Origin of the sequence: Faecalibacterium sp. OM04-11BH (assembly GCF_003482185.1) — a bacterium.
GTDB lineage: Bacteria > Bacillota > Clostridia > Oscillospirales > Ruminococcaceae > Faecalibacterium > Faecalibacterium tardum.
Window position 1 is genome coordinate 114,336 of record NZ_QULS01000001.1, and the last position, 57,671, is coordinate 172,006.

General features: G+C 60.1%; 43 protein-coding genes (1 of these 43 only partly in view). 13 read left to right on the top strand and 30 right to left on the bottom strand.

The window, feature by feature from the left end; translation table 11 throughout:
* The 5 genes from DXB44_RS00510 to DXB44_RS00530 form a co-directional block, all read right to left on the bottom strand.
* On the bottom strand, nucleotides 1–518 hold a 518-nt coding region (locus tag DXB44_RS00510), incomplete at its 3' end, for an SPFH domain-containing protein (RefSeq protein WP_147366370.1).
* Nucleotides 519–788: 270 nt separating this feature from the next.
* Nucleotides 789–2,231: a TrkH family potassium uptake protein gene (locus tag DXB44_RS00515; protein ID WP_118657358.1), complete on the bottom strand. Its 1,443-nt coding sequence runs from the start codon at nucleotides 2,229–2,231 to the stop codon at nucleotides 789–791.
* Between the two features lie 12 nt (nucleotides 2,232–2,243).
* Complete coding sequence (gene trkA, locus DXB44_RS00520) at nucleotides 2,244–3,596, bottom strand: Trk system potassium transporter TrkA (protein ID WP_055185070.1); 1,353 nt, start codon at nucleotides 3,594–3,596, stop codon at nucleotides 2,244–2,246.
* 353 nt (nucleotides 3,597–3,949) lie between these two features.
* Nucleotides 3,950–5,269 (bottom strand): thymidine phosphorylase, encoded by a 1,320-nt coding sequence (locus DXB44_RS00525; RefSeq protein WP_118657359.1) that lies wholly within the window; start codon nucleotides 5,267–5,269, stop codon nucleotides 3,950–3,952.
* A 38-nt stretch (nucleotides 5,270–5,307) separates the two neighbouring features.
* Nucleotides 5,308–6,486, bottom strand: coding sequence for a phosphopentomutase (locus DXB44_RS00530; protein WP_118657360.1), 1,179 nt, complete (start codon nucleotides 6,484–6,486; stop codon nucleotides 5,308–5,310).
* Between the two features lie 426 nt (nucleotides 6,487–6,912).
* Between DXB44_RS00530 and pyk the strand changes: the two genes are divergently transcribed.
* A complete protein-coding gene (pyk, locus tag DXB44_RS00535) occupies nucleotides 6,913–8,664 on the top strand; it encodes a pyruvate kinase (protein ID WP_055185065.1) in 1,752 nt (583 codons plus the stop codon).
* A gap of 17 nt (nucleotides 8,665–8,681) precedes the next feature.
* Nucleotides 8,682–9,134 carry an S-ribosylhomocysteine lyase gene (locus DXB44_RS00540; RefSeq protein ID WP_118657361.1) on the top strand — a complete coding sequence of 151 codons (453 nt, stop codon included), beginning with the start codon at nucleotides 8,682–8,684 and terminating at the stop codon, nucleotides 9,132–9,134.
* 209 nt (nucleotides 9,135–9,343) lie between these two features.
* Here DXB44_RS00540 and DXB44_RS00545 read toward each other — a convergent pair whose 3' ends face one another.
* The 12 genes from DXB44_RS00545 to DXB44_RS00600 form a co-directional block, all read right to left on the bottom strand.
* Nucleotides 9,344–10,186 (bottom strand): HAD family hydrolase, encoded by an 843-nt coding sequence (locus tag DXB44_RS00545; protein WP_118657362.1) that lies wholly within the window; start codon nucleotides 10,184–10,186, stop codon nucleotides 9,344–9,346.
* Nucleotides 10,187–10,199: 13 nt separating this feature from the next.
* Nucleotides 10,200–11,192 carry a LacI family DNA-binding transcriptional regulator gene (locus DXB44_RS00550; protein ID WP_118657363.1) on the bottom strand — a complete coding sequence of 331 codons (993 nt, stop codon included), beginning with the start codon at nucleotides 11,190–11,192 and terminating at the stop codon, nucleotides 10,200–10,202.
* A 194-nt stretch (nucleotides 11,193–11,386) separates the two neighbouring features.
* Complete coding sequence (locus DXB44_RS00555) at nucleotides 11,387–12,166, bottom strand: hypothetical protein (RefSeq protein WP_118657525.1); 780 nt, start codon at nucleotides 12,164–12,166, stop codon at nucleotides 11,387–11,389.
* 75 nt (nucleotides 12,167–12,241) lie between these two features.
* On the bottom strand, nucleotides 12,242–13,300 hold the full coding sequence (locus tag DXB44_RS00560; RefSeq protein ID WP_118657364.1) for a hypothetical protein: 1,059 nt from the start codon (nucleotides 13,298–13,300) through the stop codon (nucleotides 12,242–12,244).
* Between the two features lie 27 nt (nucleotides 13,301–13,327).
* A complete protein-coding gene (ftsH, locus tag DXB44_RS00565) occupies nucleotides 13,328–15,472 on the bottom strand; it encodes an ATP-dependent zinc metalloprotease FtsH (RefSeq protein ID WP_118657365.1) in 2,145 nt (714 codons plus the stop codon).
* Between the two features lie 30 nt (nucleotides 15,473–15,502).
* Complete coding sequence (gene hpt / locus DXB44_RS00570; RefSeq protein ID WP_055185051.1) at nucleotides 15,503–16,051, bottom strand: hypoxanthine phosphoribosyltransferase; 549 nt, start codon at nucleotides 16,049–16,051, stop codon at nucleotides 15,503–15,505.
* Nucleotides 16,035–17,471 carry a tRNA lysidine(34) synthetase TilS gene (gene tilS / locus DXB44_RS00575; protein ID WP_118657366.1) on the bottom strand — a complete coding sequence of 479 codons (1,437 nt, stop codon included), beginning with the start codon at nucleotides 17,469–17,471 and terminating at the stop codon, nucleotides 16,035–16,037. Before tilS ends, hpt begins: the two co-directional genes overlap by 17 nt.
* Nucleotides 17,471–18,871 carry a replicative DNA helicase gene (gene dnaB / locus DXB44_RS00580; RefSeq protein WP_097779667.1) on the bottom strand — a complete coding sequence of 467 codons (1,401 nt, stop codon included), beginning with the start codon at nucleotides 18,869–18,871 and terminating at the stop codon, nucleotides 17,471–17,473. Before dnaB ends, tilS begins: the two co-directional genes overlap by 1 nt.
* Before the next feature lie 86 nt (nucleotides 18,872–18,957).
* Nucleotides 18,958–19,413, bottom strand: coding sequence for a 50S ribosomal protein L9 (rplI, locus tag DXB44_RS00585; RefSeq protein ID WP_005923531.1), 456 nt, complete (start codon nucleotides 19,411–19,413; stop codon nucleotides 18,958–18,960).
* A gap of 203 nt (nucleotides 19,414–19,616) precedes the next feature.
* Nucleotides 19,617–20,720: a UDP-galactopyranose mutase gene (glf, locus tag DXB44_RS00590; RefSeq protein ID WP_118657367.1), complete on the bottom strand. Its 1,104-nt coding sequence runs from the start codon at nucleotides 20,718–20,720 to the stop codon at nucleotides 19,617–19,619.
* A 3-nt stretch (nucleotides 20,721–20,723) separates the two neighbouring features.
* A complete protein-coding gene (locus tag DXB44_RS00595) occupies nucleotides 20,724–22,721 on the bottom strand; it encodes a DHH family phosphoesterase (protein WP_199680536.1) in 1,998 nt (665 codons plus the stop codon).
* A gap of 49 nt (nucleotides 22,722–22,770) precedes the next feature.
* Nucleotides 22,771–24,600 carry a ribonuclease J gene (locus DXB44_RS00600; RefSeq protein WP_118657368.1) on the bottom strand — a complete coding sequence of 610 codons (1,830 nt, stop codon included), beginning with the start codon at nucleotides 24,598–24,600 and terminating at the stop codon, nucleotides 22,771–22,773.
* Nucleotides 24,601–25,002: 402 nt separating this feature from the next.
* Between DXB44_RS00600 and rnhA the strand changes: the two genes are divergently transcribed.
* Entirely contained in the window at nucleotides 25,003–25,467 is a 465-nt protein-coding gene (rnhA, locus tag DXB44_RS00605) for a ribonuclease HI (RefSeq protein ID WP_015537876.1), read from the top strand.
* On the top strand, nucleotides 25,464–26,006 hold the full coding sequence (locus DXB44_RS00610) for a hypothetical protein (protein WP_097779665.1): 543 nt from the start codon (nucleotides 25,464–25,466) through the stop codon (nucleotides 26,004–26,006). The genes rnhA and DXB44_RS00610 overlap by 4 nt, the downstream gene beginning before the upstream one ends.
* An 88-nt stretch (nucleotides 26,007–26,094) precedes the next feature.
* Here the strand turns inward: DXB44_RS00610 and mgsA are convergent, their stop codons facing one another.
* From mgsA to DXB44_RS00655, 9 genes are all read right to left on the bottom strand, one after another.
* Entirely contained in the window at nucleotides 26,095–26,499 is a 405-nt protein-coding gene (gene mgsA, locus DXB44_RS00615) for a methylglyoxal synthase (protein WP_005923510.1), read from the bottom strand.
* 157 nt (nucleotides 26,500–26,656) lie between these two features.
* Nucleotides 26,657–28,894, bottom strand: coding sequence for a penicillin-binding transpeptidase domain-containing protein (locus tag DXB44_RS00620; RefSeq protein ID WP_118657369.1), 2,238 nt, complete (start codon nucleotides 28,892–28,894; stop codon nucleotides 26,657–26,659).
* A gap of 19 nt (nucleotides 28,895–28,913) precedes the next feature.
* Nucleotides 28,914–29,447, bottom strand: a complete 534-nt coding sequence (gene mreD, locus DXB44_RS00625; RefSeq protein WP_118657370.1) for a rod shape-determining protein MreD — start codon at nucleotides 29,445–29,447, stop codon at nucleotides 28,914–28,916.
* A gap of 15 nt (nucleotides 29,448–29,462) precedes the next feature.
* Entirely contained in the window at nucleotides 29,463–30,293 is an 831-nt protein-coding gene (gene mreC / locus DXB44_RS00630) for a rod shape-determining protein MreC (protein WP_118657371.1), read from the bottom strand.
* 174 nt (nucleotides 30,294–30,467) lie between these two features.
* Nucleotides 30,468–31,490 (bottom strand): rod shape-determining protein, encoded by a 1,023-nt coding sequence (locus tag DXB44_RS00635; RefSeq protein ID WP_118657372.1) that lies wholly within the window; start codon nucleotides 31,488–31,490, stop codon nucleotides 30,468–30,470.
* A 162-nt stretch (nucleotides 31,491–31,652) separates the two neighbouring features.
* Nucleotides 31,653–32,216, bottom strand: coding sequence for a Maf family protein (locus DXB44_RS00640; protein ID WP_118657373.1), 564 nt, complete (start codon nucleotides 32,214–32,216; stop codon nucleotides 31,653–31,655).
* A gap of 19 nt (nucleotides 32,217–32,235) precedes the next feature.
* The gene (dut, locus tag DXB44_RS00645; protein ID WP_055185030.1) at nucleotides 32,236–32,682 is read right to left on the bottom strand and encodes a dUTP diphosphatase; all 447 of its coding nucleotides are present in this window, start codon (nucleotides 32,680–32,682) and stop codon (nucleotides 32,236–32,238) included.
* 69 nt (nucleotides 32,683–32,751) lie between these two features.
* Nucleotides 32,752–34,821, bottom strand: a complete 2,070-nt coding sequence (locus DXB44_RS00650) for a U32 family peptidase (RefSeq protein WP_118657374.1) — start codon at nucleotides 34,819–34,821, stop codon at nucleotides 32,752–32,754.
* A gap of 36 nt (nucleotides 34,822–34,857) precedes the next feature.
* Entirely contained in the window at nucleotides 34,858–35,322 is a 465-nt protein-coding gene (locus DXB44_RS00655; RefSeq protein ID WP_055185026.1) for a cell division protein ZapA, read from the bottom strand.
* A gap of 426 nt (nucleotides 35,323–35,748) precedes the next feature.
* Between DXB44_RS00655 and DXB44_RS00660 the strand changes: the two genes are divergently transcribed.
* From DXB44_RS00660 to DXB44_RS00680, 4 genes are all read left to right on the top strand, one after another.
* Nucleotides 35,749–38,154, top strand: a complete 2,406-nt coding sequence (locus tag DXB44_RS00660; protein WP_118657375.1) for a glycogen/starch/alpha-glucan phosphorylase — start codon at nucleotides 35,749–35,751, stop codon at nucleotides 38,152–38,154.
* A gap of 72 nt (nucleotides 38,155–38,226) precedes the next feature.
* Nucleotides 38,227–40,083 (top strand): glycoside hydrolase family 13 protein, encoded by a 1,857-nt coding sequence (locus DXB44_RS00665; RefSeq protein ID WP_118657376.1) that lies wholly within the window; start codon nucleotides 38,227–38,229, stop codon nucleotides 40,081–40,083.
* A gap of 171 nt (nucleotides 40,084–40,254) precedes the next feature.
* A complete protein-coding gene (locus DXB44_RS00675; protein WP_118657378.1) occupies nucleotides 40,255–40,716 on the top strand; it encodes an NfeD family protein in 462 nt (153 codons plus the stop codon).
* A gap of 15 nt (nucleotides 40,717–40,731) precedes the next feature.
* A complete protein-coding gene (locus DXB44_RS00680) occupies nucleotides 40,732–41,637 on the top strand; it encodes an SPFH domain-containing protein (protein WP_005923470.1) in 906 nt (301 codons plus the stop codon).
* A gap of 89 nt (nucleotides 41,638–41,726) precedes the next feature.
* Here the strand turns inward: DXB44_RS00680 and DXB44_RS00685 are convergent, their stop codons facing one another.
* The 4 genes from DXB44_RS00685 to DXB44_RS00700 form a co-directional block, all read right to left on the bottom strand.
* The gene (locus DXB44_RS00685; RefSeq protein WP_118657379.1) at nucleotides 41,727–42,125 is read right to left on the bottom strand and encodes a hypothetical protein; all 399 of its coding nucleotides are present in this window, start codon (nucleotides 42,123–42,125) and stop codon (nucleotides 41,727–41,729) included.
* 25 nt (nucleotides 42,126–42,150) lie between these two features.
* Complete coding sequence (locus DXB44_RS00690) at nucleotides 42,151–43,437, bottom strand: diaminopimelate decarboxylase (RefSeq protein WP_055185017.1); 1,287 nt, start codon at nucleotides 43,435–43,437, stop codon at nucleotides 42,151–42,153.
* A gap of 84 nt (nucleotides 43,438–43,521) precedes the next feature.
* Nucleotides 43,522–45,420 (bottom strand): nucleoside-diphosphate sugar epimerase/dehydratase, encoded by a 1,899-nt coding sequence (locus DXB44_RS00695; protein WP_118657380.1) that lies wholly within the window; start codon nucleotides 45,418–45,420, stop codon nucleotides 43,522–43,524.
* A 147-nt stretch (nucleotides 45,421–45,567) separates the two neighbouring features.
* Nucleotides 45,568–47,133 carry an oligosaccharide flippase family protein gene (locus DXB44_RS00700; protein ID WP_118657381.1) on the bottom strand — a complete coding sequence of 522 codons (1,566 nt, stop codon included), beginning with the start codon at nucleotides 47,131–47,133 and terminating at the stop codon, nucleotides 45,568–45,570.
* A gap of 209 nt (nucleotides 47,134–47,342) precedes the next feature.
* On the opposite strand from DXB44_RS00700, the gene DXB44_RS00705 reads away from it, so the two are divergent.
* The 5 genes from DXB44_RS00705 to DXB44_RS00725 form a co-directional block, all read left to right on the top strand.
* Nucleotides 47,343–48,176 carry an Mrp/NBP35 family ATP-binding protein gene (locus DXB44_RS00705; protein WP_015537868.1) on the top strand — a complete coding sequence of 278 codons (834 nt, stop codon included), beginning with the start codon at nucleotides 47,343–47,345 and terminating at the stop codon, nucleotides 48,174–48,176.
* A 393-nt stretch (nucleotides 48,177–48,569) separates the two neighbouring features.
* Complete coding sequence (gene gdhA / locus DXB44_RS00710; protein WP_118657382.1) at nucleotides 48,570–49,922, top strand: NADP-specific glutamate dehydrogenase; 1,353 nt, start codon at nucleotides 48,570–48,572, stop codon at nucleotides 49,920–49,922.
* 113 nt (nucleotides 49,923–50,035) lie between these two features.
* Nucleotides 50,036–51,613 (top strand): hydroxylamine reductase, encoded by a 1,578-nt coding sequence (gene hcp, locus DXB44_RS00715; RefSeq protein ID WP_118657383.1) that lies wholly within the window; start codon nucleotides 50,036–50,038, stop codon nucleotides 51,611–51,613.
* 259 nt (nucleotides 51,614–51,872) lie between these two features.
* Nucleotides 51,873–56,408, top strand: coding sequence for a glutamate synthase large subunit (gene gltB, locus DXB44_RS00720; protein WP_199680537.1), 4,536 nt, complete (start codon nucleotides 51,873–51,875; stop codon nucleotides 56,406–56,408).
* 14 nt (nucleotides 56,409–56,422) lie between these two features.
* Nucleotides 56,423–57,671: the 5' portion of a glutamate synthase subunit beta gene (locus DXB44_RS00725; RefSeq protein WP_118657385.1), read on the top strand. Its footprint extends 230 nt past the window's final position; 1,249 of the gene's 1,479 nt are visible here — the first part of the coding sequence; its start codon is at nucleotides 56,423–56,425; its stop codon lies off the right edge, out of view.

Below are 57,671 nucleotides of genomic sequence, written 5' to 3' on the forward strand. Positions count from 1 at the left end.
TAAGTAAAGCTGCCGTTGCAGCGAATATTCACCGAGAGCTTATAGCCCCGCTCCTCGCTGACCACCACGCGGAACGGGATGGGGGTGGCAGTGCCGTACAGGATCTCGCCCAGCTCCTTGGTGTTGATGTAGTACACCCGCTGGTCCTTGCCGGTGTCGCCGCCGTAGGTAAAGCGCTTGGCTACGGTCTGGAAGGTAGCAGCCAGACTATCGCCGAAGTTGCCGGTGAACACGCTGGGCTCGGTGGAGGAATCGAAGGTATACTCGCCCGGCTCGGCGCACACCTCCACCACCTTGCCCTGCTCCACGATGAGCATACACTGGCCATCGGCCACAGCAATGCCGCTGCCGTTGGTGATAATGTTGTCCTCGCCGTGGTTGGAGCTGCGGCGGGAAGTGCGCTTCTGGCCCTTGACCATCAGCACATCCTTGTCCAGAGAATCGCAATAGAAAAATTCCTTCCACTGGTCTGCAAGAGTTCCGCCCAGTGCGCCCATACCTGCTTTGATCAAACCCATAGTAATTTCCTCCTGTACGTTTTATTGTTTTGCTTTCTTCTTTTTTATCATGCAGAACGATTTCGTTTGTAAAAAGGTTCTGCCTGCTCAGGGGTAAGGGTCAGATAATTGATATTATAATCATACTGCAATGCGGCACTGAACGCAAGGCATTTCTAACCGTTGCCATCTGTCTTTCCGACTTCTTTCACAAAAAGAACACCGGAGCGTCCATAGAGACTCCGGTGTTCCGAAATAATATTTTTATGCTTGTCCCGTACTCAAAAAGGCTTAGAACCGCCGCCATGTATCCGGCATGAACAGCACCAGCATGGGGAAGATCTCCAGACGTCCGGCCAGCATATCGAAGATGAGCACCAGCTTTGCGGGGTCTGCAAAGCAGCCGAAGTTCTGCATTGGGCCTGCCATTTCCAAGCCCGGGCCGATGTTGTTCAGGGTAGCAGCCACGGCGGTAAAGTTGGTGACCATATCAAAGCCGTTCAGGCTGATGAGGAAAAAGGAGGCCGCAAAAATAAAGATATACGCCGCCACAAACACGTTGGTGGTGCGGATGGTCTCGTGGTTCAACAGCTTGCCGTCCATGCGGGCGGGCGCTACCACCTGCGGGTGCAGGGCAGTCTTGAGCTCCTTAGCCAGGGTCTTGCCCAGAATGAGGAAGCGGCTCACTTTGATGCCGCCGCCGGTACTGCCGGCGCAGGCGCCAATGAACATGAGCATGACCAGAATCTCTTTAGAGAGGGTGGGCCACAGGTCAAAATCGCAGCTGGAAAAGCCGGTGGTGGTGATGATGGAGCCCACCTGAAAAGCGGCCTGCCGCAGCGCCTCGCCAAAGCTGTTGTACATACTATAAATATTGGCGGTGATGATGCCCACTGCCACCGCAATGACCACAAAGTAGCCCCGCACCTCCTCGCTGGCAGCAGCGCGGCGGAACTTGCGCATGAGCAGCAGGAAGTAGGCATTGAAGTTGACGCCGAACAGGATCATGAAGATGGTCACGACCCACTGGATGTAGGGCGAAAAGCTGGCAAAGCTGTCGTTGCGGAAGCCGAAGCCGCCGGTGCCCGCCGTACCAAAGGCAGTGAGCATGGCTTCGAACAGGGGCATTCTGCCAACAAGCAGGAACACCAGTTCCAGCACGGTGAGGGCAAAGTAGATGCCGTACAGGATCTTAGCGGTAGACTGTACTTTGGGGACCAGCTTATCCACCTGCGGGCCGGGGCTTTCGGCTTTCATCAGGTTGACGTGGGAGCCGCCGGTCAGCGGCAGCAGTGAGAGCAGAAACACCAGAACGCCCATACCGCCGATCCAGTGGGTAAAGCTGCGCCAGAACAGAATACCGTTGGGCAGCCCCTCCACGGCGGGCAGAATGCTGGCACCGGTGGTGGTAAAGCCGGAGACCGTCTCAAACAGGGCATCCACGGGGTTCGGGATGCAGCCGGTGAGCACAAAGGGCACCGCGCCCATCACCGAGATGAACACCCAGCACAGCGAGGTAGCCGCAAAGCCTTCGCGCATATAGAACACCTTACTGCGGGCTTTGATGGTGTGCAGGGCGTAGCCGATGCCGGCGCTGACCGCAGCTGTGAGCAGAAACACGCCCAGCACCATCCACTCGCCATACACTAAGCTGGCGGCGGCGGGCAGCAGCAGCAACGCGCCCTCGATCATCAGCACATAGCCCAGCAGACGAAAAACGATCGCATAATTCATAGTCCGCCTCCGTCAGTGCTCCACGATATCGCGCAGATCGTGCAGACCATGCTCCAGCGTGACCACGATGACGTTATCGCCCACTTGGATCTGGTCGCCGCCGCGGGGGATCAAAATCTTGCTGCCGCGGGTAATGCAGCACAGCAGCAGGTTCTTTTTCAGGTGCAGCTGGCTCAGGGGCACACCGGTAGCGGCGCTCTCCTCGTGCACCGTAAATTCCAGTGCCTCCACGCGGTCGTCCAGAATGCGGTACAGAGTCTTGATGTTGTTGCCCGCCTCGTTTTGCAGGGCGCGGACGTACTGCACGATGTAGTCACAGGTCATGTACTTGGGGTAGACCACGCTGCCCAGATCCAGCCCGGCCAGAATATCGTCAAATTCCAGACGGTTGACCTTGGTCACCAGTTTGCCGTTGGAGTGCTTTTTGGCAAACAGGGTCAGCAGCACGTTCTCTTCGTCGATGTTGGTCAGCGCCACAAAGGCTTCGGTAGATTCCAGACCCTCGGAAAGCAAAAACTCGCGGTTGGAGCCGTCCTCGTTCAGGATCTGTGCGCCGGGCAGCTGCTCGGCCAGTTCCACGCAGCGGGCTGCGTCCCGCTCCACGATGCGCACCCGTACATGGTTTTCCAGCAGTTCCTGACTGAGGTAGTAGGCAATGGCACCGCCGCCCACGATCAGGGCGTTGCGCACCGGCTGCACCGGCAGATGCAGCTGCTGGAAGAAGGCGTGGGCCTTTTCCTGCGTAGCAAGGAAGGTGACCTGATCGCCCTTTTGCAGCACAAAGTTACCGTTGGGGATGATGACCCCGCCCTCACGCTCCACCGCGCACACCAGAATATCGCTCTTGAGCCGGGTGGGAATCTCGCGGATGGCTACGCCGTCCAGTGCATCGGGCAGCGCAAACTTGATCAGCCGCACACGGCCGTCCGCAAAGGTATCGATCTTGCTGGCACCGGGGAACCGCAGCAGATGGGAGATCTCCTTTGCCGCTGCCATTTCCGGGTTGATGATGGCGGAAATGCCGATCTGCTTTTTGATAAAGTCCAACTCGTGGCTGTAGGACGGGTTGCGCACGCGGGCAATACCGTGGCAGTGACCCGCCTTTTTGGCAAACATGCAACAAAGCAGGTTCAGTTCGTCCGAGCCGGTGACCGCAATGAACACATCCGCATCCTCAATGCCCGCCTCGGATAGGGTGGTGATGGACGAGCCATTGCCCACGATGCCCAGCACGTCGTAGCTTTCGGTCAGGTGCTCCACGCGCGCCTTGTTGGTGTCCACCACAGTCACGTTGTGGCCTTCCTCGCTGAGCTGGCGCGCCAGAGCCGTGCCGACCTTGCCGCCGCCCACCAGAATGATCTTCATAACAAGTCCTTTCTCCTTTGGCAGCCCCTTTTTCCGGGGCATGCAAGTACAGTGTAGTATACCATATCCCGATGCAAAGTTCTACCGTTTGCCCCGCAAATACAGCGAATTGCTTAAAAAGCGACAGTTCTTTTGTGCAAAAGGCCAATTTGCAGCGTGAAAACGCAAAAAGGGGCTGCCGCACAGCTTTGTGCAGCAGTCCCCTTGGGGCAAAACGATTTAGAATGCCCACCGCATACGCTTTGGGCATCCTCAGTGGAAAAACTATTGTTATAAGAGCAATGCCGGGCCGCCTGCGGGCTGCCCGGCATTGCATTTTCACGGAAAAACAGGGTTTTCCCTGCTGTCAGGTCTCAGTACCGCTCTACGCCGTCCTTGGTGACAAGGGCGTACACCAGCGGAGCTTCCTCCGGCTTTTCCGCGCCGTACACAAGGCCGCTGCGGTACTCGGCGGCAGCGGCTTCAAACTTGTCCGCTGCGCCGTAGAAGGTGGCAAGGCTTTCGCCCTTATGCACATAGTCGCCGCGCTTTTTGTGCAGGGTGATACCGGCGGCAAAATCCAGCGGGTCGCCTTTTTTCTGGCGGCCTGCGCCCAGCAGCACACTGGCAGAACCGATCTTTTCCGCATCGTTGGCCACAATGTAGCCGTCCTGCTCGGCCAGCAGTTCGTAGCTGGCGGCGGGCTGTGCAAACAGGCTGTAATCATCCAGCACCCGGATGTCGCCGCCCTGCGCGGCAAACATTTCCTTGCACTTTTCAAAGGCAGAGCCGTCCGCAATGACCGCCTCGGCCATAGCGCGGCAGTGGGCGGCATCGCCCTTGCCTGCCAGTACCAGCATGTTGGCCGCCAATTGCAGGCACACCTCGGTCAGGTCTGCCGGGCCGTGGCCCTTGAGCACGTCCATACTCTCCATGACTTCCAGACTGTTGCCGATGTTGTGCCCCAGCGGGGTGTCCATATCGGTGATCATGGCGGCTACCCGGCGGCCATGGTGGGTGCCGATGGCGACCATCAGCTGCGCCAGTTCAATGCTTTGATCTACGGTCTTCATAAAGGCACCCGTGCCGGTGGTGACATCCAGCAGGATGGCGTCCGAACCGGAGGCCAGCTTTTTGGACATGATGCTGGACGCAATCAACGGGATGCAGCTGACAGTAGCGGTAACGTCCCGCAGGGCGTACATCTTTTTATCCGCCACGGCAATGCCCTCGCTCTGGCCGATGACCGACAGACCGATCTGGTTCACCTGTGCAAAAAATTCCTCCTGCGAGAGGGCGGTCTTTGTGCCGGGCACGCTCTCCATCTTGTCGATGGTGCCGCCGGTGTGGCCTAAGCCCCGGCCGCTCATTTTGGCGATCTTCACCCCGCAGGCTGCCACGATGGGTGCGATGACCAGCGTGGTCTTGTCGCCCACACCGCCGGTGGAGTGCTTGTCCACCTTGATGCCCGGAATGGGCGAAAGGTCTACCATCACGCCGCTGTGCGCCATCACATCGGTCAGCTCAGCGGTCTCCTCATTGGTCATGCCGCGCAGATACACCGCCATCATCCATGCAGCCATCTGATAATCGGCCACTTCCCCGCTGACGAAGCCGTTGACAATAGCTTCCAGCTCTTCCCGGGTGTGGGTGCCGCCATCCCGTTTTTTTGCGATCAGATCATAAATACGCATCGTTTCACGCTCCTGTTCTTCCTGTTTTTGGGGGCGTTTTATGCCCGGATCTCCTGCCATACGCTCTTGCCGTCCAGCGTGGAAGCGTCCACTTCCAGATACTCGCAGATGGTCTTGGCGATGGTGCCGAAGCACAGCTTGGTGCCCAGATCCGTCCCCGCCTTCACGCCCTTGCCGCAGACCAGATACGGCACATACTCGCGGGTATGGTCGGTGGTCTTGGTGTAGGAGGGGTCGCAGCCGTGGTCGGCGGTGATCATAAGCAGGTCACCCTCCCGCATACCCGGGAGGAAATCGGCCAGAAAACGGTCGAACTCGGTGGCGGCGGCAGCGTAGCCTGCCACATCGCGGCGGTGGCCGTAGAGCATATCAAAGTCCACCAGATTCACAAAGGCAAGGCCCTCAAAATCCCGGGTCTGCAAAGCCTTGGTAAAGGCGATGCCATTGGTGTTGCCGGTGGTCTTGATCTTTTCGGTCACGCCCTCGCCGTCAAAAATATCGTAAATTTTGCCCACAGCGATCACGTCCTTACCGGCATCCTTTAACAGATCCAGCATGGTGGCGCGGGGCGGCTTCAGGCTCAGGTCGTGGCGGTTGGTGGTGCGGTAGAAGGTGTCGGCGCTGTTGCCCAGGAAGGGGCGGGCGATCACGCGGCCCACGCCGTACTTGCCCTTGAGCATTTCCCGGGCAATCTCACAGTAGCGGTACAGCTCGTGCACCGGCACCAGTTCTTCGTTGGCGGCCACCTGAAAAACGCTGTCGGCGCTGGTGTAGACGATGAGGGCGTTTTCCCGCATGGCCTGCTCGCCGTAGTCCTTCAGTACCTGCGTGCCGGAATAGGGCTTGTTGCACAGCACCTTGTGGCCGGTCTTTTGCTCGTACTCCCGGATCAGCTCCTCCGGGAAGCCCTCGGGGAAGGTGGGCAGCGGCTCCGGGCTGACTACACCGGCGATCTCCCAGTGGCCGATGGTGGTATCCTTGCCCATGCTCTGCTCCTGCAGGCGGGCAAAGGCAGCCGCCGGGGCATCCGTTCTCTCCCCTGCGGTCACACCGTCAATGTTGAACAAGCCCAGCTTGCGCAGATTGGGGCAATTGAAATTGGGGTGGTTCGCAATGGCACCCAAGGTGTTGGTGCCTGCATCGCCAAAGGCAGCGGCGTCCGGCTCTGCGCCAATACCAAAGCTGTCCAGCACGATCAGAAAAACGCGTTTTTCCATAATGGTCACTCCATTTCTCCGGGGCGCACCCCGGAACAGTACTACTTTGTTATTCCTATTATAAGCAAAAAGTCCCCCGGATGCAAGAGGACGCAGCCTTGTGCGGTCTTATCAGTTTTTGTGTTTTGCAGCAGTTTTCCCCTGTCGGGCAGCAAGCGGAAAGCCGCGGCGCATCGTTAAAAGTTTTACAATCCCTCCTGCGGACAGAAACAAACGCAAAAACTTGTATTCAAGCAAAAATTCCTCTTGCTCTCTTGCACCGGAATGATTATAATAATAGTTGGTAGAGTTTTTGGTTTTCCCGCTCTGCCATATAAACCGACCCGCTGTACCGGGAGCTTTTTTTGTTTCCCTTGGTCATACACAGCAGCCTGCAGGGATGCTGTGCCGGATATAGGTAAGAGAGAGTTGACGGAGGTATATTGCATGAGAAAGACGAAAATTATTTGCACCCTTGGCCCTTCCACCGATAAGGAAGGCGTGCTGCGCGATCTGATCGCCAACGGCATGAACGTGGCTCGTTTCAATTTTTCCCACGGTTCCCACGAGGAGCATCTGGGTCGCCTTGAAAAGCTGAAGGCTCTGCGCGAGGAGCTGGGTAAGCCCGTGGCTGCACTGCTGGACACCAAGGGTCCCGAGATCCGCCTGAAGGACTTCAAGAACGGCGTTGAGAATCTGGTTGCCGGCCAGACCTTTACCCTGACCACCCGCGATGTGGAGGGCACCAACGAGATCTGCTCCATCACCTACAAGGATCTGCCCATGGACGTGGAGCCGAACGGCACCATCATGCTGGACGACGGCCTGATCAAGCTGCAGATCCAGACCGTGAACGACACCGACATCGTCTGCACCGTACTGAATAGCGGCAAGATCAAGAACAAGAAGGGCGTCAACGTGCCCGGCGTGCACCTGTCCATGCCGTATATGAGCCAGCGCGATAAGGATGACATCATCTTCGGCATCCAGCAGGGTTACGATTTCATCGCTGCCTCCTTTGTGCGCACCGCACAGGACGTGTACGATATCCGCAACCTGCTGAACCAGTACGATTCCAACATCCGCATCATTGCAAAGATCGAGAACCGCGAGGGCGTGAACAACATCGACAGCATTCTGGCTGCTGCCGATGCCGTGATGGTGGCCCGTGGCGATCTGGGCGTGGAGATCGACTTCACCGAACTGCCCGGCATCCAGAAGACTATTATCGACCGCTCCTTCTCCTTCGGCAAGCCCATCGTCACCGCTACCCAGATGCTGGACAGCATGATCGTGAACCCCCGCCCCACCCGCGCCGAGATCTCGGACGTGGCAAACGCCATCTACGACGGCACCTCTGCCATTATGCTGTCCGGTGAGACCGCTGCCGGTGCCTACCCCGTGGAGGCACTCAAGACCATGTCCGCCATTGCTGAGCGCACTGAGCAGGAGGGCTTCCATCTTCGCGGCCGCACGATGGATTCCAACCCCGGCAAGATCAGCGTCTCTGACGCTACCGCCCATGCTGCCTGCCTGACCGCACGGGATGTGAACGCCGCCGCCATCGTTACCGTGTCCGAGTCCGGCACTACCGCCCGCCTGCTGAGCAAGTACCGCCCGCAGCAGCCCATTATTGCCTGCGTCATGCGCGAGCAGGTGCAGCGTCAGCTGTCCCTGAGTTGGGGCATCACTCCGCTGATGATGTCTCTGGCACACAGCACCGATGAGCTGATCGAGATGTCCACTGCTCTGGCCAAGGAGAACGGCTACCTGCACAACGGCGAGCTGGCTGTTGTGACCGCAGGCGTGCCCGTTGGCGTTTCCGGCACCACCAACATGATCAAGATCCACATGGTGGGCAACTGTCTGGCTACCGGCGTGGGTGTCGGCCCCGAGAACAACGATGTTGCCAGCGGCAAGGCCTGCGTCTGCCGCACCATGGACGAGGTGCGTGCCAAGTTCAAGCCCGGCATGGTGCTGGTGGTGCCCTCCACCAGCAACGAGATGCTGAGCTTTGTACGCGATGCTGCCGCTCTGGTGGTAGAGGAGCCCGGCCTGAACAGCCACGCCGCTATTGCCGGCAAGGCACTGCTGAAGCCCACCGTTGTGGGTGCCGCCGGTGCTACCAGCCACATCCGCGATGGTCTGATGGTGGCTGTGGACTGCGCACACGGCAGTGTGCAGCGCCTGCAGGGCTGATAAAGGAGAACTGTAGTATGGAACGTATCGCAAGCTTTTGCGTAGATCACACCCGGCTGGAGCGCGGAATGTACCTGAGCCGTCAGGACGGCGATGTGCTCACCTGGGACATCCGCATGAAAAAGCCCAATCAGGGCGATTACCTGAGCACCGCCGCTGCCCACACGCTGGAGCACCTGTTTGCAACCTATGCACGCAACAGTGCCGTGAAGGACGGGGTGATCTATGTTGGCCCCATGGGCTGCCGCACCGGTTTTTACCTGCTGACCCGGGGGCTGACCCCGGCGCAGGCATTGCAGCTGACGGTGGACGCCTACCGCTTTATGGCCGATTTTGAGGGCGCTGTGCCCGGTGCCAGCGAGGTGGAGTGCGGCAACTACCGCGATATGGATCTGCCTGCTGCCAAGGCCGAGGCCGCTGCTATGCTGCCCGTGCTGGAAGCGCTGACCGCAGAGGATCTGCACTACTGATCTATGAACCAAAAGGAGCACCGCACGGTTTTTTGTGCGGTGCTCCTTTTCATTGCAAAACGATTTTGAATGGCCTCCGCTTCCGCTCTGGCCATGTCAATAGGAATTTTATTATTAAAGAACAATCCCGGAAAGTCTGCGGACTTTCCGGGATTGAATTTTCACAGGAAAAGGGTTTCAATTGGAAATGGCCTCTATATCTAAAACGATCAAATCAGCCCCAAGGCTGCAAACTCCTTAGCAATGCCGTCCTCATACACCGAGGGAGCAATGCGGTCGCAGCGCTGCTTCAGGCTTGCAGAGCCATTGGCCATACAGACGCTGATGCCGACCACATCAGTCATTTGCAGATCGTTGTCGCTGTCGCCAAAGCCGATGCTGTCCTGCAGGGGCACGCCGAGATAGTCGCAGACGGCCTTGATGCCGCGTCCTTTGTCAAATTTACGGTTGATAAGCTCGCCGTTCACATAGCCGCCGTCCAGACCGTCCAGCTTGCTCTCGCAGAACACAAAGCGATCCTCGTACAGGCGCTTGGCCTCGTCCAAGTCCTTGCTGTGCTCCGCAATATACACGATCTTATACAACGGTTCACCCTTGTAATCAGCCAGTGGACTGATGGTCATGCCGTCCTCCATGGCCTTGCGCCAACGGGCGGCTTCGCTGTTCAGATTGCCTGCATCCCGGTGGGTGAAGCTCCAGCGCTCGATCATCTTCAGGCTGCCGTAGGTGGCATCCCGCGCTTCCAGCGTGCACTCTACACCGTGGCGCTCCATGGCGCTGCGCACACCCTCTGCCAGCTGCGGCTCCATAGGCAGGTCTACCAGCACCTTGTCCCCGCAAAACACATAACCGCCAGCACTGCATACCGCGCCGTCAAAGCCGTAGTGCAGCAGCGGCTGGGTCATGCGCAGGTTGCGCCCGGTGCACAGAAACAGTTTATGGCCGTTGGCACGCGCCTTGCGCAGCGCTTCCACCGTGCTTTGGGGGATCAGCATCTCGCCCGGGGGCAGCAGAGTGCCATCGATATCTAAAAAGATCAGTTTTTGTTTCATTTGTTCCTCTTTTTTACAGCGAGCCGCGCTCTACCAGCGTATAGCCCAGCGTGGTCTGGCGCACCGGCGCAGCGTCCGGCCCGGTATGCTCCAGGCTTTGCAGCAGCATCCGGGCGGCCTCCTGCCCTACCTGCTTTTGGTAGAAGCGGATGGTGGTCAAGCCGGGCTGCACTACCTTGCTCGCCCAGTTATCTCCGATGCCTGCAAGGCCTACGTCCTCCCCTACCCTGCGTCCAGCAGCGCGCAGCACCTGCAAAGCGCCAAAGGCCACGGTGTCGGTCACGCAGATCACACCGTCCAGCTGCGGGCAGCGCGCCAACAGCTCCTCCATGCAGCGTTGTCCTTCTTCCATGGAAAAGACAGCGCAGCAGGCGCGGGGCAGACCATCTGCATTTAGTCCCACCTCTCGCAGCGCATCCTGCACACCCTGACGGCGGGCCGCGCCGGTGGCAGCGTCCTGCTCGCTGCCGCCGATGTACACAATATTTTTGCGGCCATGCTCCAGCATCTTCCGGGTCAGGTCGCGGGCGGCAGAGCGGTCGTCGTTATAAACGCAGGGCAGGTCTGCAAAGCGCTGCCCTGTTACTACCACGGGCACACGGCAGTCCTTCAGTGCCTTGCACAGCTGTGGGCTGTTATCACAGCCCAGTAGAATGATACCGGCCACGTGGTTGCGCTGCAATGCTGTAAGGTATTCCAGCTCCATCTGCTCGTCCAGCTCGGTGTCAGCCAGCAGCATCAGGTAGCGGCTTGCGCCCAGCTCGGTCGCAATGCCGCTGGTGATCTGCCCCACCGACTGGGAGCTGATGCTGGGCACAATGACCCCCACCTGACGCACCTTGCCAGTGCGCAGGGTCTGGGCGGCAGTGTCCGGGCTGTAACCGGTCTGCTCCACTACGGCTTGTATCACGGCACGCTTCTGCTCGCTGAGAGGGCCGCCATTCAAATAGCGGCTGACCGCAGCACTGGAAACGCCTGCCAGCTTTGCAATATCACTGATGGTCATGGGTTTTTCTCCGTTCCCTCTCCGGCGGTAATGTGTAAACGTTTTCATGCTTATTATAAATCCGTTTCATATTTCCCGCAAGAGGTGCAATGACCGTTTTTCTGCGGGGCTATCCGCTACTTTTTTGGTTGTTTTGTACAGCGCAGCCGTTTTCGCTTTCCAATTTACCTCCAGATTTGCAAATAACGTTGCGTTTACAGCAAACCCATGCTGATGGCGCGTGCGATAATCCCCAGCACCAGCGCCGCCAGAATAATGCCCAGCGCTGCCTTGCTCTCGCCGCCGGTCTGCTGCTTTTTGCTGCGGGAGGCTGTGCCGCGGCTCTGCTTTGTACCGGTGCTGCGGCTGCGGGCGGCAGTGTTTTTGGTGCTGCGGGTCTGCTGTGCACTGCGGGGCTTGCTGCGGGCAGCAGCTTTCCCCTGCTGTGTGTTCTGCGGGCTGCTCTGGCGCGCTTTAAGGGGTTTGCCCTCGCTGCACCGGCTCAGGTAGTCCTCGGCTTCGCGGTAATACTGCGCCAACTCGTTCTCCTTAAAGGCGGTACCGGCGTAGCCCTCTTCCAGCGCCTCGATGGCCTCGTTGAACAGCAGCGCCGCCTGTGCGCCGTCTGCTGCAACTGCCGCGTGGGCAGCTTCGTTGCGGGCGGTGCGGATGGCGTTGCAGGCATGGCGGGCGGCAGAGGGGTGCGCCGTGTTGCCCAGCAAGTCCAGCGGGCGGGCAGCATCAGTCTCCGGGTCCAGCAGCACCCGCATACACAGGGTAGTGTCCAGCTGCTGCCAGCTGGTCTTGCCGGTAAGATCCGGCATACGGTCATAATAATCCGGGCTTTCCTGCTTGCGGACGGCAATATGCTCCAGCAGCGCGTCCAGACTGTGCGCCCCGGGCTTGCGCTCCCAGTGCCAGCGCAGCAGGCGGCGGCTGATCTCATCGCAGGCGGTCTTGATCTCAAAAGCCACCTGTAAGGCTTGTTCCGGCATGGCATTTCCTTTCTGTGCAATGCACACAAAAGGCGGAGAAGGCACGCTGCCCCCTCCGCCGGGATGAATCTTATTTTACAGCACGAACTGGTAGTACACAAAGCCGCACAGCGCAATGGCTGCGCACAGGATGGCCGTAATGGGCGGCACCCAGCGGATCAGCGCTTCTGCCACGCTGTCCCGGCTGTCCTCGTACTCCTCGTCATCGTCCTCCACAGGCGCGGGCTGACGCACCGGAGCCGGTGCCGGACGGCGGGCAGCGGCGGGCATCACGCGGGTGCCCTCGTCTGCCGCAGCAACGTCGGAAATTGGTGCGCGGTCAGCGGCGTCCAGCACACGGGTAGGCTCCGAGATGGGCTGGACGGGGGCAGCCTTCGGCTGGTAAGCCGCTGCGCCCATGACCCGGGTGGGCTCCTCTACGGGCGCTGCCGGGGCGGTAGGGGCTACACCCACGATGCGGGTAGGCTCCTCCACCGCAGCGGACGCTGCGGGCGCCGCCGGGGCGCTGAGGGGCATTTCCATCTCGTCTGCCGGGGCGGCGGGCTGCAACAGGGTATTCAGCGCATTCTGCAGCAGAATGCGGTCACAGCCACACTCCGAGCAGTAAACGGTGTCCTCCTCAGTGGGGTGGAAGGCACCGCAGGCGCAGTACCAGCCGTTTTCAAACACCTGCGGCTGATACTTGAGCCCGGTGCGGTTCATGCGGGCTTCCAGCGTCTTTTGCAGCTCTGGAGCCAGACGGCGGGGTGCGGGCAGGCGCACACGCTTGATGCCGTCCAGATGCACCACACGCTTGCCGTTGTACACATTGCACAGCGAAACATCCACGCTGGTGATGGCCTTTGCCGTGATGAACACGGCATCGTCCTGCCCGAACAGCTCGCCAGGCTTTACCTGAAGATCCCGATACTCGAACTTATCCTCGCACAGGATCACACCGTCCACGCCTTTGCATTTGAAGTGGATCTCCAGTGCGGTCAGGGTCACGCGGGAAATATTCTTGAAGGTCAGGCAGACAGCGTGCTCGCCGCTGACGTCCCCCTTAAGCAGCTCCACGCAGACGAACTGCACCGGGCTGCCGGGGGTATAGTAGTTTGCGCGGGTCTGGGCGACCGGGTTAAAATTTTCCTCCACGATGTTCGCTCCTTTTCTTAAAAAAGCTTAGTCCTGCTGCTCCGGGGCGTCTGGCTGCGGCGCTTCCGGCTGGACAGGCTCGGCCTGCTCGGCGGGTTCGGCACGCTCAGCAGTTTCCGCAGGCTCTGCGGGCTGCACTGGGGCAGGCTGCACGGTCTGGTCGGGCTGCGCCTGCTCAGGCTTTGCATCCTCGCAGGGGGGCAGAGTGCCGCCGGCCATAATAGTGTTGAACTGCTCCTCGTTGAGCTTTTCGCGCTCCATCAGAGCCTTGGCCAACGCATGGAGCTGGTCGATGTGCTCCGTCAGGGTACGGCGGCAGGTCTCGTAGGCCTCGTCGATGATATCACGGGTCTCGCTGTCGATCTCGGCAGCGGTGGTCTCGCTGTAACCCTTGCCCTGACCAAAGTCGCGGCCAAGGAAGGTCTCCTCCTGCGAGGTACCATAGACCACAGGGCCCAGACGCTCGGAGAAGCCGTAGCGGGTGATCATCTGGCGGGCGATATTGGTGGCCTGCTGCAGGTCGTTGGAGGCACCGGTGGAGATGTCCTCCAAGATCAGCTGCTCGGCCACGCGGCCGCCCAAGCTGGACACGATGTCCTCAAACATCTCGCCCTTGGTCACATAGCTGCGGTCCTTCTCGGGCAGATACATGGTGTAGCCGCCAGCCTGACCGCGCGGGATGATGGTGATCTCGTGCACGCGGGGGTGGTGCTTGCAGTAGAAGCCTGCTACTGCGTGACCGGCCTCGTGGTAGGCGGTGAGTTTTTTCTCCTCCGGGGTGACCACGCGGCTCTTCTTCTCAGGGCCTGCCATCACCTTCATGGAAGCTTCCTCGATATCCTCCATGGTAATGGCCTTGCGGTTGCGGCGGGCAGCCAGCAGCGCGGCTTCGTTGACAAGGTTCTCAAGGTCTGCACCGGCAAAACCGGCAGTGCGCTGGGCAATGACCTTCAGGGAGACGTCCGGTGCAAGGGGCTTGTTGCGGGTATGCACCTTCAGGATCTCCTCGCGTCCCCTGACATCCGGCAGACCCACATAGACCTGACGGTCAAAGCGGCCGGGGCGCAGCAGCGCCTTATCCAGAATATCAGCACGATTGGTGGCAGCCATGACGATGATGCCGTCGTTGGCTTCAAAGCCGTCCATCTCCACCAGCAGCTGGTTCAAAGTCTGCTCGCGCTCATCGTGACCGCCGCCCAGACCTGCGCCGCGCTGACGACCCACGGCATCGATCTCATCAATAAAGATAATGCAGGGCATGGTCTTTTTGGCCTTATCAAACAGGTCACGCACACGGGAGGCGCCCACGCCGACATACATTTCCACAAAGTCAGAGCCAGAGATGGAGTAGAAGGGCACCCCGGCCTCACCAGCACAGGCACGCGCCAGCAGGGTCTTACCGGTACCCGGAGGGCCCACCAGCAGCACACCATGCGGGATGCGGGCACCCAGCGTATTGAACTTATCCGGGCTCTTGAGGAACTCCACAACTTCCTTGAGCTCCTCCTTTTCCTCGTCCTCACCGGCCACATCGGCAAAGGTGGCAGTCTTTTTGTTCTCGTGCTCGTCCTTTACCTTGGCCTTGCCTACGTTCATGATGCCGCCGCCACCAGCACCGCCGCGCATCATGGAGAACAGCAAAAAGCCGGTGCAGCCCAGCATGGCCAGATAGAACAGGATCTCCATCCAGGGGATGGTCTCCTTGGCAGGTACATAGTCGTACACCATGGGCGCATCGGGGTTGGCTGCATCGTACTGGGCGATGTAGTCCGACACATGGTCCACGAACATCCGGGCGTAGGGCAGCTTGTAGCTGACTGTCTCGGTGCCGTCATCGTTCTTCTTTACCCCGGTGGGGGCAGCGGAAGAGGAGGACAGCAGGCCGGAAAGCAGCCCGCCCGTGGACTGGGCAGTGCTCTGCTCGGCAGCGTTGGGCAGCTCCTGCGCGCCCTCCTTCAGGGTCATGGTGATCACGCCGGTGTTCAGATCCAGCGAGAATTTGGTGACCTGATTGCTCTCAAAATAGTGTACCACCGTGGAATATGCCATAGAGGAGCCGCTGGCGCTGCCGCCGGTGCCGCCCAGCACCGACCACACCATCAGCACGGCTGCCAGCACAATGGCGATCACCAGCGGATTGAAACGGGGTTTCTTCGGTTGCAAAAAAATCAACTCCAGTTCTGGATTTTTATAATGGACACGTTACTTCGTGTAGACCTCGGGTTTCAGCACGCCGACATAGGGCAGGTTGCGGTATTTTTCATCGTAGTCGAGGCCATAGCCCACCACGAACTCGTCCGGCACCTGAAAACCCTCGTAATCCGGCTGGATGTCGGCCTTGCGGCGGCTGGGCTTATCAAGGATGGTGCAGATCTTAACGGAGTTCGGGTTGCGCATCTTGAGCATGGGCACAAGGTTGGACAGGGTGACGCCGGTGTCCAGAATGTCCTCCACGATCAGCACATCCTTGCCGGACAGATCACCGTCCAGATCCTTGATGATTTTGACCAGACCGCTGGAGGTGGTATTGCTGCCGCCGTAGCTGGAGACCACCATAAAGTCGATATTGCAGGGGATGCTCACAGCCCGCATCAGATCGGCCATAAAGACCACCGAACCCTTGAGGATGGACACCAGCACCAGATTTTTACCGGCATAATCCCGGCTGATCTGAGCACCCAGCTCTGCCACCTTGGCCTTCAGCTGCTCTTCGCTGACCAGAACGGTCTTGATATCATCGTGCATACTCATTTGTTTTTTCCTCCTGTGTTTCGATCTCTGCATCCAAGTGCAGGATCCATCTGCTTTCCGTGTCCGGTGCAAGGCCATCGGCAAAGCCTTCTCCACACACCCATAAAATTTCGCTTCCGCTGGCAAGCAGCGGCAGCGTATCCCGCAGTTCGTTCGGGACACCGGCCTCGTTCATCCACTTACGCAGCGGCTTGCTCAACCCCCGCCCCGCAGGCCGGAAGCGGTCTCCCGGCTGTCGGGCACGCAGAACAAGACTAGTGTACAACGTAGTTATTCTAGCATAATCCGCCCGATTTTTTAAGTCTTTTTTATGAACGACTTGTATTTTTTCTTCAAAATCGGCTTTTAACAGCTCTGCTTTCCCTTTCCAGCCCCCGCGCAGCCGGAATTCCGGCTGTTTTTCGGGCAAAAAGGACAGCTGCGGCGGCAGGTTCTCCGGCTGTCCGGGCAGCGCTTGCGGCAGTGTTTCCTGCCGCAGACAGCCGTTCCCGGCGCAAAAGCGTACCTGCCCAGTCAGCTGTACTGCGCCGCTGCCCTGCCGCACCACAGCACACAGCAGCTGCACATATTTTTCCTCTGCGTCCCGCACCGGAGCCACAAGGCTGTGCAGCGCAGTTTCCAGCAGCAGCGGGTCTGCCGCCTGCAAGGGCGGCAGACGCCACGCCGGTTCTGCGCCGGGCAGGCGTGCCGCCGCCAGAAGCTTTGCAGCCCCGGCGGCAAGGTAGGCATCCACCCGCGCGGCCTTTTCACAGAACCGCGCCAGATTCTGCACCGCCGCCGCGTTGGTGCTTTCCAGCGCAGGCAGGGCGTTGTGGCGCAGCCGGTTGCGGGCGTAGGCGTCGGTGTCGTTGGTCTCGTCGGTGACCCACGGCTGCCCCGCTGCCCGACAGACGGCCTCGGTCTCGGCGCGGCTCAGGCAGAGCAGCGGACGCAGGTAGCACCCGCGCCTTGGCCGGATGCCGCCCGCCCCGTGCAGCCCGGTGCCGCGTGCCAGCCGCAGCAGCAGCGTTTCCGCTTGGTCATTTGCAGTATGGGCCGTAGCGATGGCATCTATCCCCTGCCCTTGCAGCTGCGCAAAGGCCGTGTAGCGCAGACGGCGCGCCCAGTCCTCCCCGGCGTGCGCTGGGGGCGGGGCCAGCTCTGCGGCGTGGAACACCCGCAGCGGCACGCCCAAGCGGGCGCATTCTGCCCGCACAAAGGCTTCGTCCCGGTCGGCGCTCTGCCCGCGCAGGCCGTGGTTTACATGGCAGGCAGAGAGCGTATAGCCGAACCTCGGCTGCAACTGCCGCAGCAAGAGCAGCAGTGCCATGCTGTCCGCGCCGCCAGAGACTGCCGCCGCCAGATGCAGCGGTGCGCCGGGCTGCAAAAGCCCCTCCCGGGTGCAGAAATCCTCCACCCGGGCAAGAATCGCGGCATCCATCAGCGCTTGAAGTCCACATCCATAAAGCGGGTGTGGGCACCGTCCCAGCCCAGCGGCACGGTACTGGTCTCGCCGTGACGGTTCTTTGCCACGATACACTCGGCGGTATCGGCATCCACCTCAGCGCCATCCGGGTTCTGGCTGGCGTAGTAGGAATCGCGGTACAAAAACAGAACGCAGTCTGCATCCTGCTCGATAGAACCGGAGTCGCGCAGGTCAGAAAGCTGCGGGCGGTGGCTGGAGTTGTTGCCCTGCTTTTCCACCGCACGAGACAGCTGGCTCAGCGCGATGATGGGCACGTTCAGCTCCTTAGCCATGATCTTCAGGTTTCGGGTGATGGAGCTGATTTCCTGCACGCGGTTCTCACTGCGCTGGCCGGTGGTCATCAGCTGTAAATAGTCGATGACGATCAGACCCACGTTGGGGCGGGCAGGGTCCTGATTCACCCGGCGGATCTTGGCCTTCATCTCGGTGATGGTGATACCGGAGGTATCGTCCATATAGATCGGTGCATCGTGCAGTTTTTCGGTGGCCAGCGCCAGATACTCCCAGTCCTCGGCGCGCAGCGCACCGGTACGGAAGGCTTGACTGTCGATACCTGCCTCCGACGAGAGGATACGGTTGGTGAGCTGTTCCTTGGTCATTTCCAAGCTGAAGATGGCCACCGGAACCTTTTGCTGCATGGCCACGCGGGTGGCGATGTTCAGTGCAAAGCTGGTCTTGCCCATACCGGGACGCGCTGCCAGAATGATCAGATCGCCGCGGCCAAGGCCTGTAAGCACGGTGTCCAGCAGACGGAAACCGGTGGGGATACCCTTGTACTTATCCGCATCCGGGCCGCTGATCTTTTGCAGGTTGGTCAGTGTTTCCACCATGCTGGACGAAAGCGGGGTCAGGGCGCTGGAATCGCGGCCGGAGCGGATCTCGTAGATGCGCTGCTCGGCGTTTTCCAGCAGAAGATCGGCGTCCGGCTCGTCCCCGGCGTCCTGCAAAATGTCCTTGGCTACCCCCATCAGCTGACGCACCAGATATTTTTCCTGCACGATCTGGGCATAGGCCTTTACGTTGGAGATGCTGGGCACCGTTTCTGCCAGACCGGTCAGATAGATCTTGGCCTCGTCTGCGCTGGGGAACACGCCATCGGACACCACTGCATCCAGCAGGGTAACAAAATCAATGGTCTGGTCGTTGGTAAACAGGCGCAGCATCTCGGTCCAGATCTGGGCGTTCTGCCGGGTGTAGAACATTTCCGGCTTGAGGATCTCCACAAGATCGGTCAGGGTGTCGGGCTTGAGCAGCACCGCGCCCAGCACGCTCTGCTCTGCCTGCATATTGTAGGGCAGATTGATGCCCACGCTCTCCAGATTCAGTTCATTGGAATAACGTCGTTCGTTCGGCATAGTAGTTTGTCCTTATCCAAAATCCAAAGCATCCTGTAAAGCCAAAAAGCGCCCCCTGCTGTGAGGGGGCGCAAACGGCACACAGATCAGGCCTGTTCCACTTCCACCTGGATCTTGAAGGAAGCCACGACGCCAACGTACAGACGGACCTTACCGTTGAACACGCCGGCATCCTTGATGTCCTTGGTCTCCAGCTCGATCTTCTTTTTGTCGATGGGTGCACCTGCCAGCGCAGCCAGTGCCTCGGCAACTTCCTTGCCGGTCACCTTGCCGTGCAGACGGCCGGATGCACCGCCCTTGGCCTTGATGGTCACGGTCTTGCCTTCGATCTTGGCAGCCAGAGCCTTGGCGGCTGCCACATTCTCAGCCTCGTGGAAATCGGCTGCGGCCTCCTTGCCGCGCGCCATGTTCACAGCGCTGGCATCCGCCACAGCGGCCAGCTTGCGCGGGAACAGGTAGTTGCGGGCGTAGCCGTCGGAGACCTCATGGATCTCGTCCTTCTTGCCGATGCCCTTGATATCCTGCTTCAGAATCACTTTCATGATAGTATCCCTCACTTCTCACCGGAAAACCGGTGCAGTCTTATGGTAATAGTATAGCGCATTTGTCGTTTTTGGGCAAGAGGAAGCGGGGCAGCATTTCAAATGTCCTTTTGCTGCACACCTGCCCCCTCAGTCGCCTGCGGCGACAGCTCCCCCAAGGGGACGCCTTTTTTTGCGGCGGTGACCCGGGGCAGTTACGCTCTTTATGCCAGCTCCTTTGCGGCCACGTCCAGCGCTACCTCAATGACCTTGTCCATATCGTAGTACTTGTACTCGCCCAGACGGCCGCCGAAGATCACGCCCGGCTCGGCATCGGCCAGTGCCTTGTACTGTGCATACAGGGCACCGTTCTTCTCATCGTTGACGGGATAGTAGGGCTCGTCGCCCTTTTTCCACTCGGCGCTGTACTCCCGGCTGATGACGGTCTTGGGCTGGGTGCCGAACTCGAAGTGCTTGTGCTCGATAATGCGGGTATAGGGGGTCTCGGCGTCGGTGTAGTTGACCACCGCGTTGCCCTGATAGTTGTCGGTGTCCAGCACCTCGGTCTCAAAGCGGACGCTGCGGTACTGCAGCGCACCCAGACGGTAGCCGAAGTAGGCATCCACCGGGCCGGTGTAGACCACCTTCTCAGCCAGTGCGTCCAGCGCGGCCTTTTCGGCCAGATAATCCACGTTCAGGCGCACCTCGGTACCAGCCAGCATCTTTTCCACCATGGCGGTGTAGCCGCCATTGGGGATGCCCTGATACAGGGCGTTGAAGTAGTTGTCGTCGTAGGTAAAGCGCACCGGCAGGCGCTTGATGATAAAAGCGGGCAGTTCGGTGCAGGGGCGTCCCCACTGCTTGCCGGTGTAGCCCTTGATGAGCTTTTCGTAGATATCGGTGCCCACAAGGCTGATGGCCTGCTCTTCGAGGTTCTGCGGGTCGGTAATGCCCGCAGCGGCCTTCTGCTCTTCGATCTTGGCCTTGGCCTCAGCAGGGGTCACAACGCCCCACATCTTGTTGAAGGTGTTCATGTTGAAGGGCAGGTTGTAGATCTGGCCGTGGTAGTTGGCCACCGGGCTGTTAGTGTAGCGGTTGAACTCTGCAAACTGGTTTACATACTGCCACACGGCCTTGTTGTTGGTGTGGAAGATATGCGCGCCGTAGCGGTGCACATTGATGCCCTCCACATTCTCGGTGTAGATATTGCCCGCGATATGGTCGCGCTTATCAATGACCAGACACTTTTTGCCTGCCTTTTTGGCCTCGTGGGCAAACACGGCACCGAACAGACCGGCACCAACGATGAGATAATCGTACTGTTTCATGTTTTATTCCCCTTTTGCCGGTCGTGCTTCCGGCGTAGTCTTTTTCTGGGAGAGATAATATTGGTCGATGGCATCCTGAATGCGGCTGCGGGCCGCCTGCGGGGTGATATGCTTCAGCTGGGCTGCTGCCATGGTCTGATGACCGCCGCCGCCCAGCGACTCCATGATCACCTGCACATTCACGGCACCCATGCTGCGGGCAGAGATGTTTACCCCATTGCCCACCTGCACTGCCACAAAGCTGGCGTCCACGCCCTGAATGCGCAGCAGGTCGTTGGCGGCCTGCGCAATGGCAACCCGGGCTTCCGGGGCGACCTCGCCGCCAATGGAGATGGCACAGTTTTTGTACATCTGCGCCTTTTCCACCAGATCGGCCTTGGCGTTGTACTCCACCATGGTCACATCGAACAACCGGCGCACCCGCTCGGTCTCTGCGCCGTAGCGGCGCAGTGCAGCAGCGGCTTCAAAGGTACGCACACCGGTGTGCAGGGTAAAGTCCTGTGTATCCAGCAAAATACCGGCAAGCAGACCTTCGGCCTCGATGCGGTTGGGCTTGTCGTCCCGCTCGCCCACATACTGCAACAGCTCGGTGACCAGCTCGCTGGCCGAGGAAGAATAGGGCTCGTGGCAGACCAGCGCCGGATTCTCGATGTAGCCCACACCCTTGCGGTGGTGGTCGATGACGGCCACCTTGCCGCATTTTTCCAGAATGTCCTTGCTTTCCACAAGGCCCACCTGATATGTATCCACCACGATACACAGGGTACGCTTAGAAATGATGGGCAGGGCGTCCTTGGGGTCAATGAAGTCATCCTTCTGCCCCGCCTTGCACAGCGCATCGATCAGGCTGGCCGCCAGTGTAGCGTCCCGCCGGACGGCGATAACCGCCGGCACATCGCAGATCTTACAAATGCGCAGCACGCCCTCGGCTGCGCCGATAGCATCCAAATCGCTCATGCGGTGCCCCATGATGACCACATGGTCGGCCTCCTTGATCAGCTTGACCAGCTGGTCAGCCACAAGGCGGCTGCGCACCTTACTGCGCTTTTCCACACCGTGGCTCACGCCGCCGTAGAAGGTAAAACCATCCAGCGTCATCTCAGCGGCTTGATCGCCGCCGCGTCCCTGCGCCATATCCAACGCGTGCTCGGCCATATCCTGCGCTTCCCGCAGGGTGCGTGCACCGCGTCCGATACCAATGGACATCGAAAGGCTCACACCGGGGTCCAGTGCGCGGATCTTATCCAGCACATCGTAGCCGCGGTTGGCGAACTGCTCCAGCTGGCGCTCCTCCACCACTGCGATGTAGCGGCCGCCGCTGCCTACCCGGCGCAGAAAACCGCTGCCGCGCCCGATCATATCCTCCAGAATGCGGTTGACGCCCTCCAGCAGGCGGGCGCGCTCGCTGTCCATCAGATCCCCGAACACGTCGTCGTAGCCGTCCAGCTGAAAGGCAAGATACCCCGGACGGCTGGCCTTGTACTCTGCCTCGATGCGGCGCAGCTCGGTCTCCTCGTTCAGCACCAGCAGGGTCATGCTTTCGGCTTCGCCGGGCACGGTGGAGCTGTGCACGCTCCAGTAGCCGTCGGCAAGGGTCAGCAGCTGTCCCTCACGCTTGCGGCACAATTGCAGATCCAGCCCGGGCAGCAGCTTCTGCACCCGGCTGGCCAGCACATCCTGCCCGCCCAGCAGACGGGTGCGGAACTGGCTGTTGTACCACAGCACCGTCTCGCCGGAAAGCAGTGCCGCAGGCTGGGAAAGGGGCTCCAGACTGAACTGCACCTTGGATTTTTCAAAGGTGGTGCCGCTTGTCCAGCGCACCACCCAGCTGCGCAGCTTGCAACGGAACAGAGTTGCCCCTATGCCCCACAGCACCACCAGCACAGCCAGCAGCGGCCATGCCATGGGGCGCTGCACCAGCAGTGCCAGCAGCAAAAGGCCGCACAGCACCGCCAGACTGGCCGTGAGCATTTCCAGTGTCCATCTTGGTTTACGTTTCATTGGTTTTTTTGCCTCCTCAGACGCTGCACCGCCTTGCGGTGCGCCCGGGTCAGACCTCCATCAGGATCGGCAGGATCATCGGGCTGCGCTTGGTGCGCCGGTAGATATAACTGCTCAGCGCCTCACGCACACGGGTCTTTACGCTGTTCCAGTCCCGGACGTGCTCGTCCACACAGCGCTCAAGTGCATTTTCCACAATGCTTTGGGCACCGTCCATCAGGCTCTCGTTCTCGCGCACATACACGAAGCCCCGGCTTACCAGATCCGGCCCGGCCAGCACCTTGCCGGTCTTACTGTCCACGGTGGCCACGATGATGACAAGACCGTCCTCGGAGAGGTGCTTGCGGTCCCGCAGCACCACGTTGCCCACATCGCCCACGCCAAGGCCGTCCACCATAACGGCACCGGCGGTCACCGGCTCGCCCAGTTTCATCTCGTCCTGCGAGAGGATAACGTTGGAGCCGTTTTCGGCGATCAGGATATTGCTGGTGGGGATGCCCAGACTTGCAGCGGTGAGGGCGTGCTTTTTCAGCTGCTTATACTCGCCGTGCACGGGCAGGAAGTACTTGGGCTTGGTCAGGGTGAGCATCAGCTTCTGCTCCTCCTGACAGGCGTGGCCGGAAACGTGCACATCGTACATGCTCTCGTAGATGACCTCTGCGCCCAGCAGCAGCAGACCGTTGACGATCTTGGTCACGCTCTTTTCGTTGCCGGGGATGGGGTTTGCGGAGATGATGATGAAGTCGCCGGGGCCTACCCGTACCTGACGGTGGCTGCAGGAGGCCATACGGCTCAGCGCGCTCAGAGGCTCGCCCTGACTGCCGGTGGTCACCAGCACCACCTGCTCCGGCGGGTACTGGTTCAGCTCGTCTACGCTGATCAGGGTGCCCTCCGGGATGTGCATATAGCCCAGTTCCTGCGCCATGGCGGTGTTGTTGACCATGCTGCGTCCGCTGAAGGCCACCTTGCGGCCATCCTCCACGGCCAGATCGATGATCTGCTGCACGCGGTAGATGTTGGAGGCAAAGGTCGCAATGATAATGCGCTTATTGCGGGCGCGGGCAAACAGGCTGCGCACACCGGCGGCCACCTTCTGCTCGGTGGCGGTAAAGCCCGGGCGCTCCGCGTTGGTGGAGTCGCTCAGCAGGGCCAGCACACCGCGCTGCCCGTACTCGGACAGGGTGGACAGGTCGGTCACGCCGCAGGCCAGCGGGGTGTAGTCGATCTTAAAGTCGCCGGTCTGGATAATGGTACCGGCGGGGCTGTCGATAGCAAAAGCCACGGCATCCGGGATGGAGTGGTTCACATGGATAGGCTCCACGGTAAAGCAGCCCAGCTTGATCTTCTGACGGGGCACGATCTCCACAAACTTGGTCTTACCGGCAAGGCCGAACTCCTCCAGCTTGTTCTTGATCAGGCCGCAGGTCAGACGGGTGCCATACACCGGCAGGCTGATCTTTTGCAGCAGATAGGGAATGCTGCCAATGTGGTCCTCATGGCCGTGGGTGATGAGCAGACCCTTGATCTTGTCCTTGTTCTGCACCACAAAGGTGAAGTCCGGAATGACCATATCCACGCCGAACATCTCGCTGTCCGGGAACACCAGACCGCAGTCCACGATGATCATATCACCGTTGCACTCGTAGACGGTCATGTTCTTGCCGACCTCGCCCAGACCGCCCAGCGGGTAGATATGGATGGGGGTCGCTGCCTCCTTGGGCTGCTGCGCACGGCGCGGGCGGCGGTTATAGTAGGGGCGGCGGGTGGTGGGACGGGCACGCTTTTCCCCTGCGGGAGCAGTGCCGTTTGCGGCGGCTGCCTTGGGCGCTGCCGGAGCTTTTGCGCGGGATGCGGGGTTATTTTCTTTTGTTTGAGCCATTCTTTACCTCCAGATTCAATTGCAAGCCAGACCGCGCTCCGCCGGGGAGAGCAGCCGCACCTTGCACAGGGGAAGCACCTGAAACTGCATCGGCTTCCGGTTGATGCATCGTATAGAATTTATCGTTCAGCGTGCTTTTTGCAGCAGCGCTGTTGGTTCCGCAAGAGATTCTTGGCCATGTAAGTCCATCTGTTCGATGCGACTGTGGCGTTTCTGCCGGAACAGCCGGGCGCACGCCTTTGGTGCACCCCTATACGCATTTTGTTACGCTAAGTATAGTATCTCGCACCGGTTTTGTCAATTCCAAGGTTTGGCAAAACCGGGCCGGCGTATACATTGGCTCTTGACATCCCGGGCAAAATAGCGCTAAATAAAGGTATTCTATTCTATAAGGAGAACCCCATGAAACAGGTAGAGGTGTACACAGACGGCGCTTGCAGCGGCAACCCCGGCCCGGGCGGCTGGGGTGCGGTGCTGCGCTACCGCTTTGACGGCAAGGTGTACGAAAAGGAACTGAGCGGCGGCGACGCCAGCACCACCAACAACCGCATGGAGCTGACGGCCTTTATCGAGGCGCTGCGCCAGCTCAAGGAGCCCTGCGAGGTGCGGCTGTGCTCCGACAGCCAGTACGTCATCAATGGGCTGGAAAAGGGCTGGGCCAAGGGCTGGAAGCGCCGGGGCTGGAAAAAAGCCGATGGCTCCCCTGCCCTGAATCCGGACTTATGGGCACAGGCACTGGAGCAGGAGGCACGGCACAAAATCACCTATGTCTGGGTAAAAGGCCACGCAGGCCACCCGGAAAATGAACGCTGCGACCAGCTGGCCGTAGCACAAAGCAAAGCACATGGCGGGAGGCAGGGAACATGAGCGACGCATTTTTACCCGGCAACGGGTTCGACACCTACGAAACACAGGACAAAGTGCTTGTCAGCATGGACGGCACCGTAGATTGCGGCGTTGCGGTGCGCATTTTGCAGCAGCAGGGCTTCGGCGTGGCCGGGGCTGTGGTGCAGCTGGCCGCTGACCAGAGCGCTTGGGCCGCAGCCGCACGGCAGGCTGCCGAGGCTCTTGGCATCGAGTGCATCGTACTGAAGGCAGAAGCACTGGCAGACCAGCCCGCCGAGGTGCTGGGCAGCGGCAACGATGCACGTTTTGCCGCCCTGCTGACCGCTGCCGACAAGCTGGGCATCCAGTACATTGCCACCGGGCACCACGCCCGGGTAGAGTTGGGCAGCGATGGTGTGCACACCGTCTGCCCCGCCGTGGATGCTGCACTGGACGAAAGCGCCGCACTGGCGGCGCTGCCGCAGGACACCCTTGCCCGGCTGCTGCTGCCCTTGGGCGAATTTACCGCCGCCGACGTGCAGGAGATGGCACAGGATTTTAAAGTGAACGGAACGGTCTGACACCGCAGAAAACACGCATTGCATTTTTACCGGCAAAGCAAAAAGAAGCGCCGCATCTGTACGATGCAGCGCTTCTTTTTTGCACATCTTAGTTTTGCGGGTGCACGATATCGCGCCAGTCCAGATCTCCGCGCTCAAGTCCGTGGATCAGTACCTCAGCAGTAGCAATGTTGGTAGCCATGGGGATGTTGTGCACATCGCACAGGCGCAGCAGGGTCATCTCATTCGGCTCGCTGGGCTTTGCATTGATGGGGTCGCGGAAGAACAGCAGCAGGTCGATCTCGTTGCAGGCAATGCGGGACGCGATCTGCTGGTCGCCGCCCTGCACACCGGCCAGAAAACGCTGTACCTGCAGGCCGGTGGCCTCGGAAATCAGTTTGCCGGTCGTGCCGGTCGCCACCAATTTATGCTGGCTCAGAATGCGGCAGTACGCCGTGCAGAACTGAACCATCAGCTCCTTTTTGGAGTCATGCGCGATCAGGGCAATCGTCATCTGTAGATCTCTCCTCTATTGAAACATTTATATATAAAACGCTTGATAAATTTCCTTTGTTATACATGATATCACAAACGCAACTCATTTACAACAGGTTTTTGGACACAATATTCAAATTTTCGTTCAAATTCAGCACTTTGCACGCAGCTGCGCTTTACTGCGCAAGCATTGCATCGTTGTTTTCTTCCTCTGTCACCCCTGCGGGCGCGGTCGTCTGCTGCGGTTCTGCGGCAGCTGCATCGGTCTGTGCATCATTCGCAGCATCCGGGGCGGTCTGGGCATCGGTATCCGATGCCGCGGCATCCTCCTGCACCACGGTGCGCGGGTCCACATAGGGGTCCACCTCCAGCGTGCCGTCCTTCATGGCAAAGTAGGCGTTGGCGATATCCACCACCAGATCACCGGTGCGGGCACCGTAGCCGCCGTACTCCACCGTGATGCCGATGGCGATCTCCGGATTATCTGCCGGGAGATAGGCGATCATCATGGCGTTCAGGTAGTGCTTGCCCGATGCGTAGGTTTCACTGCGCTGGGGGGTGCCGGTCTTGCAGGCGATGGCAATGGGGTAGCTGGAGATCTTACCGCTGATGGTGCTGGGCACCAGTGTCATGCCCTGCCGCACCAGATCAAAGGTGTTGCCGTTGCCCTCGATGATATCCATCACCTCCGGCTGGGTCTCGCTGAGCACCTCGCCGGTGTTGGTATCCAGAATCGCCTTGACAAAGTGGGTGCGATAGCGCACACCGTTGTTGGCCAGCGTGGCGGCGTAGGTAGCCAGCTGGATGGGGCTTACCACCGTGTTGCCCTGACCGATAGCAGCCTGAATATCCAGCGAGGAGGTGTAGTTTTTATCCGTCTTTTTGGTCAGGCGTCCCACAGCCTCGTTGACCTCCACGCCGGTGCGCTGCCCAAGACCCAGCTTGTAGGCGTAGGCATCGTAGACGTCACTGGTCAGGCGGCGGCCCACGTCGTAGAAGAAGATGTTGCAGCTCCACTTGATGGCTGTGGCCACATCAATGTTACCGCTGTGGCCGTGGCGGGTGCAGCGGGGGTGGTAATCCTTATAATAGGTGTACACGCCGGTGCAGTTGACGGTGGAGTACTGGTTGATCAGGCCGCTGTCCAGCGCCGCCACTGCCACAGCAGGTTTAAAGGTGGAGCCGGGAGTGTACAGGCCTTGCAGCGCCCGGTTGAACAGGGGCAGACTGGGGTCAGCGCTGTACTCGGAATAGTTGGTGGCGTACAGGTTCTGATCAAAGCTGGGGTAGTTCGCAGCCGCCAGCACGCTGCCGTCCTTCACATCCAGCACCACCGCAGCACCGGCGGCGGCTTTCATATCGCCGGTGTTGTACACCCGGTTGATCATATCGATGTTATTGGCAAGGGCCTTGTCTACCGCCCGCTGAAAGTCGCTGTTGATGGTCAACTGCACGGTATGCCCCGGCTCCGGCACAGTGGTGATCTTGGTATCCACGATCACGCCGTCCGAATTGCGGGTGATAGTCTCCACACCGTCCTTGCCGCGCAGCTCGTCCTCGTACACGGATTCAAGGCCGGAGATGCCGATCACATCGTTCATGTTATAGCCTTTTTCCTTGAGCGGATAGGTCACCTGACCGTTTTCGTCGGTCACCTTCCACTTTTCGGCGGTGATCTTGCCCACACGCCCCAGCACAGCGGGGAGGATATCTCCCTGCTCGTAGCTGCGGGTGCTGGTCTCCACGATCTCCACACCCGGCAGCGTGAGGGAATGCTCCTTAATGGTAGCCACCGTCACCTGACTGACGTTTTCTGCCATGATGAAGTTGTTCACGTTGGAAAAGGCCTGCCGGTCCATCTCATAATGGATGCCCGCCAGCACCCGCTGCCACGGCAGGGAGAAGCTTTCCAGATGGTTCTTCTCTACCAGCATCTCCATCACATCGTTGGCGGTGGCGTACTGCTGCAAGCCCAGCGTCTCCTTCATGTCTGCCAGCGTTTTCTGGTCGCTGGTGCTGTCGGCGCTGTCCGTAAAGGTATAGTTGCCGGCGGCGTCCGGCTCACTGATGAGCAGGGTGTCCAGCCATTTTTCATCGTTTTGGCGCAAAAGCTCCACGATCTGCTGCAACATGGTGTCCAGATCCTGATCCCCCATCTGCAGCTTGTTCAGCACCACGTTATAGCCGGTGCTGGTGGTGGCGATGCGCTTGCCGGTGCTGTCCACGATATTGCCGCGCGCAGCGGTGACCGTGAACTTATAATCCGTGGTGGTGGTGGCTTTTGCCTTGAAGCTGTCTCCGTTGACCAGCTGCAAAAAAATCAGCCGGAAGGTATACAGCCCCATGATGATACAGGCTACTGCAATGAGCAGCAGCATCCGCCGCACCACGACCTTGCGTTCATTTTCGTTCATCTGGTTCTCCTTTTACGGGTTAGACCACACCGTTGTCGATTCCAAACCCGTCATGGATGCGCTGCACCAGCCAGAAGGCCAGCAGCGCCGCCGGGATGGTCAGCACTGCACTAGGCAGTACAAAGGCAATGTACCGCAGCGCAGCGCCGGCATAGCCCGGCATATAATAGAAAAACAGCCAGTCCAGCGAGAGTACCACCAGCGCCGTTGTGGTGCTTACTGCGGCAAAGTTGCCAAAGTTCACCTGTAAATACAGCTGCACCAGCACCGATACCCCAAAGCAGAGCAGCAGCAGTTCCAGCGCCAGCATACCCACCGTGCGCCCGGCGGCGTAGTCCCACAAAAGGCCGCCCACCGTGCCCAGCAGTGCCCCGGCAAACTCTCCCTCAAATACTGCCACCGCCAGACATAGCGGCAGCACCAGCAGCGGCTTTGCCTGCCCCAGCTGAAACAGCCCGGGCGTAGTCTGCAAAGCGGCGCACACAAACAGCGCCAGCACATAGCAGCCCCACTTCAGCAGCTGGCTGCGGCTGCGCTTGCGGCGAGATTCCATAGCAGTGTGCCCTCCTTAGTACGCAGTAATGATAAAAACGTGCTTGGCGGTGCGGGGGTCGGCACCGGGGCGCACCACCGCAATGGAGGATTTGCCGCTGGCCTCCGGCACCACGTCCTGCACTGTTCCCACCAGCAGATCCGGCGGGAACACCCCGCCCAGACCGGTGGTGATGACCTGATCGCCCGCACGGGTCTCGGTGCTGCGCTCCAGATTGGTCAGGGTGCACAGGCCATCCGCCGCATAGGTGGTATTGCCGTTCAGGATGCCGTTTTCCCGGGTGCGGGAGACCACGCCCGCCGCGTTGAAGCTGGGGTGCAGGATGGTCATCACCTTGCAGCTGGTCGGGTCGGCTTCCACCACCATGCCCAGCAGATAGCCCCGGTCACTGATGACCGCATCGTTCACCGCTACGCCATCTGCGGTGCCCTTGTCCAGCGTGAAGCCGCCGAACTCGTCCAGCGGGTCGCGGCCGATGACAAAGCCGGACACATAGGTGGCATTGCTGTTCTTTTCCTGAATGTTCGCCAACGCCTTGTAGGCATCGTTCTCGGCTTTGATGCGGTCGTAGTCCACCATCTGCTGGCGCAGCTCAGCGTTTTCCGCTTCCAGCTGCTCGTTCTGCTCCATGACTTCATCGATGCTGGTGTACTTTTCCCACACCGCACCCACGCCGCCGCCGACCACAGCCGCCGCCTTCTGGAAAGGGGTCAGGATCACGCCTAGCAGTTCCTGCGGAGCGGCGGTCAGGCGGCCGTTGGCTCCGGCGTAGGCCATGATGCCCACCAGAAACACCGCCACGGCCACAAGGATCTTAAATTTCCAGGTATCAAAAAAATCTTTCAAAGGGTCCTTCCCTCCTGTCGGGGTGCCTGCGCCCTACCGCAGGCCTTTGCATGAAAAAAGCGCGGACAGCCGTGCCATCCGCGCAAGATGCAGTGTTTGCAGCGGAAAAACGCACAGCTGCTGTGTCTGAAACTTTTCCGCATTGAAAGCAGTACTCTCCGCAGAGAGCCGCTCTTACATATGTCCTCCATCGGTGTCCAGCACATCATGCAGCACATCCACATGATCCAGCACCGCACCGGCACCCTTGGCCACGCAATCCAGCGGGTCATCCGCAATATGGACGTCAATGCCAGTCTCACTCTGGATCAGCTGATCCAGACCGCGCAGCAGAGCGCCGCCACCGGTCAGGGTGATGCCGCGGTCGATGATATCTGCGCTCAGTTCCGGCGGGGTGCGCTCCAGCGTCTCCTTGATGGCAGTGGTGATCTTGACCAGACACTCCAGCAGCGCGCCGCGCACATCCTCAGAGTGCACCACGATGTTCTTGGGCAGGCCGTCCACAAGGTTGCGACCCTTGATCTCCATGGTCAGCTCCGGGTCCAGCGCATAGGCAGAGCCGATCTCGATCTTGATCTGCTCGGCGGTGCGCTCACCGATGAGCAGGTTGTACTTGCGCTTAATGAAAGCAATGATGGCCTGATCGAACATATCACCGGCCATGCGCACACTGCGGGAAGCCACGATGCCGCCCAGAGAGATGACAGCGATCTCCGCCGTGCCGCCGCCGATATCCACGATCATGCTGCCGGTGGGCTCGCTGATGGGCAGGCCTGCACCGATGGCAGCAGCCATGGGCTCTTCAATGACAGACACCTGACGGGCACCGGCCTTCAGGGTAGCCTCGCGCACTGCGCGGCGCTCCACCTCGGTAACACCGGAGGGGATGCAGATGACCACCCGGGGACGGGAGAACATGCTGTTGCCGCAGGCCTTTTTGAGGAAGTTCTCCAGCATATTGGCCGTGATGTCGAAATCAGCGATGACGCCGTCCTTCAGGGGACGCACCGCCACGATACTGCCGGGGGTACGGCCGATGACAGCCTTTGCCTCGCCGCCCACGCAGCGCACTTCGTCGGTCTTGGTGTCCACCGCCACGACCGAGGGCTCGCGCATGATGATGCCCTTGCCCTTCATGTAGACCAGAGTATTAGCAGTACCCAGATCAATGCCAACGTCCTTTGACAGAAAACTCATTGTTCCAATTCTCCTTACGATCGTTCCTTAAATCTATCCCAGAATGCCGGACAGTCTGCGGTAAACAGACCCTCCTGCGCAGAATAACACGGTTCTATTATAGCCGCAAGTGCTTCATTTCTCAAGCGTTTCGGCAAGTTTTCTATCATTTTTCCATTTTTCTCACAAAAAATGCGCCAGCAGCTGTACGGTGCGGCTGACCGGCAGCCCCATAATGGTGTAGTAATCGCCCTCGATGCGGTCCAGCCACAGAGCCGCGCGCCCCTGAATGGCGTAGGCACCAGCCTTATCGTAGGGTTCCGGGGTGGCGGTGTAGAGTTCAATTTCCTCCTCCCCCAGCGGGAAAAAGGTCACCTTGCAGCTGTCCACAAAATGCTCTGCCCTGTCCCCTTTTGCAATGCACACACCGGTGTGCACCTGATGGGTCTTGCCGGAGAGGGCGCGCAGCATCCGCTTGGCATCCTCGGCATCGTGGGGCTTGCCGAACACGGTGCCGTCCACATCCACCACCGTGTCGCAGCCGATGACCACAGCATCCGGGTGCTGCTTTGCCACCGCGAGGCACTTACCGATAGCCAGCTGCTCTACCAGCTGCGCCGGGGTGGGGGCGGTAACAGCACTCTCGTCAAAATCGCTGACGCAGACGGTGAAATCAGTGGTGTACAGGGAGAGCAGTTCCCGTCTGCGGGGGCTGCCAGAGGCTAAGATCAGGTTATTTTTCTTCATTTTCTCCGTGTTCCCTTCTTTAGCGGCCGGTAGAGCCAAAGCCGCCCGCACCGCGCTGGGTGTCGCCCAGCTCCTCGGCGGGCACAAAGGCGGCGGTGTATACCGGAGCGATGCACAGCTGCGCCACCCGCTCTCCGGGCTGGATGGTATAAGCCTCGGCGCCCAGATTGACCATGGGCACCTTCAGCTCGCCGCGATAGTCGCTGTCCACCACGCCCACACCGTTGGCCATGCACAGGCCGTGCTTGATGGACAGGCCGCTGCGGGCGTACACCAGCGCCACGCTATGGGCACCCGGCAGCTCGATGGCAAGGCCGGTGGGCACCAGCACCCGCTGCATGGGGGCAACGGTCAGCGGTGCGTCCAGCACAGCGCACAGGTCGGCGGCAGCTGCGCCGGGGGTGGCATAGGCGGGCACCTTTGCCCGGGCATCCAGTACCTTATATTTTACAGTGATGGGTTCCATCGTATAACCTCGTTTCGTTTTTCTGTTTTTTTCACAGGCAAGGTTTGGGGCAATGCCGGTGGTTTTTTATCAGTTGGTTCCTTTAAAATACAAACCGCGGGTAAAATCGCCCTCAAAGGGGGCGTGGGTGCGGATGCTGTCCAGAATCTGCGCCGCCTCCTCGCGGGATTCCAGCGTAAAGTAGGCCACACCGTAGTCCACCGCCAGTGCGCCGGGCTTATCGCCCATGTAGATGGGCACCGGGTTATAGATGGTGCGCACCCCTAGGCCGCACCGCACCGGGAACTTTTTGGCCTTGCGGTCGGTCAGCACGCCGGTCTTGTCGCAGTGGGCACAGTCGTGGATATTTTGCAGCGGGCAGGCGCGGGTAAGCATCAGCGGCATATGACCGTAGATCATCACGCCGGTGGGTACAGGCTTACCGTTCCGGGTGGGCGCAATGGACGCAATATCGTTGTCTTTCACCTCCGGCAGGATGAGCAGGCTGGAAAGTCCCTGCTCTGCATAGAACTGTGCCGCCACGTTGTTGGTGATGTTCAGCCCGAAGCCGCCGGTCATAGGCAGCCCACGGCACAGCCGCAGGTGGGCGATGTTGCTGACCTCGTACCCGGCAAAGCCCGCGTCCTGCGTGGCTGCGATGCGGCGGGCGGTGTCCTGCTCCAGCGCACCGAACATGACCCGGGGCAGCTCCAGAAGGGTCTTTGCCCGCCATTCCCGGGGCACACGGTCGGCCTGCGCAATGGGCAGAATGAGATATTCCACCCCGTCAAGCGCCCGTTCCGGCACCTGCTCCCAGCGCTCGAACCGGGCGCGCAGGGTGCGGCGGGGCGGCAGAGTGCGCTGCGGCAGGGCGGCGACGTGCTCCTCAGTGGTAGGCCAGGGGCGCAGCACCTCCCGCTTTTTGAGCAGGGCATCCAGTGCTTCCCGGCGCAGCTCGTTCACGGCACTGCCGGGGATGAACCACGGCCCGCCGTCCATTTCCACGGTAATTTTCTCTGCCGCAAAGGGGGTGCCACCGGTCTTGGCCAAGCTGCGGTTCAGGCTCTCGGTGGGGTCGGTGCGGGCAGGCTGCGGCTCGGCATCCCCGTAGGCAAAGGCCTTGTTGCCGTCGGCATCGGTGACGGTCAGCTTTTCGCCGCCCTCTTCAATTTCCAGTTTCATCTGCACCGGCACGCGGGAGCGCTCGCGGCGGTAAAGCTCACGCAGCATGGGCAGGGTCTTTTTAGTCAGTTCGGCGTCGGCTTCGCTGCGCACACCGAACATGGTGCCGTCGATTTTGCCGTCCAGATAGCCAGAGGTGAAACCGGAGCGGCTGAAGGCGTTCTTCAGCAGGTCGCGGTCGTAGGCGCGGCCCTCGCGGCCTGCCAGACAAGCGCTGACCGCCGCCGCCACATACTCCGGCGTGCGCAGACGGCCCTCGATCTTTGCCGATGCTACGCCAAGCGCTTGCAGCTTGTCCAGCTTGTCGATGGCGGAGTTATCCTTGAGGGAGAGGTGATGCAACCGCCCGGGCTTGCCTTCCGGCAAGGCATTGGCCTCGAACGGTAGGCGGCAGGGGCCCGCACAGGAGCCGCGGTTGCCGCTGCGCCCGCCCAGAAAGGCGGACATATAGCACTGGCCGCTCACGCTCATGCACAGCGCACCGTGGATGAAGCACTCGGTCTCGATGCCGCAGTGCTTTGTGATGTGCTCCACCTCGGGCAGGCTCAGCTCACGCGCCAGCACCACCCGGGTAAAGCCCAGCTCCTTCAACTCCAGTGCACCTTGCAGGGTGTGGACGCTCATTTGGGTGGAGCCGTGCCGGGGCAGCTGCGGGGCAATTTTACCAATTAAAGTAGCCACTGCCAGATCCTGACAGATAACCGCATCCGCACCGCTGGCTGCTACCGCCCGGATAGCCTGTTCCAGCGCCGACAGTTCGGTGCCATACACAGTCGTATTCAGCGCAACGTGCACCGCCACGCCCCGGGCGTGGCAGAAGCGCACGGCTTCCTGCAGACTGTCTGCGTCAAAGTTGCCGGCACCCGTGCGGGCGTTAAAACCCGAAAAGCCCAGATATACCGCGTCTGCGCCGCTGAACACCGCCGCGCGGAGCATTTCTTCACTGCCCACCGGGGCTAAGATCTCGATCCTTGCCATAGTTCTCCTTCTGACTTCTATTTATATAAGGTACATTCAGTTGGTCTCGTCTGCCTGCGCACTGTCTGCCGCCGGGGCTTCCGGGGCGGGCTGCTCCTGTGCAGTCTCTGCCGCAGCGCGGGCGGCGCGCTCCTCCCGGCGGGTCTCGCGCTGGCGTTCTTTGGCCAGCTGTTCCCGCAGGGCAGCAGCTTCCCGGCGCAGCACGGCGTTTTCCGCCAGTGCCTTGTCCTCGGCCAGCTTTGCCCGGGCTGCATCTGCAATGTAGTCCTGAATCTGACTGCGCATATTCTCGGCGCTGCCGGTGCTCTTGCGGTATTCATCCAGATAATCCATCGCGCAGAACACCGCCGCCTTGGTCACCGAGAGGTTGTCGTTGGTGTCCAGCAGCTTTGTGATGTCCTCGTCCAGCTTTTTGGCAAGACCCAGGATGTATTTTTCCGAATCTGTGGTGGCGATGGCATACGGTGTGCCCGCGATGTTGACCCTTACCTTGTTTACCATGGTGTTTTCCCCTTTTTTATCCTGTATCTGTACGGCGCAAGGCCGTTTGTTCTGTTTTTTGCCGGGATTTGGTATCGTTCCCGGTAACGTTTCGGCGTTTGAAAACGTTTCGATGGAGTTTCCCGCCCCATTACTGCCGGAATTACTCCCCGAAAAACGTTTTGCTGCTCAGTTCTATCTTCTATTATAATATAAATACGCCGCAAGAAAAAGTGGAATTTTTGAAATTTCGGCATATTTGTCAGAAAGTGGCCTGAAAAAATAGCAGTTACGGAAAAAAAGCGCCTGTTTCCTTGCATTTATAAATCGTTCATATTATAATAACGGTGTTATGTTGGCAGCCGGGCGAAAGAGGGAACGTTTCTGCTGCTATTATCTACTCAATTATTTTAGCAAAGCAAACGCTTATGCGGATAGGAGCACACTATGACATCAAAAGAATTTGGCAAAATTCTTCAGGACAAGCTCACCAGTGAGTACGGTGTGGAGCTGAATGTTGCCTCCAACCAGCAGATCTACCGTTCTCTGGCTCTGATCTGCCGTCAGATGATGAGCGAGAACCACAAAAAGTTCCAGTCCAAGGCCATCGGCACCGGCACCAAGCAGGTCTACTACCTCTGCATGGAGTTTTTGATGGGCCGCAGCCTGAAGATGAGCCTGTTCAATCTGGGTCTGGACGAGGTTGCCAAGAAGGCACTGGCCGACGCCGACATCAATCTGGACAGCATTTTTGAAGAAGAGCCCGATGCAGGTCTGGGCAACGGCGGTCTGGGCCGTCTGGCAGCCTGCTATCTGGACGGCATGGCCACCACCGATATCTGCGGCACCGGCTACTCCATCCTGTACGAGTACGGCATCTTCAAGCAGAAGATCGTGGACGGCTGGCAGCAGGAGCGCGCCGACAACTGGCTGCCCGGCGGTCAGGTGTGGCTGAAGAGCCACCCGGATCAGGCTGTGGAGATCCGTTTTGACGGCGAGATCCACGAGAACTGGGACAACGGCTTCCACTACATCCAGCACACCAACTACAACAGCGTCATGGCCATCCCCTCCGATATGTATGTGCAGGGCTACGATGGAAAGGGCGTTGCAAAGCTGCGTCTGTGGCAGGCAAAGGCTCCGGACTTTGATATGTCCAGCTTCTCTCTGGGCAACTACAACACCGCTATGAGCAAGAACGCCAACGCCGAGCTCATCTCCAAGGTGCTGTACCCCAACGACAACCACGTTGAGGGCAAGATCCTGCGCCTGCGCCAGCAGTACTTCCTGTCCGCTGCTTCTATCGGTGACATCGTGCAGAACCATCTGTCCAGCTACGCTACGCTGGAGAACCTGCCCGACAAGGTCGCCATCCAGCTGAACGACACCCACCCCACTCTGGCTATCCCCGAGATGATGCGCATCCTGCTGGATGAGTGCGGCTTTGACTGGGACAAGGCTTTCAGCATCTGCCAGAAGGTGTTCTCCTACACCAACCACACCGTTATGGCCGAGGCTCTGGAAAAGTGGAACGTGGACATCTTCAAGATGACCCTGCCCCGCATCTACCAGATCGTGGTGGAGATGGACCGCCGCGCCCGCGAGGAGCTGGCAAAGGCCTTCCCCGGCGATCAGGGCAAGATCGACTACATGGCACTGATCGGCGACAATCAGGTGCGTATGGCCAATATCTGCGCCTACACCGCCAACAGCATCAACGGCGTTTCCAAGCTGCACAGCGAGATCATCAAGGAGAGCGTTTTCCACGATTACTACCTGTTCAAGCCCAACGCCTTCAAGAACGTGACCAACGGCATTGCATACCGCCGCTGGCTGCTGGCCTCTAACCCCGGCCTGTGCAAGCTGCTGGACGAGACCATCGGCGACGGCTACAAGCACGATGCTTCCGATCTGACCAAGCTGAACAAGTACGCCGACGACAAGACCGTGCTGAAGAAGCTGAACGAGATCAAGCTGGCCAACAAGAAGGATTTTGCCAGCTATCTGGCAAAGAGCACCGGTCAGGTGATCGATCCCAATTCCATCTTTGACTGCCAGGTCAAGCGTATGCACGAGTACAAGCGCCAGCACCTGAATGCGCTGAACATCGCTGCACAGTATCTGTACCTGAAGGAGAACCCCAACGCCGACTTCATCCCCAAGACCTACATCTTCGGCGCAAAGGCCGCTCCCGGCTACTACATGGCAAAGCAGATGATCCGCATGATCTGCAAGCTGGGCGATCTGATCAACAACGATCCCGCTGTGCGCGACAAGCTGCGCGTGGTCTATCTGGAGGAGTACTGCGTCTCCCTGAGCGAGCACCTGATGCCCGCTGCTGAGGTCTCTGAGCAGATCTCTCTGGCAGGCACCGAGGCTTCCGGTACCGGCAACATGAAGTTCATGCTGAACGGTGCCATCACGCTGGGCACTCTGGACGGTGCAAACGTGGAAATCGCCGATGCTGCCGGCAAGGAGAACGAGCTGATCTTCGGTATGCTGACCCCCGAGGTGAACAACCTGAAGCAGGTGGGCTACCACCCCAACGCCTTTATCATGGGCGACGATGTGGCCAACAGCGCCCTGAACTTCCTGGAGCGCGGCTGGAACGGCGAGAACTTCCACGAGGTCACCGAGAACCTGCGCAGCAGCGACCCGTACATGGTCATGGCCGACTTCAAGGACTACCGCCGTGCACAGGCCGACCTGCAGAAGCTGTATGCCGACCGCGAGACCTGGGCCCGCATGAGCCTGAAGAACATTGCCAACAGCGGTATCTTCAGCGCAGACCGCGCCGTGCTGGACTACGCCCGCGATATCTGGTACGCTTCCCCCGTGCCCATGGGCAAGTAATTTTCCTTGTAAAACCGCAAAGCCCCGGTGGCATTTCGCCCGCCGGGGCTTTTTTGAGAAAGGACGATTTTTTTGTCTTGTCTGTTCAACAGCTACGACCCCTACTTTAAGCAGCCCTTTGGTGCCGTGCGCGCCGGGCAGACTGTGCACCTGACCCTGTGCATCCCCGAGGAGCTGGGCTATGTGGACCCGCACCTTGTACTGCAAAAGGAGGGCAAATACGATGTGCCCGTGCACTACCGCATGAAATTTGACGGTCAGACACCCCATCAGAACCATTTTTCGGTGGACGTTATGCTGGGCGACCCGGGCTTATACTTTTATTACTTTGACCTGTATACTGACTTCCGCCGCATCGTGCGCGGGGCAGACAACTGCGGCGTTGTCAGCTGGCAGGAGGGCGAAAGCTGGCAGATCACGGTCTACGAGCCGGATTTCCAGACGCCGGAATGCATCAAGGGCAAGGTGTTCTACCAGATCTTCCCGGACCGGTTCTGCGAGGGCATTGAGAACAAGCCCATGCCCTTCCCGGACCGGCTGTATCAGGCCGATAAGCACGCCGAGCCCTTCTGGCAGCCCAACGAGACCGGCGGTCACCTGAACGAGGACTACTTCGGCGGCGATTTAGAGGGCATCCGCATCAAGCTCCCCTACCTGCGGGAGATGGGCGTGGATTATTTGTACCTGAACCCCATCTTTGAGGCACACTCCAACCACCGCTACAACACCGCCGACTACCTGAACGTGGACCCGCTGCTGGGTACCAACGAAGAGTTTGAGGTGCTCTGCCGCGAGGCCGCCAAGTACGGCATCGGCATCGTACTGGACGGTGTGTTCAGCCACACCGGCTCCGACAGCCGGTACTTCAACCGCGAGGGCCGCTACGGCGAGGGCGGCGCTTACCGCGACCCCAACTCCCCCTACCGCAGCTGGTACGATTTTGACCCCAAGTACAAGGGCGGCTACCGCAGCTGGTGGGGCTTCGAGACCCTGCCGGAGGTCAACGAGGAGACCCCCTCCTTTGTGGAGTTCATCACCGGCGAGGGCGGCGTCATCGACACATGGCTGCGCCGGGGTGCTGCCGGTTTCCGGCTGGATATGGCCGATGAGCTGCCGGACGCGTTCATCGAGAAGATCCGCACCGCTGTCAAGCGGGTAAGCCCGGAAAAGTTTTTACTGGGCGAGGTGTGGGAGGACGCCACCACCAAGTTCGGCTTTGACCACCGCCGCACCTACCTGCTGGGCAAGGGGCTGGACAGCGTGATGAACTACCCCTTCAAAAACTCCGTGCTGGATTTTGTCAAGGGCAAGCCTGCCCAGCAGGCCGCCAACGAGATCCTTTCCATCTGTGAGCACTACCCTGCCCCTGCCATCAACACGGCACTGAATTTCCTGTCCACCCACGACACCGAGCGCGCCCTGACTGTGATCGCGGACGAGCCCGCCAACGGACGCGGTCGGGAGTGGCAGAGCGGTCGCAGCGTGACCGGCGAAGCCTACGAGGAGGGGATGCTGCGCCTGCGCATGGCGTATGCCATCATCTACACCCTGCCCGGCGTACCCTGCCTGTACTACGGCGATGAGATCGGCATGCAGGGCTACCGCGACCCCTTCAACCGCGCCTTCTTCTGCTGGGACAGCCACGAGGAGCGGCTGCGCCCGGTGCTGGCACAGCTGGCGCAGCTGCGCCACAGCTGCGAAGCCTTCCGCACCGGTGAACTGCGGGTGCTGCGGGCTGAGGACGGCATCCTACACTACCAGCGCATCGGTAAGGCCGAAACTGCGGAAATCATCGTGAACCGCTCTGAACACATCATCGTGGAGCCGCTGGCTTCCGGCAAGCACACTGAGGTAAACCCCATGGGCTTTACCATCGTGGTGGAGGAAAACGGCCACAACCCCAACCACAGCTACTACGATATTCAGTAAATCAATTTTTCGGGACAGCGAAATACCTTTTGGGTGTTTTGCTGTCCCATTTTCATCCTTTTCTTTCCATTTTTGTCTATATTTTGTTTTCTGTGCAACGTTCCAGTAAAAAACTCTTGACCTTCCCCTAAGGGGATGCCGTATAATAGCAGCATAAGGAGGTAACATACCATGCAGATCTCCCCTATTCTCTGGCTGGCTGCAGCCGTGGGCTTTCTGGCACTGGAGGCCAGCACCTTTAATATGACCTCCATCTGGTTTGCCATCGGCTCTGCCGCCGCATTGCTGTGCTGCGTGTTCACCGGGTCGTTCCGGGTGCAGGCGGTGGTCTTTCTGGTGGTAAGCATCTTGTGCCTTGCAGCCTTCCGCCCGCTGGCGGCAAAGCTGCGGCTCAAACATACCGCCACAAACGGCGACCGCAATCTGGGACGGGAGGCCATCGTGCTCTCCCCTGTCACTGCCGAGATCCCCGGCCGGGTGCGGCTGGACGGCGTGGACTGGAACGCCCGCTGCGCCACCCCCGGCGACACCCTTGGCCCCGGTGCGCTTTGCCGCGTTACCGAGATCCACAGCACCCTGCTCATCGTAGAGCCTGTTCTGACCGAAAGCCGTAACCCCCACACAACAACCTGACAAAGGAGATGTATTATGGTTCTGTTTTTTGTCATCCTTGCGCTTGTTTTTGTTCTGGTGCTGGTCATTGTTTCCAACATCGTCATCGTGCCGCAGTCCAAGGTATATGTCATTGAGCGGCTGGGCAGCTACTCCGATACATGGACTGCCGGCCTGCACGTCAAGATTCCCTTTATTGAGCGCATTGCCAAAAAGGTAAGCCTGAAGGAGCAGGTTGCAGACTTCCCCCCTCAGCCTGTAATCACCCGCGATAACGTGACTATGCAGATCGACACCGTGGTGTTCTTTCAGGTCATGGACGCAAAGCTGTACACCTACGGTGTCAACCAGCCCATTGCCGCCATCGAGAGCCTTTCTGCCACCACCCTGCGCAACATCATTGGTGAGATGGAGCTGGATCACACCCTGACCAGCCGCGATGTCATCAACGGCAAGATCACCGCCATCCTTGACGAAGCCACTGACAAGTGGGGCATCAAGGTGAACCGCGTGGAGGTGAAGAACATCATCCCGCCGCGGGAAATTCAGGAAGCCATGGAAAAGCAGATGAAAGCTGAGCGCGAGAAGCGCGCCGTCATCCTGAAAGCAGACGGTGAAAAGCAGGCCGCCATCACCGCCGCAGAAGGCGAAAAGGAAGCCGCCATTCTGCGCGCCGATGCTGTGAAGCAGCAGCGCATTCTGGAGGCCGAGGGCGAAGCACAGGCCATTCTGGCTGTGCAGAAGGCCAACGCCGATGCCATCCGTCTGCTGAACGAGGCCATGCCCAGCGACAAGGTGCTGGCTATCCGCAGCCTTGAAGCGCTGGCGAAGGTTGCCAACGGCAAGGCCACCAAGATCATCATCCCCTCTGAGCTGCAGAATCTGGGCGGCGTTGTGCCCAGCATCAAGGAATTGATGACCGACCCGAAGGACGCTGAATAAGCACCCGCTTATCCACAAACAGTAAAACAGCTCCCGGTCACGTCAGCGGCGTGACCGGGAGCTGTTCTTTTGCTATCTATTCAGGGAGATCACTTCTCCCCTTTTTCCTCATTCTGCTGTTCTTCCTGCTCGCGGCGCAGTTCCTTAATGCGCTTTTTCTCGCTCTGGACGTGGGGCCACGGCCAGGAAAAGCCCTCGTTCTGCTTGCACCAGCGGGTAAGGGGGTAGAAGGCAAAGGCCAAGCCAAAAATGTACAGCAGAGCGTACAGCAGCGCATCCAGTGTGATCAGAGCATCCAGTGCACCGATCACCGCCACAACACAGCCCGCCTTTAAAAAGAACTGGCCGTTCTGGCGGCAGTATTCCTCAAAGTTTTCGGCCTTGACCGCCCTGCGCCCCTGATCGCCCCACACGCGGGGATTTTTCATTACCGAAAAACCGTAAAAGGCCATCATCAGGCCAAGGGTAAGCTGAAAGCCAAAAAACATGGGTCATACCTCGTTTTTATCAGAATCAGTCCTCAAACAGGGGCTTCATAAAGGGCAAAAAGTCCAGCGTTGCAAAGTAATCGCGGGGGGTCTGGGCGCGGCGGATCAACCGGTGAGAGCCATCCTCGCACAGCAGCACCTCGGCGCAGTGCAGCTTGCCGTTGTAGTTGTAGCCCATAGCAGAGCCGTGGGCACCGGTATCGTGGATGTAAAGGATATCCCCGATGTCGATCTTGGGCAGCATCCGGTCAACGGCAAACTTGTCGTTGTTCTCGCACAGACCGCCCACCACGTCGTACTTGTGGTCGCAGGGCTCGTTCTCCTTGCCCAGCACGGTGATGTGGTGATAAGCGCCGTACATAGCGGGGCGCATCAGGTTTGCAGCGCAGGCGTCCAGACCGATGTACTCCTTATAGATGTGCTTTTCGTGGATGACGGTGGACACCAGTGCACCGTAGGGGCCGGTGGTAAAGCGGCCCATCTCGGTGAAGATGGCCACATCGCCCATACCAGCGGGCACAAGGATCTCTTCAAACTTCTGGCGCACGCCCTCGCCGATGGCCATGATGTCGTTCTCGGTCTGCTCCGGGCGGTAAGGGATGCCTACGCCGCCGGACAGGTTGATGTAGCTGATATGCGCACCGGTAGCCTGCTGCACCCGGACAGCCAGCTGGAACAGGATGGCTGCCAGCTCCGGGTAGTAGGCGTCCGAGATGGTGTTGGAGGCAAGGAACGCATGGATGCCGAACTGCTTTGCGCCCTTCTGCATCAACTTTTTGTAGCTGTCGATCATCTGCTGCTCGGTCATGCCGTACTTAGCATCACCGGGCTTGTCCATGACCTGAAAGCCCTCTTCGCTCTCGCCCAGCTGGAAGGTTCCGCCGGGGTTATAGCGGCAGAAGATCTCCTGCGGCACACCGGCCACCCGCTCCAGAAACTCCACCATGGTGGCATCGTCCAGATTGATGTAGGCGCCCAGCTCGTAGGCCTTCTTCATATCCTCCACGGGGGTCTGGTTGGAGGAGAACATGATATCGTGGCCGGTAAAGCCGCAGACCTCGCTGAGCATCAGCTCGGTCAGGGAGGAGCAATCCACACCACAGCCCTCCTCCTTGAGGATCTGCAGGATGACAGGGTTCGGCAGCGCCTTGACCGCAAAATACTCCTTGAAGCCCTTGTTCCAGCTAAAGGCCTTGTTGATGCGGCGGACATTCTCCCGGATGCCCTTTTCGTCGTAGACATGGAACGGCGTGGGCACATCTTCGATGATCTGCTGTGCCATCGCCTCGGTCAGAAACGGTTTCTTTTCCATAATAACATCCCTCTCGTTTTGCGCAGCCCGGCATATTCCGGCCTGCGATCTATCCCATGCGGCCCAGTGCCGCAGTTCAAGCTGTTACAGTTTCAGGTTCTCCCGGGTGGGGGTAAAGGTGGGGATCATAGCCGCCAGCTGGCGCACCACGCCCTCATCGTTGTGGGCAGCAGCGGCTTCCAGCGCCTGCAGCTGCTCGTAGAACTCGGCCAGATCAATGGTGCGGGGGCTTGCCACAAAGATCTTGTTGTGCTGGGTGCGGCGCATCTTGTCCTGCTCCTCGTCCATCATCAGCTCTTCGTAAAGCTTTTCACCGGGGCGCAGGCCCACGATCTTGATCTCCATATTCACGCCCGGTTCGTAGCCGTAAAAGCGGATGAGCTGCTTGGCCAAGTCCATAATGCGCACCGGCTCGCCCATATCCAGCACATAGATGTTGCCGCTCTCTGCCAGTGCACCCGCCTGCAGCACCAGCTGGGCTGCTTCCGGGATGGTCATAAAGTAGCGCACGATGTTGGGGTCGGTCAGGGTGACCGGCCCGCCCTTTTTGATCTGGGCTTCAAACAGCGGGATAACGCTGCCGTGGCTGCCCAGCACGTTGCCAAACCGCACCGCCACGCACTTCATGTCCGTGTTGCCCGCAAAGGTCTGGATAAGCATTTCGCAGATGCGCTTGGTGCAGCCCATGACGCTGGTGGGATTCACGGCCTTATCGGTGGAAAGCTGCACAAAGCGCTCCACCCCGTGCTCGCTGGCGCTGACCAGCAGGTTTTTGGTGCCCAGCACGTTGTTTTTTACAGCCTCGGCGGGGCTTACCTCCATCAGCGGGACGTGCTTGTGCGCCGCAGCATGGAACACCACCGTGGGGTGGTAGGTATCAAAAACCTCGTCCAGACGCTTTTTATCCCGGATAGAGCCGATAAGCACCGTGACCGGGATATCGCGCCCGTACTTCTGCTGCAATTCCATCAGCAGCTCGTAAGCGCAGTTTTCGTAGATATCAAAAATAAGCAGCTTGCCGGGCTTGAAGCGCATGACCTGACGGCACAGCTCGCTGCCGATAGAGCCGCCGCCGCCCGTTACCAGCACCGTTTTGCCGGTAAGGTAGCCGGATATTTTGTCGGTATCCAGCGTGACCTCCTCGCGGGAGAGGAAGTCGGCAGGGTTCAGTTCGCGGAACACCTCCTGCTGGGGTGCGCCGCTGCCCACCAGCTGCGGGTCGCTGAGCACCTGCACCGCGCAGTGGGTGCTGACGCACAGGTCGATGACATGGCTCAGCTTGCTGCCCTTTAAGGTAGGGATGGCAATGATGATGCTGTGGATGCCGTAGCGCGTGCACAACTCCGGGATATCCTCCAGCGTACCCTTGACCGGTACGCCGTGGATGGTCTGGTTCAGCTTTGCGGGGTCATCGTCCACCGCCACCACGGCGTGACCGTATTCCTTGTTGGATTTGCACACGTTGATGGCCCATGCACCGGCTTCGCCCGCGCCCACGATCATTACAGGGCGGTTGGGGTCTTTGGCGGGCACCTTGCGCAGCTGCTCACCCAGCGGGTGGTTCAAAAACAGCCGCCAAGCCAGACGGCTGCCGCCGATAAACAAAAAGATGAGCACCGAGGCCATGCAGTTTGCGGAATTGAACAGCACACCGTGGATAAGGCAGCGGTTCACCACATACACCACGGCGGTGGGCACGGCGATCATCCCGGCAAGGCGGATCAGATCCCGCTCGCCGGCGTACTTCCACAGCACCGAGTACAGCCCGCCTGCCAGAAAGCAGACGATATACACCGCCACGATCCACGGCAGATTTTCGTACAGCAGGGCGCGGTTGTGGGGCCACCACACGGCCTCCACGGCACCGTCTGCCCGCAGCAGCAGGGCAAAATAAAAGCTGAATGCCACAATGGCTGCATCCATCAGCACCAGCAGCGCACGGCGCAGCAGCACCTGCGGGGTATTCTTGGTTTTATCTTTCACTTACGATCCTCTTTTTTCCTCTCAGCGCCAAGGGTTTGCCCTGCGCTGCTTTTTCGGCAGTGTTCCCCGGCAATGCCGGAAGGATACAACTACACGTTTGTATTATACTCACAATCCCCGCCTGTGTCCAGAAAATTTACGTTTTTATCACTTTCCCCTGTTTTTCCCGGTCTTTGTCTGCCGCAGCAGCGCCCACACTTCCTCCCAAAGCCCCAGCGGCAGCGCCGCCAGTAAATACACGATGGCCGTCACCGTACCGCCCGCCGTCAGCACGGCAAGCTGCCCCGACAATCCCTGTACCGGAAAAGCTGCCAGCGCACGTCGCACGCCACGCCCGGCTGCACCGGCGGCAGCCGCCGCCAGCAGCGGCGCACCCAGCCACCGCCGGAAAGCGTGCCCTGTGCCGCTGGAAAGCAGCAGCCGCCCGGTGTTTGCTGCGCAGGTGTAAAAACTGGAAAGCAGGATGACTGCCAGAAAGCCCCGCATCCCGTACCGGGGCAGCAGCACCGCCACCCCGCCAATGCGCAGCACCGCGTCCCACACGCTGTAACGGAAGGCGGCCTTCTGCTCCCCGATGCCCTTCATGGCACCGTCCACCATGCTTTCCAGATACATCAGCGGCATAGCCGGGGCAAGGGTCTCCAGATAGAACCCCGCCTCCGGGCTATGGTAGAGCAGCTGCGCCAGCGGCCTGCCCCACACCCAGAACAGCGTACCCGCCAGCGCGGAGAAGTACCCCGTGAGCCGCAGCATCCGGTCCAGCAATGCATTCAACCGGGCGGTCTGCCCCTCGATATGCGCCTGCGTGATCTCCGGCATCAGCAAAACTGCCAGACTGCCCAGCAGCCCGAAGGGGAAATTGAGCAGTGGCAGCGCCATGCCCTTTAAGGTGCCGTACTGCTCCAGTGCAGCGGTGCGCCCGCCGGAAGCCGCCAGATACACCGCAAGGCAGGCGGGCACCAGCATATTCTCGGCGGTGTGCAGCGCGCTGGAAAGCGCCCTGCCGCCCTCCACCGGCCATAATATCTCCCACAGCCGCCGGGACACCTCCCTTGGCGGGCACGGCGCTGTGCTGCCGAAGCAGCGTGCCGCCTCCCGCCGGTAAAACAATGCCATCAGGGCGGTGGATACAGCCTCGCTCAGGGCGGTGGCAGCCAGCACCAGCGCACAGCGGCTGCCGTCCGGCCAGCCCTGCGTGCGGGAAAGCGCCCATACCACCGCGGCAATACGCACCGTCTGCTCTGCCAGCTGGCTGAGCACGTTGGGCTCTACCCGCCGCCGCGCCAGAAAAAAGCCGCGCAGCACCGCAGAGACAGCCATCCACGGCAGCCCCAGCGCCGAGGTGCGCAGCGCAGCAGCGGCGCGGATATCCCCCAGCCACCATTTTGCCGCAAGGCCTGCGGTGGCAAGCTGAGCGACCATGGCAAGCCCACCCAGCCCCAGCCCCGCCAGTACAAGCCGCACCAGCATCCCGCGCGCAGCGGCCTTGTCCCGGCTAAGCTCCTCGGTCAGCAGCCGGGTAGCCGCCACCGAGATGCCCGCTGTGGCCAGCGTGACGAACAGCCCGTACACCGCCAGCACCAGCTGGTACAGCCCCATACCCGCCCCGCCCAAGGCGTTTGCCAGCCAGATGCGCAGCCCCATGCCTGCCAACCGCAGCACCACGTCCGAACCGGTAAGCAGCGCCGCATTTTTAAAGTAGTTCTGCCGCACCCTGCACCTCCCCCTGCCCCGGAACGGGCGTTCACGGTTCAGCCTATGCGGCAGCTTTGCAAAACATGAGCGGCGCTATGGGTTGTTTCTGCGCACTTTTTATGGTATAGTTAACAGTGGTCAGGCAGGGCGCAAGCTCCCTGCCTGTATTTTGAGCAAGGAGGAAGCGCACCGCCCGGGTCCTGCCCCTGCCGTGCGCGACAAAGAGAATGAGCGAAGAATGTACCCATGACTGCTCCAATTGCAGTGCAGCCTGTTCTTCCCGCGATGCCGCTCCGCAGCACGATGCCCCCAACCCTAACAGCAGTGTGAAAAAGGTCATCGGCGTTGTTTCCGGCAAGGGCGGCGTGGGCAAAAGCATGACCAGCGCCCTGCTGGCCTGTGCCATGGCCCGCCGCGGCTACCACTGCGGCATTCTGGATGCCGATATCACCGGCCCGTCCATCCCCAAGCTGTTCGGCATTCATGGCCGTGCCATGGCGGACGATAAGGGATGCTGGCCTATCCAGAGCCGCATGGGCATTGATGTGATGAGCATCAACCTGCTGGTGGAAAACGAGGAAGACCCCGTTGTGTGGCGCGGCCCGGTCATTGCCGGCGCGGTCAAGCAGTTCTGGACCGATGTGGTCTGGAAGGACGTGGATTTCCTGTTCGTGGATATGCCCCCGGGCACCGGTGATGTGCCCCTGACCGTGTTCCAGAGCCTGCCGGTGGATGGCATCGTTGTGGTGGCAAGCCCGCAGGAGCTGGTAAGCATGATTGTGGCAAAGGCCGTGAACATGGCCGAGATGATGAAGGTGCCCATGCTGGGCATCGTGGAGAACATGAGCTACATCGTCTGCCCGGACTGCGGCAAGCACATCAATGTGTTTGGCAACAGCCATGTGGACGAGGTGGCCGCAAAGCATCATCTGCCTGTGCTGGCCAAGTGCCCCATCGACCCCAAGCTGGCAGAGCTTTCCGATGCCGGTATGATCGAGACCTATGGCGGCGAATTTTTGGAAGGTGCCGCAGACGCCTGCGAAAAGCTGCTGAAGAAGTAATGCACCCTGCCCTGTGCCCGTTGTGACACAGGGCTTTTTGCTTAGATAAGCCCGCTGCCGTGCAAAAGACATTCTTTTCTGTGCAGCTTTGGGGCGGCAGCGCACTTTAAAAAACAAGGTTCGCGGCGCATTCCGGCTTTTAATTTTCGTTTTGTGAAGCAGCTGTGACTTTTTATCTGTTTTTTTAAACAAATTCTGCTTTTTGCTATTGTAAAACCCACCGCAAAGCTTTATAATAATAAAGTAAGCATTGCCCGCTTGTGCGGGCGTGCCGTGCAAGCATGGAGAACCGGAAGCGCCCGGCATCTGCAAGGATATACCCGCTGTGCGGCGGGCAAAGGCATTTCCGCTTTTTCAAATTTATAGAGTAATTGGGAAAAGGAGTATTCTATTATGCTGACGAATGAATACCTGAAGCGTGTTTACGAGGGTCTGGAAAAGCGCAACGCCAACGAGCCCGAGTTTTTGCAGGCTGTGCGCGAGGTGCTGGAGAGCATCCAGCCCGTTGTGGAAAAGCACCCCGAGTACGAGAAGGCCGGTCTGATCGAGCGCCTGGTGGAGCCGGAGCGCATCATCACCTTCCGTGTGCCTTGGGTGGACGATGCCGGTAAGGTGCAGGTGAACCGCGGCTACCGCGTGCAGTTCAACAGCGCCATCGGCCCCTACAAGGGTGGCCTGCGCTTCCATCCCTCTGTCAATCAGGGCATCCTGAAGTTCCTGGGCTTTGAGCAGACCTTCAAGAACAGCCTGACCACCCTGCCCATGGGCGGCGGCAAGGGCGGCTCTGACTTTGACCCCCACGGCAAGAGCGACATGGAAGTGATGCGCTTCTGCCAGAGCTTTATGACCGAGCTGTACCGCCACATCGGCCAGTTCGTAGACTGCCCCGCCGGTGATATCGGCGTCGGCGGCCGCGAGGTCGGCTATATGTTCGGCCAGTACAAGCGCCTGACCAACAGCTTCCAGGGCGGTATGCTCACCGGCAAGGGCCTGACCTTCGGCGGTTCTCTGGCCCGTACCGAGGCTACCGGCTACGGCCTGTGCTACTTCACCGCCGAGGCTCTGAAGTGCATGCGCAACGACAGCCTCCAGGGCAAGACCGTGGTCATCTCCGGCTCCGGCAACGTGGCCATCTACGCCTGCGAAAAGGCGACCCAGATGGGCGCCAAGGTGGTTACCATGTCCGACTCCAACGGCTACGTCTACGACCCCAACGGCATCGATCTGGCTTACGTCAAAGATCTGAAGGAAGTGCGCCGCGGCCGTATCAAGGAGTACGCCGAGACCCACGAGGGTGTAACCTATGTGGCTGATTGCAGCAAGGTTTGGACTGTCCCCTGCGACATCGCCCTGCCCTGCGCTACCCAGAACGAGATCAACAAGGAGTCTGCCGAGGCTCTGGTAAAGGGCGGCTGCACCGTGGTCTGCGAGGGCGCTAACATGCCCAGCACCCCGGAGGCTATCGAGGTCTACCTGTCCAACGGCATCCTGTACGGACCCGCAAAGGCTTCCAACGCAGGCGGCGTGGCTACCTCCGGTCTGGAGATGAGCCAGAACTCCGAGCGCCTGAGCTGGAGCTTTGAGGAAGTGGATGCCAAGCTGAAGGGCATCATGGAGGGCATCTTCCACGCTTCCTACGATGCTTCTGTGGCTGCTGGTTCTGAGGGCAACCTGATGGTCGGTGCAAACTGCGCCGGCTTCCTGAAGGTTGCTACCGCCATGATGGCACAGGGCATCACCTACTAAGTCATACTGCATCGTCCAAGAGCCGCGCCCGCAGGGGTGCGGCTCTTTTTTGGTATAACCCCGCCCCGCTCTGCCCACACTGGCAGTATCTTATGGCAGAAAGGGAGTTTTGTATGGACGAGCAGATGTTTTGTTTTCAGTGTGAGCAGGCGGCGGGCTGCACCGCCTGCACCGGCGCAGCGGGGGTGTGTGGCAAGTCGGCCGAGACAGCCGCCGCACAGGACCGGCTCACCGGGGCGCTCATCGCGTTTGCCGGGCAGCTCATCGCGGCGGGGCGCGGCCCGGCCCCGGAACAGGCCCGGCTGCTGATGCAGGGGCTGTTCACCACCATTACCAACGTGAACTTTGACCCCGCCGCCGTGGACGCGCTGATCCGCCGGGTGCACGACGCCAGCCCCGGCACCGGCCCGGACTACGACATGCAGGCCCTCTGGCGGGAACCGGATGCCGACCGGCGCAGCCTGAAATGCTTTGTGCTGTTCAGCCTGCGGGGCATGGCCGCCTACAACTACCACGCCCGGGTGCTGGGCCGCATCGACCCGGAGCTGGACCGGTTCTTCTGTACCGCCCTGCAGGCCGTGGGCGACCCCGGCCAGACCACCGACGCCCTGTGGCAGCTGGTGCAGGCCACAGGAGAAGCCAGCTACCGCTGCATGGAGCTGCTGGACGCGGCCAACACCGGCGCGTTTGGCGATCCGGAACCGGTGCAGGTGCCTCTGACCATTGAAAAGGGGCCGTTCATCGTGATTTCCGGCCACGACCTCTACGACGCACAGCAGCTGCTGGAACAGACTGCAGGCCGGGGCGTCAACGTCTACACCCACTCGGAGATGCTGCCCGCCCACGGCTACCCGGAGCTGAAGCGCCGCTACCCCCACCTCAAGGGCAACTTTGGCACCGCATGGCAGAACCAGCAGCGGGAGTTCGAGGACATCCCCGCGCCCATCCTGTTCACCACCAACTGCATCATGCCCCTGCGCGCCAGCTACGCCGACCGGGTGTTCACCACCTCGGTGGTGGCTTACCCCGGCGTGCCCCACATCGACGAAGGGCGCGACTTTTCCCCGGTGATCGAAAAGGCGCTGGAGCTGGGCGGCTACGCGCAGGACACCCTGCTGCCCGGCCTGAACGGCGGCTCCACGGTGACCACCGGTTTTGCCCGCACCGCCGTGCTGCAGCACGCGGACGAGATCGTGCAGGCGGTGCGGGACGGTAAGCTGCGGCACTTCTTTCTGGTGGGCGGCTGCGACGGTACCCGGCCCAGCCGCCGCTACTACACCGAGTTTGCCCGCCTTACCCCGCCCGACACCATCCTGCTGACCCTGGCCTGCGGCAAGTTCCGCCTGAACGACCTGCCCCTTGGCACCGTGCCGGGCACCGGCCTGCCCCGCATCCTGGACGTGGGCCAGTGCAACGACGCCTACAGCGCCATCCGCATCGCATTGGCGCTGGCCGACGCCTTTGGCTGCGGCGTCAACGACCTGCCCCTCTCGCTGGTGCTGTGCTGGTTTGAGCAGAAGGCCGTGTGCATCCTCATCGCGCTGCTGGCGCTGGGCATCCGGAACATCCGGCTGGGGCCTACCCTGCCCCCGTTCCTCTCGCCGGGGGTGGTGCGCACCCTGCAGGAACGGTACGGCCTCAAGCCCATTGCCACCCCGGAAGCCGACCTGCAGGCCATTCTGGGCGGGTGAGGTTTTGTTTGTATGCCGCGCACAGCTGCGGGGGCTCGCGGCGTTTCGCACAAGAAGCGGCGCAATGTGTGTAGCATATTTGGTGCAGCTGTCACTTGAAAATTTTTCAGGAATCTGTATAATATCAGGTATCGGAACAAAGGCGTTCCGCAGGGGCATCCTGTGCCCTTGCGGGGCGCTTTTTTCTTTTTGCAGGGGATAAAAAGCTGCGGAGGGTGCCGCAGCCCCCGGTAAACAAGTAAAAAGGATGGGAAAGACTATGGAAAACTTTACGGAGCAGAAAACCACCCTTGGTCTGTACGACCCACAGTTCGAGCACGATGCCTGCGGCATCGGCGCTGTGGTGGACATCAAGGGACGTAAAAGCCACCAGACGGTGGATGATGCACTGTCCATCGTGGAGCGGCTGGAGCACCGCGCCGGTAAGGACGCCGAGGGCAAGACCGGCGACGGCGTGGGCATCCTGCTGCAGATCAGCCACAAGTTCTTCTCCAAGGTGGCCGAGGAGCTGAACATCCGGCTGGGCAACGAGCGGGAGTACGGTGTGGGTATGTTCTTCTTCCCCCAGAACGAGCACCTGCGGGCACAGGCCATGAAGCTGTTCGAGGTGGTCACCCGCAAGGAGGGACTGGAGTTTCTGGCATGGCGCGAGGTGCCCGTGGACCCCGATGCCGTGGGTCAGAAGGCGCGGGACTGCATGCCCGCCATCTGGCAGTGCTTCATCAAAAAGCCCGCCAAGGTAAGCAAGGGCATCGAGTTTGACCGCCGCCTGTACATTGTGCGCCGCGTGTTCGAGCAGGCCAGCAACGGTACCTATGTGCCCAGCCTGTCCAGCCGCACCATCGTGTATAAGGGCATGTTCCTTGTGCACGACCTGCGCCGCTTCTATGCCGACCTGCAGGACCCGGACTATGAGTCCGCCATCGGCATGGTGCACAGCCGCTTTTCTACCAACACCAACCCCAGCTGGATGCGTGCACACCCCAACCGCTTTATCCTGCACAACGGCGAGATCAACACCATCAAGGGCAACACCGATGCCATGCTGGCGCGCGAGGAGAGCATCTCCAGCCCCATTCTGCAGGACGACATGAACAAGATCCTGCCCATCATCAACACCTCCGGTTCGGACTCTGCCATGCTGGACAACACTCTGGAATTTATGGTGATGAACGGCATGGACCTGCCGCTGGCTGTGATGATCACCATCCCCGAGCCGTGGGAGAACAACAAGAATATCAGCCAGAAAAAGCGGGATTTCTACCAGTACTACGCCACCATGCTGGAGCCTTGGGACGGCCCCGCCGCCATCCTGTTCTCGGACGGCGATGTGATGGGCGCAGTGCTGGACCGCAACGGTCTGCGTCCCAGCCGCTACTACATCACCAAGGACGGACGCATGATCCTGTCCTCAGAGGTGGGCGTGCTGGAATGCGACCCGGAGAACATTCTGGTCAAGGAGCGCCTGCGTCCCGGCAAGATGCTGCTGGTGGATACCGTCAAGGGCGAAGTGGTGGACGACGAGAAGCTGAAGGAGCTTTACGCCAGCCGCGAGCCCTACGGCGAGTGGATCGACCGCAATCTGGTGCAGCTGAGCGGGCTGAAGATCCCCAACGTGAAGGTGGAGGGCTACACCGGCGAGCAGCTGACCCGGCTGCAGAAGGTGTTCGGCTATAAGTACGAGGACGTGAACACCATGATCCTTGCCATGGCGCGGGCGGGCGCAGAGCCTTCCGGTGCCATGGGCACCGACACCCCACTGGCTGTGCTCAGCAGCCAGCATCCCCCGCTGTTCAACTACTTTAAGCAGCGTTTCGCACAGGTGACGAACCCGCCCATCGATGCCATCCGGGAAAAGGTGGTCACCTCCACCAGCGTTTACATCGGTGCCCACGGCAATCTGTTGGAGGATAAGCCGGAGAACTGCAAGGTGCTCAAGGTGCACAACCCCATCCTGACCAACACCGACCTGCTGAAGATCAAGTACATGAACGTGCCGGGCTTCAAGGTTGCTACGGTGTCCATCAACTACTACAAGAACACCAGTCTGGAAAAGGCCATCGACCGGGTATTTTTGGAGGTAGACCGCGCTTACAAGGAGGGTGCGAACATCATCATCCTGTCCGACCGTGACGTGGATGAATACCATGTAACCATCCCCAGCCTGCTGGCGGTTTCGGCAGTGTCCCAGTACCTCATCCGCACCAAAAAAAGCACCGCACTGGCGCTGATTCTGGAGAGCGCCGAGCCCCGGGAGGTGCACCACTTTGCCACCCTGCTGGGCTACGGTGCCTGCGCCATCAACCCCTATCTGGCACACGAGACCATCGGGCAGCTGATCGACGAAGGTCTGCTGGACAAGGACTACTACGCCGCCGTGCAGGACTACGACAACGCCATCCTCAACGGCATTGTGAAGATCGCCTCCAAGATGGGCATTTCCACCATCCAGAGCTACCAGAGCAGCCAGATCTTTGAGGCTGTGGGCATCTCGAAGGAGGTCATCGACAAATACTTCACCGGCACGGTGAGCCGTGTGGGCGGCATCAGCATGGCAGACATTCAGGCCGATGTGGAGGCGCTGCACAACGCCGCCTTTGACCCGCTGGGGCTGGACATCAACATGGAACTTGCCGACAGCGGTGCCCACAAGTTCCGCAGCGGCAAGGAAGAGCACCTGTTCAATCCCCAGACCATCCACCTGTTCCAGAAAGCCTGCCGCACCGGCGATTACGCCACCTTCAAGCAGTTCACCCAGACGGTGGACAACATGGGTGCCGAGGGCGTGCATCTGCGCAGCCTGCTGGACTTCAACTATGCCGCAGACGGCGGCATCCCGCTGGAGGAGGTAGAGCCGGTATCCAGCATCGTCAAGCGGTTCAAGGGCGCTGCCATGAGCTACGGCGCACTGAGCAGCGAGGCGCACGAGACCATTGCCATCGCCCTGAACCGTCTGGGCGGCCGCAGCAATACCGGCGAGGGCGGCGAGCCTGAGGAGCGTTACCACAGCGAGAGCAATTCCAAGATCAAGCAGGTGGCCTCTGCCCGCTTTGGCGTGACCAGCAAGTATCTGGTCAGCGCCGAGGAAATCCAGATCAAGCTGGCACAGGGCGCAAAGCCCGGCGAGGGCGGCAACCTGCCCGGTGCAAAGGTGTATCCGTGGATCGCCAAGACCCGCCACAGCACCACCGGCGTGGGCCTGATCTCTCCCCCGCCCCACCACGATATCTACTCCATCGAGGATCTGGCAGAGCTGATCTACGACCTGAAAAACGCCAACCGCAATGCCAACATCAACGTCAAGCTGGTCAGCGAGGCCGGTGTGGGCACCATTGCCGCCGGTGTTGCCAAGGGCGGCGCACAGGTCATTCTGGTGTCCGGCTATGACGGCGGTACCGGTGCTGCGCCCCGCACCTCTATCAAGCACGCCGGTCTGCCTTGGGAGCTGGGCATCGCCGAGACCCACCAGACCCTGATCCTGAACGGTCTGCGCACCCGTGTGCGCATTGAGAGTGACTCCAAGCTGCTGTCCGGCCGGGATGTGGCCATCAGCTGTATGCTGGGCGCAGAGGAATTCGGCTTCGGCACCACCCTGCTGATGGCTGAGGGCTGCGTGATGATGCGTGTTTGCAATCTGGACACCTGCCCCATGGGCATCTGCACCCAGAACCCCGAGCTGCGCAAGAACTTCAAGGGCAAGCCGGAGTACATCATCAACTACCTCACCTTTGTGGCAGAGGAGCTGCGAGAGTACATGGCAAAGCTGGGCGTGCGCACCGTGGACGAGCTGGTGGGCCGTACCGACCTGCTGCGGGTCAAGCCCGCCACCCCGGGCAGCCGTGCAGCGGAGTTGGATCTGGACTGCATCCTGCACAACCCCGCCATTGCAAACAGCAACGTCCACTTTATCAAGGAGGACAGCTACGACTTCCATCTGGAAAACACGCTGGACATGAAGGTGCTGATGAAGAAGTTCAAGCTGGGCAGCAAAGCTCCCCAGAACGTCAGCCTGAATGTTTCCAACGTGGACCGCGCCTTTGGTGCCATCTTTGGCAGCGAGATCACCCGCAAATACGGCAACGACCTGCCGGATGATGTGTACACCGTGCACTGCACCGGTGCAGGCGGCCAGAGCTTTGGTGCCTTTATCCCCAATGGCCTGACGCTGGAACTGGTGGGCGACTGCAACGACTACATGGGCAAGGGCCTTTCCGGCGGCAAGATCGTTGTGCGCCCGCCGCAGGGCATCGACTTCAAGCCCGAGGAGAACATCATTACCGGCAACGTAGCGCTGTACGGCGCTACCAGCGGCAAGGCGTTCATCTCCGGCGTGGCCGGTGAGCGCTTCTGTGTGCGCAACAGCGGCGCGACCGCTGTTGTGGAGGGCGTAGGCGACCACGGCTGCGAGTACATGACCGGCGGCACCGTGGTGGTGCTGGGACAGACCGGCAAGAACTTTGCAGCCGGTATGACCGGCGGCATTGCCTATGTGTTGGACGAAAACTGGGACTTCTACCAGCGGGTGAACAAGGAGACCGTCAGCCTTGAGCCGGTGGAGCACAAGTACGATGTTGCCACCCTGAAGGAGCTGATCCGCGCCCATGTGGAGGCCACCGGCTCTCCGCGCGGCAAGGAAATCCTGGACAATTTCAGCGCGTTCCTACCCAAATTCAAAAAGGTGCTGCCTTACGATTACGACCGTATGCTGCGGGTCATCGCCTCGGTAGAGGAGCGTGGTCTGGACGGCGAGCAGGCACAGATCGAAGCATTCTATGCAGTGCAGAAGCATAAGTAAGGAGGGGCAGCAGCATGGGTAAGACAACAGGATTTATGGATTATGCGCGCAAGACCAGCACGGACATTGCGCCGCTGGAGCGCCTTGAAAATTTTAACGAGTTCCACATCTGGCTCTCGCGGGAGCAGCAGCAGACGCAGGCCGCCCGCTGCATGGACTGCGGCGTGCCCTTCTGTCAGGCGGGCATGATGATCGGCGGCATGGCCTCCGGCTGCCCGCTGAACAACCTCATCCCGGAGTGGAACGATCTGGTGTACCATGGCAAGTGGGAGCTTGCGCTCCACCGCCTGATGGCCACCAACCGCTTCCCGGAGTTTACCAGCCGGGTGTGTCCCGCCCTGTGTGAGGCCGCCTGCACCTGCGGGGATGTGACCGGCAGCAGCGTCACCGTGCGCGAAAACGAGCACGCCATTATCGAGACGGCCTACGCCAAGAACTGGCTGACTGCCACCCCGCCGCCGACCCGCACCGGCAAGAGCGTTGCCGTGGTGGGCAGCGGCCCTGCGGGGCTTTCGGTGGCCGAGTACCTGAACAAGCGCGGCCACGCCGTTACGGTGTTCGAGCGCGCCGACCGCGTGGGCGGCCTGCTGATGTACGGCATTCCCAACATGAAGCTGGACAAGACGGTCATCGAGCGCCGGGTCAAGCTGATGCAGGCCGAGGGTGTTGTGTTCCGCACCGGCATGGATGTGGGCGGCGCTGTGCCCGCCGAGCAGCTGCTGGCTGATTTTGATGCTGTGGTGCTGTGCTGCGGCGCAAAAAAGCCCCGGGATCTGAACGTGCCCGGCCGGGACGCCAAGGGCGTGCACTTTGCCGTGGACTACCTGACCAGCGTGACCAAGAGCCTGCTGGACTCCGACTTTGCAGACGGCAGGGCCATCAATGCAGCCGGCAAAAACGTGCTGGTCATCGGCGGCGGTGACACCGGCAACGACTGTCAGGGCACTGCCCTGCGGCAGGGCTGCACCGACCTGATGGCACTGGAAATGATGCCGCAGCCCCCTGTCGAGCGCACCGCTGCAAACCCGTGGCCGGAGTGGCCCCGGGTGCTGAAGGTGGACTACGGTCAGACCGAGTGCATCGCAAAGTTTGGCAAGGACCCGCGCGTGTACCAGACCACCGTGAAGGAGTTTTTGAAGGATGACGCCGGCAACCTGACCGGTGCCGTCATCAGCTGCCTGAAGCCGGAGCGCGACCCCGAGACCGGCCGCACCAGCATGGTGCCCACCGGCAAGGAATTTACCTACGACTGCCAGCTGGCAT

Coding starts and splice junctions, on each gene's coding strand:
- DXB44_RS00515 (WP_118657358.1), bottom strand. CDS start 2,231: ATGAATTATGCGATCGTTTTTCGTCTGCTGGGCTATGTGCTGATGATC.
- trkA (WP_055185070.1), bottom strand. CDS start 3,596: ATGAAGATCATTCTGGTGGGCGGCGGCAAGGTCGGCACGGCTCTGGCG.
- DXB44_RS00525 (WP_118657359.1), bottom strand. CDS start 5,269: ATGCGTATTTATGATCTGATCGCAAAAAAACGGGATGGCGGCACCCAC.
- DXB44_RS00530 (WP_118657360.1), bottom strand. CDS start 6,486: ATGGAAAAACGCGTTTTTCTGATCGTGCTGGACAGCTTTGGTATTGGC.
- pyk (WP_055185065.1), top strand. CDS start 6,913: ATGAGAAAGACGAAAATTATTTGCACCCTTGGCCCTTCCACCGATAAG.
- DXB44_RS00540 (WP_118657361.1), top strand. CDS start 8,682: ATGGAACGTATCGCAAGCTTTTGCGTAGATCACACCCGGCTGGAGCGC.
- DXB44_RS00545 (WP_118657362.1), bottom strand. CDS start 10,186: ATGAAACAAAAACTGATCTTTTTAGATATCGATGGCACTCTGCTGCCC.
- DXB44_RS00550 (WP_118657363.1), bottom strand. CDS start 11,192: ATGACCATCAGTGATATTGCAAAGCTGGCAGGCGTTTCCAGTGCTGCG.
- DXB44_RS00555 (WP_118657525.1), bottom strand. CDS start 12,166: ATGCCGGAACAAGCCTTACAGGTGGCTTTTGAGATCAAGACCGCCTGC.
- hpt (WP_055185051.1), bottom strand. CDS start 16,051: ATGAGTATGCACGATGATATCAAGACCGTTCTGGTCAGCGAAGAGCAG.
- tilS (WP_118657366.1), bottom strand. CDS start 17,471: ATGGATGCCGCGATTCTTGCCCGGGTGGAGGATTTCTGCACCCGGGAG.
- dnaB (WP_097779667.1), bottom strand. CDS start 18,871: ATGCCGAACGAACGACGTTATTCCAATGAACTGAATCTGGAGAGCGTG.
- rplI (WP_005923531.1), bottom strand. CDS start 19,413: ATGAAAGTGATTCTGAAGCAGGATATCAAGGGCATCGGCAAGAAGGAC.
- glf (WP_118657367.1), bottom strand. CDS start 20,720: ATGAAACAGTACGATTATCTCATCGTTGGTGCCGGTCTGTTCGGTGCC.
- DXB44_RS00595 (WP_199680536.1), bottom strand. CDS start 22,721: ATGAAACGTAAACCAAGATGGACACTGGAAATGCTCACGGCCAGTCTG.
- DXB44_RS00600 (WP_118657368.1), bottom strand. CDS start 24,600: ATGGCTCAAACAAAAGAAAATAACCCCGCATCCCGCGCAAAAGCTCCG.
- rnhA (WP_015537876.1), top strand. CDS start 25,003: ATGAAACAGGTAGAGGTGTACACAGACGGCGCTTGCAGCGGCAACCCC.
- DXB44_RS00610 (WP_097779665.1), top strand. CDS start 25,464: ATGAGCGACGCATTTTTACCCGGCAACGGGTTCGACACCTACGAAACA.
- mgsA (WP_005923510.1), bottom strand. CDS start 26,499: ATGACGATTGCCCTGATCGCGCATGACTCCAAAAAGGAGCTGATGGTT.
- DXB44_RS00620 (WP_118657369.1), bottom strand. CDS start 28,894: ATGAACGAAAATGAACGCAAGGTCGTGGTGCGGCGGATGCTGCTGCTC.
- mreD (WP_118657370.1), bottom strand. CDS start 29,447: ATGGAATCTCGCCGCAAGCGCAGCCGCAGCCAGCTGCTGAAGTGGGGC.
- DXB44_RS00635 (WP_118657372.1), bottom strand. CDS start 31,490: ATGAGTTTTCTGTCAAAGGACGTTGGCATTGATCTGGGTACTGCTAAT.
- DXB44_RS00640 (WP_118657373.1), bottom strand. CDS start 32,216: ATGAAGAAAAATAACCTGATCTTAGCCTCTGGCAGCCCCCGCAGACGG.
- dut (WP_055185030.1), bottom strand. CDS start 32,682: ATGGAACCCATCACTGTAAAATATAAGGTACTGGATGCCCGGGCAAAG.
- DXB44_RS00650 (WP_118657374.1), bottom strand. CDS start 34,821: ATGGCAAGGATCGAGATCTTAGCCCCGGTGGGCAGTGAAGAAATGCTC.
- DXB44_RS00655 (WP_055185026.1), bottom strand. CDS start 35,322: ATGGTAAACAAGGTAAGGGTCAACATCGCGGGCACACCGTATGCCATC.
- DXB44_RS00660 (WP_118657375.1), top strand. CDS start 35,749: ATGACATCAAAAGAATTTGGCAAAATTCTTCAGGACAAGCTCACCAGT.
- DXB44_RS00675 (WP_118657378.1), top strand. CDS start 40,255: ATGCAGATCTCCCCTATTCTCTGGCTGGCTGCAGCCGTGGGCTTTCTG.
- DXB44_RS00680 (WP_005923470.1), top strand. CDS start 40,732: ATGGTTCTGTTTTTTGTCATCCTTGCGCTTGTTTTTGTTCTGGTGCTG.
- DXB44_RS00685 (WP_118657379.1), bottom strand. CDS start 42,125: ATGTTTTTTGGCTTTCAGCTTACCCTTGGCCTGATGATGGCCTTTTAC.
- DXB44_RS00690 (WP_055185017.1), bottom strand. CDS start 43,437: ATGGAAAAGAAACCGTTTCTGACCGAGGCGATGGCACAGCAGATCATC.
- DXB44_RS00705 (WP_015537868.1), top strand. CDS start 47,343: ATGAGCGAAGAATGTACCCATGACTGCTCCAATTGCAGTGCAGCCTGT.
- gdhA (WP_118657382.1), top strand. CDS start 48,570: ATGCTGACGAATGAATACCTGAAGCGTGTTTACGAGGGTCTGGAAAAG.
- hcp (WP_118657383.1), top strand. CDS start 50,036: ATGGACGAGCAGATGTTTTGTTTTCAGTGTGAGCAGGCGGCGGGCTGC.
- gltB (WP_199680537.1), top strand. CDS start 51,873: ATGGAAAACTTTACGGAGCAGAAAACCACCCTTGGTCTGTACGACCCA.